This window comes from Mixta sp. BE291 (assembly GCF_031457955.1).
Classification (GTDB): Bacteria; Pseudomonadota; Gammaproteobacteria; order Enterobacterales; family Enterobacteriaceae; genus Mixta.
In genome coordinates this window covers 1,032,857-1,089,860 of sequence record NZ_JAVDXN010000001.1, presented here as the reverse complement: position 1 = coordinate 1,089,860, position 57,004 = coordinate 1,032,857, and the positions used below count along the sequence as shown (strand labels likewise).

At 53.0% G+C, this 57,004-nt stretch carries 54 protein-coding genes, 1 pseudogene and 1 other annotated feature (2 of these 56 cut by a window edge); of the genes and pseudogenes, 33 read left to right on the top strand and 22 right to left on the bottom strand.

Going from position 1 to position 57,004, the window contains the following annotated elements; genetic code table 11:
- Positions 1–100 carry the start of a YchJ family protein gene (locus tag J2X14_RS05100; RefSeq protein WP_352410095.1) on the bottom strand. Its footprint begins 359 nt before the window's first position, so 100 of the gene's 459 nt are visible here — the first part of the coding sequence; its start codon is at positions 98–100; the stop codon falls past the left edge of the window.
- 109 nt (positions 101–209) lie between these two features.
- Between J2X14_RS05100 and rssA the strand changes: the two genes are divergently transcribed.
- The 5 genes from rssA (at position 210) to J2X14_RS05075 (ending at position 5,710) form a co-directional block, all read left to right on the top strand.
- Positions 210–1,109 carry a patatin-like phospholipase RssA gene (gene rssA, locus J2X14_RS05095; RefSeq protein WP_352410094.1) on the top strand — a complete coding sequence of 300 codons (900 nt, stop codon included), beginning with the start codon at positions 210–212 and terminating at the stop codon, positions 1,107–1,109.
- A gap of 100 nt (positions 1,110–1,209) precedes the next feature.
- Positions 1,210–2,223: a two-component system response regulator RssB gene (gene rssB / locus J2X14_RS05090; protein WP_352410093.1), complete on the top strand. Its 1,014-nt coding sequence runs from the start codon at positions 1,210–1,212 to the stop codon at positions 2,221–2,223.
- Positions 2,224–2,417: 194 nt separating this feature from the next.
- On the top strand, positions 2,418–3,326 hold the full coding sequence (galU, locus tag J2X14_RS05085; RefSeq protein WP_352410092.1) for a UTP--glucose-1-phosphate uridylyltransferase GalU: 909 nt from the start codon (positions 2,418–2,420) through the stop codon (positions 3,324–3,326).
- A gap of 24 nt (positions 3,327–3,350) precedes the next feature.
- The gene (locus tag J2X14_RS05080) at positions 3,351–4,691 is read left to right on the top strand and encodes a UDP-glucose dehydrogenase family protein (protein WP_352410091.1); all 1,341 of its coding nucleotides are present in this window, start codon (positions 3,351–3,353) and stop codon (positions 4,689–4,691) included.
- Positions 4,692–4,705: 14 nt separating this feature from the next.
- A complete protein-coding gene (locus J2X14_RS05075) occupies positions 4,706–5,710 on the top strand; it encodes an NAD-dependent epimerase (RefSeq protein WP_352410090.1) in 1,005 nt (334 codons plus the stop codon).
- 129 nt (positions 5,711–5,839) lie between these two features.
- Here the strand turns inward: J2X14_RS05075 and hns are convergent, their stop codons facing one another.
- The gene (hns, locus tag J2X14_RS05070; RefSeq protein ID WP_085071573.1) at positions 5,840–6,247 is read right to left on the bottom strand and encodes a histone-like nucleoid-structuring protein H-NS; all 408 of its coding nucleotides are present in this window, start codon (positions 6,245–6,247) and stop codon (positions 5,840–5,842) included.
- Between the two features lie 511 nt (positions 6,248–6,758).
- Here hns and tdk point away from each other — a divergent pair.
- Complete coding sequence (gene tdk, locus J2X14_RS05065) at positions 6,759–7,364, top strand: thymidine kinase (protein WP_352410089.1); 606 nt, start codon at positions 6,759–6,761, stop codon at positions 7,362–7,364.
- 155 nt (positions 7,365–7,519) lie between these two features.
- Here tdk and adhE read toward each other — a convergent pair whose 3' ends face one another.
- Positions 7,520–10,207, bottom strand: a complete 2,688-nt coding sequence (gene adhE / locus J2X14_RS05060) for a bifunctional acetaldehyde-CoA/alcohol dehydrogenase (RefSeq protein WP_352410088.1) — start codon at positions 10,205–10,207, stop codon at positions 7,520–7,522.
- 473 nt (positions 10,208–10,680) lie between these two features.
- Between adhE and J2X14_RS05055 the strand changes: the two genes are divergently transcribed.
- The 7 genes from J2X14_RS05055 (at position 10,681) to oppF (ending at position 19,332) form a co-directional block, all read left to right on the top strand.
- A complete protein-coding gene (locus J2X14_RS05055; protein WP_352410087.1) occupies positions 10,681–11,328 on the top strand; it encodes a YchE family NAAT transporter in 648 nt (215 codons plus the stop codon).
- Between the two features lie 619 nt (positions 11,329–11,947).
- Complete coding sequence (locus tag J2X14_RS05050; protein WP_352410086.1) at positions 11,948–13,573, top strand: ABC transporter substrate-binding protein; 1,626 nt, start codon at positions 11,948–11,950, stop codon at positions 13,571–13,573.
- 163 nt (positions 13,574–13,736) lie between these two features.
- Positions 13,737–15,377 (top strand): oligopeptide ABC transporter substrate-binding protein OppA, encoded by a 1,641-nt coding sequence (gene oppA / locus J2X14_RS05045; protein WP_352410085.1) that lies wholly within the window; start codon positions 13,737–13,739, stop codon positions 15,375–15,377.
- 88 nt (positions 15,378–15,465) lie between these two features.
- Positions 15,466–16,386, top strand: a complete 921-nt coding sequence (gene oppB, locus J2X14_RS05040; protein ID WP_352410084.1) for an oligopeptide ABC transporter permease OppB — start codon at positions 15,466–15,468, stop codon at positions 16,384–16,386.
- 14 nt (positions 16,387–16,400) lie between these two features.
- Positions 16,401–17,309: an oligopeptide ABC transporter permease OppC gene (gene oppC / locus J2X14_RS05035; protein WP_250650071.1), complete on the top strand. Its 909-nt coding sequence runs from the start codon at positions 16,401–16,403 to the stop codon at positions 17,307–17,309.
- 11 nt (positions 17,310–17,320) lie between these two features.
- Positions 17,321–18,334 (top strand): ABC transporter ATP-binding protein, encoded by a 1,014-nt coding sequence (locus J2X14_RS05030; RefSeq protein ID WP_352410083.1) that lies wholly within the window; start codon positions 17,321–17,323, stop codon positions 18,332–18,334.
- On the top strand, positions 18,331–19,332 hold the full coding sequence (gene oppF / locus J2X14_RS05025; protein ID WP_352410082.1) for a murein tripeptide/oligopeptide ABC transporter ATP binding protein OppF: 1,002 nt from the start codon (positions 18,331–18,333) through the stop codon (positions 19,330–19,332). Before J2X14_RS05030 ends, oppF begins: the two co-directional genes overlap by 4 nt.
- 57 nt (positions 19,333–19,389) lie before the next feature.
- Here the strand turns inward: oppF and J2X14_RS05020 are convergent, their stop codons facing one another.
- Positions 19,390–19,713 carry an HI1450 family dsDNA-mimic protein gene (locus J2X14_RS05020; RefSeq protein WP_352410081.1) on the bottom strand — a complete coding sequence of 108 codons (324 nt, stop codon included), beginning with the start codon at positions 19,711–19,713 and terminating at the stop codon, positions 19,390–19,392.
- Positions 19,714–19,758: 45 nt separating this feature from the next.
- Entirely contained in the window at positions 19,759–21,219 is a 1,461-nt protein-coding gene (gene cls, locus J2X14_RS05015; RefSeq protein WP_352410080.1) for a cardiolipin synthase, read from the bottom strand.
- 154 nt (positions 21,220–21,373) lie between these two features.
- Here cls and J2X14_RS05010 point away from each other — a divergent pair, with 154 nt between their 5' ends.
- Positions 21,374–21,547, top strand: a complete 174-nt coding sequence (locus J2X14_RS05010) for a YciY family protein (protein WP_352410079.1) — start codon at positions 21,374–21,376, stop codon at positions 21,545–21,547.
- A gap of 93 nt (positions 21,548–21,640) precedes the next feature.
- On the opposite strand, the gene J2X14_RS05005 is transcribed toward J2X14_RS05010, so the two are convergent.
- Positions 21,641–21,937, bottom strand: a complete 297-nt coding sequence (locus J2X14_RS05005) for a YciI family protein (protein WP_352410078.1) — start codon at positions 21,935–21,937, stop codon at positions 21,641–21,643.
- A gap of 207 nt (positions 21,938–22,144) precedes the next feature.
- Here J2X14_RS05005 and tonB point away from each other — a divergent pair, with 207 nt between their 5' ends.
- Positions 22,145–22,897: a TonB system transport protein TonB gene (tonB, locus tag J2X14_RS05000; protein ID WP_352410077.1), complete on the top strand. Its 753-nt coding sequence runs from the start codon at positions 22,145–22,147 to the stop codon at positions 22,895–22,897.
- 87 nt (positions 22,898–22,984) lie between these two features.
- On the opposite strand, the gene yciA is transcribed toward tonB, so the two are convergent.
- The 4 genes and pseudogenes from yciA to J2X14_RS04980 all read right to left on the bottom strand — a co-directional run.
- On the bottom strand, positions 22,985–23,413 hold the full coding sequence (yciA, locus tag J2X14_RS04995; RefSeq protein WP_352410076.1) for an acyl-CoA thioester hydrolase YciA: 429 nt from the start codon (positions 23,411–23,413) through the stop codon (positions 22,985–22,987).
- Between the two features lie 60 nt (positions 23,414–23,473).
- Positions 23,474–24,010, bottom strand: a complete 537-nt coding sequence (locus J2X14_RS04990) for a septation protein A (protein WP_352410075.1) — start codon at positions 24,008–24,010, stop codon at positions 23,474–23,476.
- 64 nt (positions 24,011–24,074) lie between these two features.
- Positions 24,075–24,812: a YciC family protein gene (locus J2X14_RS04985; protein ID WP_352410074.1), complete on the bottom strand. Its 738-nt coding sequence runs from the start codon at positions 24,810–24,812 to the stop codon at positions 24,075–24,077.
- A 25-nt stretch (positions 24,813–24,837) separates the two neighbouring features.
- Positions 24,838–25,026: pseudogene (locus J2X14_RS04980) on the bottom strand (YkgJ family cysteine cluster protein); the annotation flags it as partial.
- Between the two features lie 245 nt (positions 25,027–25,271).
- Between J2X14_RS04980 and ompW the strand changes: the two are divergent.
- Both ompW and J2X14_RS04970 read left to right on the top strand, forming a co-directional pair.
- On the top strand, positions 25,272–25,904 hold the full coding sequence (ompW, locus tag J2X14_RS04975; protein ID WP_352410073.1) for an outer membrane protein OmpW: 633 nt from the start codon (positions 25,272–25,274) through the stop codon (positions 25,902–25,904).
- A 533-nt stretch (positions 25,905–26,437) separates the two neighbouring features.
- Complete coding sequence (locus tag J2X14_RS04970) at positions 26,438–27,337, top strand: Rho GTPase-activating protein (protein WP_352410072.1); 900 nt, start codon at positions 26,438–26,440, stop codon at positions 27,335–27,337.
- A 105-nt stretch (positions 27,338–27,442) separates the two neighbouring features.
- On the opposite strand, the gene trpA is transcribed toward J2X14_RS04970, so the two are convergent.
- From trpA to J2X14_RS04940, 6 genes are read right to left on the bottom strand one after another with little or no spacing between them, the layout of a single operon-like run.
- Positions 27,443–28,246, bottom strand: a complete 804-nt coding sequence (gene trpA, locus J2X14_RS04965; protein ID WP_352410071.1) for a tryptophan synthase subunit alpha — start codon at positions 28,244–28,246, stop codon at positions 27,443–27,445.
- Positions 28,246–29,436, bottom strand: coding sequence for a tryptophan synthase subunit beta (gene trpB / locus J2X14_RS04960; RefSeq protein ID WP_352410070.1), 1,191 nt, complete (start codon positions 29,434–29,436; stop codon positions 28,246–28,248). The genes trpA and trpB overlap by 1 nt, the downstream gene beginning before the upstream one ends.
- A 45-nt stretch (positions 29,437–29,481) precedes the next feature.
- Entirely contained in the window at positions 29,482–30,840 is a 1,359-nt protein-coding gene (trpCF, locus tag J2X14_RS04955; RefSeq protein ID WP_352410069.1) for a bifunctional indole-3-glycerol-phosphate synthase TrpC/phosphoribosylanthranilate isomerase TrpF, read from the bottom strand.
- 2 nt (positions 30,841–30,842) lie between these two features.
- Positions 30,843–31,841 (bottom strand): anthranilate phosphoribosyltransferase, encoded by a 999-nt coding sequence (gene trpD / locus J2X14_RS04950; protein WP_352410068.1) that lies wholly within the window; start codon positions 31,839–31,841, stop codon positions 30,843–30,845.
- Between the two features lie 15 nt (positions 31,842–31,856).
- Positions 31,857–32,435 carry a glutamine amidotransferase-related protein gene (locus tag J2X14_RS04945; RefSeq protein ID WP_352410067.1) on the bottom strand — a complete coding sequence of 193 codons (579 nt, stop codon included), beginning with the start codon at positions 32,433–32,435 and terminating at the stop codon, positions 31,857–31,859.
- Complete coding sequence (locus J2X14_RS04940) at positions 32,435–33,997, bottom strand: anthranilate synthase component 1 (RefSeq protein WP_352410066.1); 1,563 nt, start codon at positions 33,995–33,997, stop codon at positions 32,435–32,437. The genes J2X14_RS04945 and J2X14_RS04940 overlap by 1 nt, the downstream gene beginning before the upstream one ends.
- Positions 33,998–34,020: 23 nt before the next feature.
- Positions 34,021–34,117 (bottom strand) — a sequence feature (Trp leader region).
- A 148-nt stretch (positions 34,118–34,265) separates the two neighbouring features.
- On the opposite strand from J2X14_RS04940, the gene rnm reads away from it, so the two are divergent.
- Positions 34,266–35,150: an RNase RNM gene (rnm, locus tag J2X14_RS04935; protein ID WP_352410065.1), complete on the top strand. Its 885-nt coding sequence runs from the start codon at positions 34,266–34,268 to the stop codon at positions 35,148–35,150.
- Positions 35,151–35,163: 13 nt separating this feature from the next.
- Complete coding sequence (locus J2X14_RS04930) at positions 35,164–35,784, top strand: L-threonylcarbamoyladenylate synthase (RefSeq protein ID WP_352410064.1); 621 nt, start codon at positions 35,164–35,166, stop codon at positions 35,782–35,784.
- A 32-nt stretch (positions 35,785–35,816) separates the two neighbouring features.
- Here J2X14_RS04930 and J2X14_RS04925 read toward each other — a convergent pair whose 3' ends face one another.
- The gene (locus J2X14_RS04925; protein ID WP_502889968.1) at positions 35,817–36,446 is read right to left on the bottom strand and encodes a S1 family serine peptidase; all 630 of its coding nucleotides are present in this window, start codon (positions 36,444–36,446) and stop codon (positions 35,817–35,819) included.
- 528 nt (positions 36,447–36,974) lie between these two features.
- Between J2X14_RS04925 and rluB the strand changes: the two genes are divergently transcribed.
- Positions 36,975–37,859, top strand: coding sequence for a 23S rRNA pseudouridine(2605) synthase RluB (rluB, locus tag J2X14_RS04920; protein ID WP_352410062.1), 885 nt, complete (start codon positions 36,975–36,977; stop codon positions 37,857–37,859).
- Between the two features lie 50 nt (positions 37,860–37,909).
- Here the strand turns inward: rluB and cobO are convergent, their stop codons facing one another.
- Positions 37,910–38,503: a cob(I)yrinic acid a,c-diamide adenosyltransferase gene (gene cobO / locus J2X14_RS04915; RefSeq protein ID WP_352410061.1), complete on the bottom strand. Its 594-nt coding sequence runs from the start codon at positions 38,501–38,503 to the stop codon at positions 37,910–37,912.
- A complete protein-coding gene (locus J2X14_RS04910; protein ID WP_352410060.1) occupies positions 38,503–39,264 on the bottom strand; it encodes a YciK family oxidoreductase in 762 nt (253 codons plus the stop codon). The genes cobO and J2X14_RS04910 overlap by 1 nt, the downstream gene beginning before the upstream one ends.
- 192 nt (positions 39,265–39,456) lie before the next feature.
- Between J2X14_RS04910 and sohB the strand changes: the two genes are divergently transcribed.
- Positions 39,457–40,506: a protease SohB gene (gene sohB / locus J2X14_RS04905; RefSeq protein ID WP_352410059.1), complete on the top strand. Its 1,050-nt coding sequence runs from the start codon at positions 39,457–39,459 to the stop codon at positions 40,504–40,506.
- A 27-nt stretch (positions 40,507–40,533) separates the two neighbouring features.
- Here the strand turns inward: sohB and J2X14_RS04900 are convergent, their stop codons facing one another.
- Entirely contained in the window at positions 40,534–40,785 is a 252-nt protein-coding gene (locus J2X14_RS04900; RefSeq protein ID WP_352410058.1) for a DUF2498 family protein, read from the bottom strand.
- A gap of 404 nt (positions 40,786–41,189) precedes the next feature.
- Here J2X14_RS04900 and topA point away from each other — a divergent pair, with 404 nt between their 5' ends.
- The 4 genes from topA to acnA all read left to right on the top strand — a co-directional run bounded on the left by topA (position 41,190) and on the right by acnA (position 49,028).
- The gene (gene topA, locus J2X14_RS04895) at positions 41,190–43,778 is read left to right on the top strand and encodes a type I DNA topoisomerase (protein ID WP_352410057.1); all 2,589 of its coding nucleotides are present in this window, start codon (positions 41,190–41,192) and stop codon (positions 43,776–43,778) included.
- A gap of 273 nt (positions 43,779–44,051) precedes the next feature.
- Positions 44,052–45,026 (top strand): HTH-type transcriptional regulator CysB, encoded by a 975-nt coding sequence (gene cysB / locus J2X14_RS04890; RefSeq protein WP_352410056.1) that lies wholly within the window; start codon positions 44,052–44,054, stop codon positions 45,024–45,026.
- Positions 45,027–45,479: 453 nt separating this feature from the next.
- A complete protein-coding gene (locus tag J2X14_RS21000; RefSeq protein ID WP_502889951.1) occupies positions 45,480–45,851 on the top strand; it encodes a YciX family protein in 372 nt (123 codons plus the stop codon).
- Positions 45,852–46,352: 501 nt separating this feature from the next.
- A complete protein-coding gene (gene acnA, locus J2X14_RS04875; RefSeq protein ID WP_352410053.1) occupies positions 46,353–49,028 on the top strand; it encodes an aconitate hydratase AcnA in 2,676 nt (891 codons plus the stop codon).
- 58 nt (positions 49,029–49,086) lie between these two features.
- Here the strand turns inward: acnA and ribA are convergent, their stop codons facing one another.
- The gene (gene ribA / locus J2X14_RS04870) at positions 49,087–49,680 is read right to left on the bottom strand and encodes a GTP cyclohydrolase II (protein ID WP_352410052.1); all 594 of its coding nucleotides are present in this window, start codon (positions 49,678–49,680) and stop codon (positions 49,087–49,089) included.
- A gap of 233 nt (positions 49,681–49,913) precedes the next feature.
- On the opposite strand from ribA, the gene pgpB reads away from it, so the two are divergent.
- From pgpB to yciH, 5 genes are all read left to right on the top strand, one after another.
- Positions 49,914–50,684 carry a phosphatidylglycerophosphatase B gene (gene pgpB / locus J2X14_RS04865; protein ID WP_352410051.1) on the top strand — a complete coding sequence of 257 codons (771 nt, stop codon included), beginning with the start codon at positions 49,914–49,916 and terminating at the stop codon, positions 50,682–50,684.
- Between the two features lie 143 nt (positions 50,685–50,827).
- The gene (locus tag J2X14_RS04860; RefSeq protein ID WP_352410050.1) at positions 50,828–51,133 is read left to right on the top strand and encodes a LapA family protein; all 306 of its coding nucleotides are present in this window, start codon (positions 50,828–50,830) and stop codon (positions 51,131–51,133) included.
- Between the two features lie 6 nt (positions 51,134–51,139).
- Positions 51,140–52,309, top strand: a complete 1,170-nt coding sequence (lapB, locus tag J2X14_RS04855) for a lipopolysaccharide assembly protein LapB (protein WP_352410049.1) — start codon at positions 51,140–51,142, stop codon at positions 52,307–52,309.
- A gap of 236 nt (positions 52,310–52,545) precedes the next feature.
- Positions 52,546–53,268, top strand: a complete 723-nt coding sequence (gene pyrF, locus J2X14_RS04850; protein ID WP_352410048.1) for an orotidine-5'-phosphate decarboxylase — start codon at positions 52,546–52,548, stop codon at positions 53,266–53,268.
- Positions 53,265–53,591 carry a stress response translation initiation inhibitor YciH gene (yciH, locus tag J2X14_RS04845; RefSeq protein WP_352410047.1) on the top strand — a complete coding sequence of 109 codons (327 nt, stop codon included), beginning with the start codon at positions 53,265–53,267 and terminating at the stop codon, positions 53,589–53,591. Before pyrF ends, yciH begins: the two co-directional genes overlap by 4 nt.
- Before the next feature lie 69 nt (positions 53,592–53,660).
- Here yciH and osmB read toward each other — a convergent pair whose 3' ends face one another.
- Positions 53,661–53,879 carry an osmotically-inducible lipoprotein OsmB gene (gene osmB / locus J2X14_RS04840; protein ID WP_352410046.1) on the bottom strand — a complete coding sequence of 73 codons (219 nt, stop codon included), beginning with the start codon at positions 53,877–53,879 and terminating at the stop codon, positions 53,661–53,663.
- A gap of 395 nt (positions 53,880–54,274) precedes the next feature.
- Between osmB and araD the strand changes: the two genes are divergently transcribed.
- The 3 genes from araD to J2X14_RS04825 all read left to right on the top strand — a co-directional run.
- Positions 54,275–54,976, top strand: a complete 702-nt coding sequence (araD, locus tag J2X14_RS04835; RefSeq protein ID WP_352410045.1) for an L-ribulose-5-phosphate 4-epimerase — start codon at positions 54,275–54,277, stop codon at positions 54,974–54,976.
- Between the two features lie 168 nt (positions 54,977–55,144).
- On the top strand, positions 55,145–56,128 hold the full coding sequence (kdgT, locus tag J2X14_RS04830) for a 2-keto-3-deoxygluconate transporter (RefSeq protein WP_352410044.1): 984 nt from the start codon (positions 55,145–55,147) through the stop codon (positions 56,126–56,128).
- A 140-nt stretch (positions 56,129–56,268) separates the two neighbouring features.
- Positions 56,269–57,004, top strand: partial view of a crotonase/enoyl-CoA hydratase family protein gene (locus J2X14_RS04825; protein ID WP_352410043.1) — the 5' portion only. It continues 131 nt past the right edge of the window; 736 of the gene's 867 nt are visible here — the first part of the coding sequence; its start codon is at positions 56,269–56,271; its stop codon lies off the right edge, out of view.

Here is a 57,004-nt window from a genome sequence, read left to right as displayed (position 1 = left end):
TCAGGGCTTCCGGGCTGGCAGGGATCTCCTCGCCACTTAGATAGCGACCGCAACATAGGCTATACTGCAATCCGCTGCAGCATGGGCAATTTTCAGACACGTAAACTCCAGGTTTTGCATCAACAGGGCGAAACACGTTATTTTACGTTATGTTATCTGACCCGAACGTTTAACGCTATTCAGTGAAGAGGGGTTTCAACAGGAATGCAATGAGACAGGTAAAAACAGGACTGGCGCTGGGCTCAGGCGCGGCCAAAGGATGGGCGCATATCGGTGTGATTGATGCATTGTTGCGTGCGGGAATCCAAATTGATGTGATTGCGGGTTGCTCTGTCGGCGCGTTAGTGGGCGCTGCGTGCGCAACGGAACGCTTGCCGCTATTAGAGAAATGGGTAAGGTCTTTCGGCTACTGGGATGTGATTCGGTTGATGGATTTTTCATGGCAGCGGGGTGGGTTACTGCGCGGCAATCGCGTGTTTAACCATATTCGCCGTCTTATGCCAGATGAGTCTATCGAACAGTGTCATATTCGCTTTGGCGCGGTAGCCACTAATCTCAGCACCGGGCGAGAGCTGTGGTTAACCAACGGCGATCTGCATCAGGCGGTTCGTGCCTCCTGTAGCATGCCGGGCCTGCTGCCGCCGGTCAGTCATAATGGCTACTGGCTGGTGGATGGCGCGGTGGTTAATCCCGTTCCAGTATCCCTTACCCGCGCGCTGGGGGCGGATATTGTCATCGCCGTTGATTTACAGCACGATGCACATCTTATGCAGCAGGATCTCTTCTCTGCCACACCCACGCAAAATCTGCCGGAGGAAGCGACATCCTGGCGCGGTAAACTGCGCCAACGGTTGGCACAACATTTAACACAGCGACGTACTGCGCTTTCGCCTGGCGCCATGGAGATTATGACAACCTCAATTCAGGTTCTCGAAAATCGTCTGAAGCGTCACCGCATGGCAGGGGACCCGCCGGATGTAGTCATACAGCCCTATTGTCCCCAGATCAGTACGCTTGATTTTCATCGTGCAGAGGAAGCGATTGCAGCCGGAAGAGCTGCGGTTGAGAAAAAAATGGATGAATTATTACCGTTAGTACAGAGCCGGTAATGAAAATAGGTCAATCACACATGTTACTTCAGGCAATTCTGACAGGCACAAGTGCGTTTTTTGAACCACTATTGAATTATCTGGCTTACGGGGGGAAACAATGGAAAAACCATTAACGGGAAAACAGATCTTAATCGTAGAGGATGAGGCTGTTTTCCGCTCCCTGCTGGAAAATTTCTTGTACTCGCTTGGCGCTAAACTGCTGGTTGCCAGCGATGGTCTTGATGCTATCGAAACGTTGCGCTTCCATCAGCCCGATTTGCTGATTTGCGATTTAGAAATGCCTCGGATGAACGGCATCAAGCTAGTGGAACATTTACGCACCAACGGCAATCACGTTCCCATTCTGGTCATTTCTGCCACTGAGCAGATGTCCGATATTGCGCATGTTCTGCGTCTTGGCGTGCAGGATGTGTTGCTTAAACCGATCAGAGACATGGAGCGCCTGCGTGAGGCGGTCTACGAATGTCTTTATCCGTCGATGTTTACCTCCCAGGTGGAAGAAGAAGAACAGCTGTTTCAGGACTGGGATGCGCTGGTCAGCGATCCCAAAGCGGCCGCCAAGCTGCTTAAACAGCTGCAGCCGCCGGTTCAGCAGGTTATCGCCAACTGTCGAATGAATTATCGTCAGCTGACAATGGCGGAACAGCCTGGGCTGGTCCTGGATATCGCGGCCTTATCCGATAACGATCTGGCGTTTTACTGCCTGGATGTCACGCGCGCCGGTGATAATGGCGTGCTGGCTGCGCTGCTGTTACGCGCGTTATTCAACGGGCTATTGCAGGAGCAGCTTTCCGGGCAAAAACAGCGGTTACCTGAATTAAGCAGCGTACTTAAACAGGTTAATTTGTTATTGCGTCAGGCGAATCTTAAAGGGCAGTTTCCATTATTAGTCGGGTATTATCATCAAACGTATAAAAACCTGATTTTGGTCTCGGCTGGCTTAAACGCAACGCTGAACATTAGCGATCAAGAAATACAGCTTAGAAATGGTGTGCCTTTAGGCACGATGGGCAGTACACATCTCAACCAAATTAACCAGCAGGGTGAGGCCTGGCAATGTCAGGTATCGGGGAATGGAGGACGGCTGCGGCTGATGCTGGCGCCTGAATAATAAGCGAATGCTTTTTATTTTTGCGCTGCACAGACAGGCGTTAGTATAAGTTTTACACTTGGGTAATAGTCTTAATTTCACTGGAAAGAAGTTATCCAGGATAAATCCGGCGCCCCTGAACTGATATACTCGTTTCGTTTTTTAAATCGACATATCAAGTATTAACTTGAACGGCCTATAAGAGAGGTATCTTAATGTCTGCCTATAAGTCTAAAGTAAAAAAAGCGGTAATCCCCGTTGCTGGTTTAGGGACGCGCATGCTGCCCGCAACCAAAGCCATTCCAAAGGAAATGTTGCCTCTGGTTGATAAGCCGTTAATTCAGTATGTCGTTAACGAATGTATCGCTGCCGGGATCAATGAGATTGTGCTGGTTACGCACTCGTCAAAAAACTCCATTGAAAACCATTTTGATACCAGTTTTGAGCTGGAGGCGATGCTGGAAAAACGCGTTAAGCGTCAGCTGCTGGATGAAATCCAGTCAATCTGTCCGCCGCACGTCACCATCATGCAGGTGCGTCAGGGTATCGCAAAAGGTCTGGGCCACGCGGTAATGTGCGCGCATCCGCTGATTGGCGATGAGCCGGTTGCCGTCATTCTGCCGGACGTGATCATCGATGAGTACGAATCTAACCCGACCAAAGATAACCTGGCTGAAATGCTGAACCGTTTCGACGAAAGCGGCCGCAGCCAGATCATGGTTGAGCCGGTTGCCGACGTTACCGCTTACGGCGTAGTGGATTGTCAGGGTGCAGAACTGCAGCCGGGCGACAGCGCACCGATGGTGGGCGTGGTAGAGAAGCCAAAAGCGAGCGAAGCGCCATCTAACCTGGCCGTGGTAGGTCGTTATGTGCTGTCTGCCGACATTTGGCCGCTGCTGGCAAAAACGCCTCCGGGCGCAGGCGGCGAAGTTCAGCTGACCGACTCCATCGCGATGCTGATGGAAAAAGAGACCGTTGAAGCGTATCACCTGAAAGGCGTCAGCCATGACTGCGGCAACAAGCTGGGTTATATGCAGGCTTTTGTTGAGTATGGTCTGCGTCATCCGTCACTGGGCAGCGATTTCAAACAGTGGCTGAACGATACAGTTGAAAATAAAAAGTAATTCACACAGCAACAGGATAACGCAATGAAAGTCACCGTATTTGGTATCGGCTATGTGGGTCTGGTTCAGGCTGCGGTTTTGGCCGAAGTCGGACATGACGTTCTTTGTATTGATGTCGACGCTAACAAAGTCGAAAATCTGAAGAAAGGGATCATTCCCATTTACGAGCCAGGTCTGACGCCGCTGGTTAAGCAAAACTACGAAGCGGGTCGACTGAACTTTACGACCAATGCCGAAGAGGGCGTTAAACATGGCGTGATGCAGTTTATCGCTGTGGGCACGCCGCCGGACGAGGATGGCTCTGCCGATCTGAAATATGTTACTGCGGTAGCACGTACCATCGCTCAGCATATGGACGGGCATAAAGTGGTGCTGGATAAATCTACCGTACCGGTTGGCACCGCCGATCGCGTACGTAGCGTTATGCAGGAAACCCTGAATGCTCGCGGGCTGGATCTGACCTTTGATGTGGTCTCCAACCCAGAGTTTTTGAAAGAAGGCGCGGCGGTCAGCGACTGTATGCGTCCTGAGCGTATCGTCGTCGGTACGGATAATGACGAAGTCGTTGAGCTGCTGCGCGAGCTGTATGAGCCGTTTAACCGCAACCACGACCGTCTGATCCTGATGGATATTCGCAGTGCTGAGCTGACTAAGTATGCGGCTAACTGCATGCTGGCGACCAAAATCAGCTTTATGAATGAGATCTCGAACCTGGCGGAACGCCTGGGCGCGGATATCGAAAAAGTGCGTCAGGGTATTGGTTCCGATTCCCGTATTGGCTACCACTTTATTTATCCTGGCTGCGGCTACGGCGGCTCCTGCTTCCCGAAAGATGTGCAGGCGCTGATCCGTACGGCGGAAACCATTGGCTATAAACCACGTCTGCTGCAGGCGGTGGAAGCGGTCAATGACGATCAGAAACTAAAGCTGCCAACCTTTATTAAACGCCACTTCGGTGACGATCTTAAGGGCAAAACCTTCGCGCTGTGGGGCCTGTCATTTAAACCCAACACCGATGATATGCGTGAAGCATCCAGCCGCGTGCTGATGGAAACGCTGTGGGCTGCAGGCGCAACCGTACAGGCGTTCGATCCGGAAGCGATGGACGAAGCGCAGCGCATCTATGGTCATCGTGCGGATCTGAAGCTGATGGGAACAAAAGAAGCCGCGCTGCAGGGTGCTGACGCGCTGGTTATTTGTACCGAATGGCAGAACTTCCGTGCACCGGACTTCGATGTTATTAAAAATGCCTTAAAACAACCCGTGATTTTTGATGGTCGTAACCTGTATGATCCAGAAAGAACGACTAAACGCGGTTTTGTTTATTATGCAATTGGCCGCGGAGCGTCTATTCAAATTGCATAATTAATGAGGTAAATATGAACTATCTGGTTACCGGCGCGGCAGGGTTTATTGGTTTTCACGTTACCCAACGCCTTCTGTCGGCCGGTCACCAGGTTGTCGGTCTCGACAACCTGAATGATTATTATGATGTAAATCTTAAACGTGCCCGCCTGAATCAAATCACTTCTTCAGATTTTACTTTTATCGAAGGCGATTTATCTGACAGAGACGCAATAGCCTCACTGTTTGCAAAGCATGATTTCCAGCGCGTTATTCACCTGGGCGCGCAGGCCGGGGTTCGTTATTCCATTGATAATCCGCATGCTTATGCTGATGCCAATCTCACGGGGCACCTTAATATTCTCGAAGGTTGTCGTCATCATAAAATCGAGCATTTGCTGTACGCTTCTTCCAGCTCTGTTTACGGTCTTAATCGTAAAATGCCATTTTCTACCGACGATAGCGTAGACCATCCGGTTTCGCTGTATGCGGCAACGAAAAAAGCGAATGAGCTGATGTCTCACACCTATTCACATCTTTATGGTATCCCGACTACCGGTTTGCGTTTCTTTACCGTCTACGGACCGTGGGGACGCCCGGATATGGCGTTGTTTAAATTCACCCGCGCTATTATCGCGGGCGAAAGCATCGATGTTTATAACAACGGCGAAATGCGCAGGGATTTCACTTATATCGATGATATTACCGAATCGATTATCCGCCTGCAGGATGTGATCCCGCAAAAGGACCCAAACTGGACGGTAGAAACCGGTTCGCCAGCCACCAGTTCAGCGCCTTATCGCGTCTATAATATTGGCAACAGTCAGCCGGTTACCTTAATGGCTTATATAGAGGCGCTGGAAAAGGCGTTAGGGGTAGAGGCGCAGAAAAACATGCTGCCGATGCAACCGGGCGATGTGCTGGAAACCAGCGCGGATACGCAGGCGCTGTTTGAGGTGATCGGGTTTAAACCGCAAACGGGCGTGGAAGAGGGCATCAAACGCTTTGTAGAGTGGTATCGGGCTTTTTATAAGGTCTGAGATGAATAAAAAAAAGGAAGCCGGTGGCTTCCTTTTTTTTGGGCGCGGCCTGGTGTGACAAATACAACAAAAAGACCAATAAAAAACCCCATAACAAAATGGGGTTAAGAGAAGCACCCTGAACAGGAATTACAGCAGAAAATCATCCAGCTGCTTGCCTTCCTCTTCAATGGCTTTCTTGATTACCGCAGGAGTACGGCCCTGGCCAGTCCAGGTTTTGCTTTCGCCATTTTCATCAACGTATTTGTATTTAGCCGGGCGCGCAGCGCGTTTGGCTTTACCGCTGGTTTTGGTTGCTGCCATGGTCTGCAGCAGTTCATTCGGATCAATGCCGTCAGCAATCAGCATTTCACGATACTGTTGAAGTTTACGCGTACGCTCTTCAATTTCAGCCTGCGCCTGACTTTCTTCTTCGCGGCGCTCATTAACAACCACTTCCAGTTTCTCCAGCATCTCTTCCAGAGTTTCCAGAGTACATTCTCTGGCCTGGGCGCGCAGTGTACGGATGTTGTTCAGAATTTTAAGTGCTTCGCTCATTGTCCTAATCTCAAAATATATTGGGTGGGAGAAATGTTCTGCCTGATAATAATAGAGGTGGAAAAAAGGAACTGCAATAGTTAATTTTGTAAGAAATTCACAAAGTGATATTAAAGTGAGATTTGCATAACGCAATTGGCGGAAAGTTATAGTTGTCTCAGGCGAAAATAAGCAGGTCGCATTAAAGTCTATACTTAAACAGCCTTAGCCTTGCAGGGGATTATCTGTTCAGCTTAGCGCTCAAAATCAGCGTATAACCTAAAATGTTCTCTTCATTATGCTTAAAACGTGAAGGTTCATGGCGGGTAAAAAGGGGCATAATAAGAACGTGCTTTAGGATCTTATCATTTAATGCGGTGGCCCTGGATTATGCGCTAAGGCTGATGTTGTTTAACAAGCGCCGCGGTTATAGCAGAGAATCATATTGCAGGTTATCCCGCTGGGGGCGCAGACGCTATGATACAATCGTCAGCGTTTTTTTTGTTTAACCCTTTTGGCGGAGTTCGGCCCTATGGCTCAGCTTTATTTCTATTACTCGGCGATGAATGCCGGAAAATCCACCGCATTGTTGCAATCTTCTTATAATTATCAGGAAAGAGGCATGCGGACTTTGGTCTGGACCGCGGAGATAGACGATCGCTTTGGCAGCGGTAAAGTAAGTTCACGCATTGGCCTTTCATCACCGGCTAAATTGTTTAACAATCAGACTTTACTGATGCATGAAATTACTGAAGAACATGAGAAAAAGCCGGTACATTGCATACTGGTTGATGAATGCCAATTTTTGACGCGTGAACAAGTTCGGGAACTTTCTGATGTTGTCGATTATCTTGACATACCCGTATTGTGTTATGGCCTGCGTACTGATTTCCGGGGTGAATTATTTAGCGGCAGCCAGTATTTATTGGCGTGGGCCGATAAGCTCATCGAATTAAAAACCATTTGTCACTGTGGCCGCAAAGCAGGCATGGTGCTGCGTCTGGACAGCGCGGGCAAGCCCTATGCTGAAGGCGAGCAGGTGGTTATTGGTGGCAACGAGCGCTATGTTTCAATGTGCCGTAAACATTATAAAGAAACGCTGGCTAAGGGCTTTTTACCGCCCGTTGAGCGCGACTAAAGGGGTTAACTACCGATGGGGTGTTTATCGCCTTAAGAAAGCGTACAGGCGTTTTTAACAGGGAAGACACAGATCTTTTCAGGCAGGAGTGAAAAGGGCGTTGAGAGCGCAGAGATAAAAAAACCCGCCGAAGCGGGTTTTTTATTATCTGAAAATCAAACTTTTTTCGCTTTCTTCTCAGCTTTCGGCGCTTTGACCGGCTGTGCAATCATCGCTTCAGAAACGGACTCAAAGGGTTCTACATATTCACGACCGTAGAACGTATCCAGCATAATCTGTTTCAGTTCCGCAATCAGCGGATAGCGTGGGTTAGCGCCGGTACACTGGTCATCAAAGGCATCATCAGCCAGCTTGTCTACTTTCGCCAGGAAATCTGCTTCCTGAACGCCCGCCTCGCGGATAGATTTCGGGATCCCCAGCTGCGCTTTGATCTCTTCCAGCCACGCCAGCAGTTTTTCAATTTTCTGTGCGGTGCGGTCGCCGTCAGCGCTCAGACCAAGGTGATCGGCAACCTCGGCGTAACGACGGCGCGCTTGCGGACGATCGTACTGGCTGAACGCGGTCTGTTTAGTCGGGTTGTCATTCGCGTTATAGCGAATGACATTCGAAATCAGCAGGGCGTTTGCCAGGCCATGCGGAATATGGAACTCAGAGCCCAGTTTATGCGCCATGGAGTGACATACGCCAAGGAAGGCATTGGCGAAAGCGATACCGGCGATGGTGGCGGCGTTATGCACGCGTTCACGCGCAACCGGATTTTTTGCGCCATCGCGATAGCTGTCCGGCAGGTTTTCTTTCAGTAACTTCAGCGCCTGCAGCGCCTGGCCATCAGAGTATTCATTGGCCAGCACGGAAACATAGGCTTCAAGCGCATGGGTTACCGCATCAAGACCACCGAAAGCAGCCAGTGACTTCGGCATATTCATCACCAGGTTGGCATCCACAATCGCCATATCTGGGGTCAGCGCATAATCCGCCAGCGGATATTTCTGACCGGTAGCGTCATCGGTCACGACTGCAAACGGCGTGACTTCTGAACCGGTACCTGAAGTGGTTGTGACCGCGATCATTTTCGCCTTCACGCCCATTTTCGGGAACTTGTAGATACGTTTACGGATATCCATAAAGCGCAGCGCCAGCTCTTCGAAATGGGTTTCAGGATGCTCATACATCACCCACATGATTTTAGCTGCATCCATCGGAGAACCGCCGCCCAGAGCAATAATCACATCCGGTTTAAAGGAGTTCATCTGTTCCGCGCCTTTGCGCACGATGCTCAGCGTCGGGTCAGCTTCGACTTCAAAGAAAATTTCCGTTTCAACGCCGTGCGATTTCAGCACAGAGGTGATCTGGTCAGCATAGCCGTTATTAAACAGGAAGCGGTCGGTGACGATAAAGGCGCGTTTGGCGCCGTCGCTCGCCACTTCTTCAAGCGCAATCGGTAGCGAGCCGCGGCGGAAATAAATAGATTTAGGAAGTTTGTGCCACAACATATTCTCAGCTCGCTTGGCCACGGTTTTCTTATTGATAAGATGTTTAGGACCGACGTTTTCAGAAATAGAGTTGCCGCCCCATGAACCACAGCCCAGCGTCAGAGAAGGGGCCAGTTTAAAGTTATACAGGTCGCCGATGCCGCCCTGGGAAGCCGGGGTATTAATCAAAATGCGCGCGGTTTTCATTTTGTCGCCAAAATAGTTCACGCGTTCATGTTGGTTGTCCTGGTCGGTATAAAGACAAGAGGTATGACCGATACCGCCCATGGCCACCAGTTTTTCCGCTTTGCTCACCGCCTGTTCGAAATTTTCCGCACGATACATCGCCAGCGTCGGCGAAAGTTTTTCATGCGCGAACGGCTCAGATTCATCCACCAGCTGGACTTCACCGATCAGAATTTTGGTGCTGGCTGGAACGTTGATACCGGCCATTTCAGCAATTTTCACCGCGGGCTGACCCACGATAGCGGCGTTCAGGCCGCCGTTTTTCAGGATAATATCCTGTACTGCTTTCAGCTCTGCGCCCTGCAGCAGATAGCCGCCATGGCTAGCGAAACGCTCGCGTACCGCATCGTAAACCGCATCAACAACGATCACTGACTGCTCAGAAGCACAGATCACACCGTTATCAAACGTTTTCGACATCAGAATGGAGGCGACGGCACGCTTGATATCGGCGGTTTCGTCAATCACCACTGGCGTATTACCTGCGCCAACGCCGATAGCGGGTTTACCGGAACTGTATGCGGCTTTCACCATGCCCGGTCCGCCGGTTGCCAGAATCAGATTGATATCCGGGTGATGCATCAGCTGATTAGAAAGCTCAACGGAAGGCTGATCGATCCAGCCGATAATATCTTTCGGCGCACCGGCGGCGATAGCGGCCTGCAGCACTATATCTGCGGCTTTATTGGTGGCGTCTTTTGCCCGCGGATGCGGTGAGAAGATGATACCGTTACGGGTTTTAAGGCTAATCAGCGCTTTAAAAATAGCGGTAGAGGTAGGGTTCGTGGTCGGGACGATACCGCAAATCAAGCCGGTAGGTTCGGCGATAGTGATGGTGCCGAACGTATCGTCAGTGGCCAGGATGCCACAGGTCTTTTCATCTTTATAGGCATTGTAAATATATTCTGAGGCGAAGTGGTTTTTAATCACTTTGTCTTCCACAATACCCATTCCGGATTCTGCCACGGCCATTTTTGCCAGTGAAATACGTGCATCGGCAGCAGCCAGCGCGGCGGCACGGAAAATTTTATCAACCTGTTCTTGAGTGAAATTGGCGTATTCGCGCTGCGCTTGTTTTACTCGTTCAACAAGTGCGTTAAGTTCGGCGACATTGGTAACGGCCATAATGCTCTCCTGATGGAAGTTTAAACTCTTTTAGTAAACAAGCCTTATCGGGATGCGACATAACGCTTAACGGAGCAGGCAAATAACCTGATTTGCGCTTTACTTACTCCATGCTGTTTACTGAAAGAGTTTCTATGGCGCAGGTGCCAATAAGCGATGGCGTGCGTCGTTATCCATTCCTTTTGATGCGGTCAGCTTACCTGGATCGGGGTAGATGATTATTGATTCAGATCAATATTCCTTAAAGCTGACACCTTTCAGCTTGATTATTTTTTGACCACAATCACGCTTTGGCTAATCTGCTGTAAACGTGGAAGATTTTCGCATCATGGACTAAACAATAACTTAACATGAGTTTTTACGCCTGATTTTAGCGTTAAGTTAAGCTTATTATCCTGGCGTTAAGCGCTGGTAAGTGGATGATATTTCCATTAAATTAGGGCGGTTTTCATTGGCGCATTTGCGGAGAGTTTGTGAATACCCTTGCACTGGATCTGTCTGGCTATATTAAATTTTTTGTTGGCCTGTTTGCGCTGGTGAATCCCATCGGCATTATTCCTGTTTTTATCAGTATGACCAGCTACCAACCGGCGGCTGAAAGAAACAGGACTAACCTGACGGCGAACCTTGCCGTGGCGATTATTCTTTGGACTTCGCTGTTTCTCGGCGACGCCATTCTTCATGTCTTTGGCATCTCAATCGATTCTTTCCGCATCGCGGGCGGCATTCTGGTGGTGACTATCGCCATGTCGATGATTAGCGGCAAGCTGGGCGAGGATAAGCAGAACAAGCAGGAAAAATCAGAAACGGCGGTACGGGAAAGTATTGGCGTTGTCCCGTTGGCTTTGCCGTTAATGGCGGGACCGGGCGCTATCAGTTCAACCATTGTCTGGAGCACCCGCTATCACAGCTGGATTAACCTGCTGGCGTTTAGCATCGCCATTGCGCTGTTTGCTTTTTGCTGCTGGCTACTGTTTCGCGCCGCGCCGATGATGGTACGCGTGCTGGGGCAAACCGGGATCAACGTGATTACGCGTATCATGGGTTTATTGCTGATGGCGCTGGGTATTGAATTTATTGTCACCGGACTCAAAGCCAGCTTCCCGGGCCTGATTAATTAATTCTTCATAACCGGTGTTAGCGCGGCATCGGTTATTCTGATTTCTACCTTAGTGCCACTTAATTTTCCTCCTGAACGGTTTTTTGCCCTGAAAACGTGCAACCGCCGCAATTTGCTGCACTTTTACGGTGCACCTATTCATTCCGCTTAATAAACCCGAGCAGTTATTAGCTTAACTGCTGATTTTTCTGCGTCTTTCCCTTTTTCGGTGGGAAATGTGATTATTTTCACATCTATTGCTGCGTTACTTTTCTAATTTATAAGGCTTTTATCAGGGGTTTTACGCGGAAGGGAGGCGATCATTCTGTGTAAAGCAATTGTTATGATTTTTTGACTGTTTTTCACACAGTTGCTTTATTTGTCAGCAGCCAGTGACCCGCAATATGATATTTTTTCATTTAATATCAAAGCAATAAACCATAATTCATTGATAAAAATAACGCTTCCGTGTGATGAACGATCGTGATAAAAGAGAAATAGATAACATTTTTACTATTTGTTTTTGGCACAAGAAAAATTCATCTGTTAACTTCCAGTTAAAGATTTTTTTTGACCCTGGCAAAGTGAGAACGAATTTTGCTTTATAGCCTGCAGGTTACTCTCTAAGAGCAAAAGGTTTTATGAATCCAGCAATCCATTTAGGTTATGGCAAAGTCATAACCGCCGTTCTTGTGACTTTGTGTTGTCATGCCCAGGCCGCCAGCGTGCCGCCGACGGCGGTGTTAGCTCAGGATCAAAGCATTACCATTAATAACGGTACGGAAGTCGCCTCGCTGGATCCGCATAAAACGGAAGGCGTGCCGGAAAGCGATGTGATTACCAATTTGCTGGAGGGGCTGATTGCCACCGATAACCTGGGCCATATGGTGCCGGGCGTGGCTCAGCAGTGGCAGCAGCAGGGCAACGTCTGGACATTCACCTTGCGGCCGGACGCCCGCTGGAGCAATGGCGACCCGGTCACGGCAGCGGATTTTGTTTACAGCTGGCAGCGGCTGGTGGATCCGAAAACCGCGTCGCCCTACGCCAGTTTCCTGCAATATGCACATATTTTAAATGTTGATGAGATCATCGCTGGCAAGCAGCCGCCCTCCGCATTGGGCGTGAAAGCGCTGGATGACCATCATCTGCAGGTTACGTTGAGCCAGCCGGTACCCTATTTTACTGCAATGCTGGAACATACCGCGCTAAAACCGGTTCATCGTCAATCTATCGAAAAATGGGGCGATAAATGGACGCGCCCGGAGCATTACGTTGGCAACGGAGCCTATACGCTGAACAATTGGGTGGTTAATGAGAAAATTACCCTGAAGCGCAACCCGCACTATTGGGATAATGCGCATACGGTAATTGAAACTGCGACCTTTTTACCGATCAGCTCAGAAACCAGCGACGTTAACCGCTATCGCAGCGGCGGAATCGATATTACCAACAGCGCGGTACCGCCTGAACTGTTCCCGATGTTAAAGAAACAACTGGGCGCGCAGGTGCATGTCAGCCCTTATCTCTGCACTTTCTATTATGAACTGAATAACCAGCGCCCGCCGTTTAACGATGCGCGCGTGCGCGCGGCGGTTAAATTAACGCTCGATCGGCAAATCATCGCGGAAAAAATCATGGGGCAAGGGCAGATTCCCGCCTTTGGCTTTACGCCGCCCTATATCAATGGCGCTAATTTTAGCGCACCGGCCTGGTTTAATCAGAGCCAGGCTGAGCGCAACGCCACGGCGAAAAAACTGCTGGCTGAAGCGGGCTACAGCGCGCAAAAGCCGCTGACATTTAACTTGTTGTATAACACTTCCGATCAAAATAAAAAGCAGGCGATCGCCGCCGCGTCGATGTGGAAAAAGAACCTCGGCGCCAACGTCACGCTGCAAAATCAGGAGTGGAAAACCATGCTGAATACGCGGCACGAAGGGAATTACGATGTGGCGCGTGCTACCTGGTGCTCCGACTATAACGAACCGTCCACCTTCCTTAATATGCTGTTAAGCGACTCCTCAACCAATACGGGCTTTTACCGCAGCCCGGCATTTGATGCGCTAATGGCACAGACGCTGGTAGCGGATGATGCCCAGCGCACCGCGCTATATCAACAGGCGGAAGCGCAGCTGGATAACGATTCGGCGCTGGTGCCGGTCTATTACCGCGTCAGCGTACGGCTGGTAAAACCCTGGGTTGGCGGGTTCACCGGCAAAGATCCGCAGGACAGACAAAACGTTAAGTATTACTACATCACCAAACATTGATTCGCTGCCCGCTAAAAATGGCGGGCGGTAGATGATGGTAACCCTAGAAACAGGGAGCAAACCCTGTCCGGCTTCAGGTTCCGAAACCGATGACAGGTAACCCGTACAGCGGGGGAAAGCCGAAGGTTTATGCCTCGGTCATTATAAAAAAACTGGAGTAAACATGACCAACATCACCAAAAAAAGCCTGGCGGCGCTGGGCGTTATGGCAGCGCTGGGCGTATTAACCGCTAACAGTGCGCTGGCGGCCAACGTTCCGGCTGGCGTTCAACTGGCGGAAAAACAGGAGCTGGTAAGAGGCAACGGCGCTGAGCTGCAGTCGCTCGACCCACATAAAGTCGAAGGGGTGCCGGAAGCGTATGTGAGCCGCGATCTCTATGAAGGGTTGGTAATCAACGATGCCGACGGCAAGATTCAGCCGGGCGTGGCGGAAAGTTGGGAAAGCAAAGAGGGCGGTAAAGTCTGGATTTTCCATTTGCGTAACGGTGTGAAGTGGTCAAATGGCGAGCCGTTAACCGCCAATGATTTCGTTTACAGCTGGCGTCGCCTGGCCGATCCGAAAACTGCGTCGCCATACGCCAGCTATCTGCAATACGGCCATCTGCTCAACGTGGATGATATTATTGCCGGGAAAAAGACACCGGATACGCTGGGCGTGAAAGCGGTTGATGACCATACGCTGGAAGTGACGCTGAGTGAAGCCGTACCTTATTTTATTAAATTAGCGATTCACCACTCTATGTCCCCGGTTTATCGACCGGTGGTGGATAAGTTTGGCGATAAGTGGACGCAGCCGGAAAACTTTGTCGGCAACGGCGCCTTTAAGGTGAAAGAGTGGGTGATTAACGAACGCCTGGTGCTGGAGCGCAACCCGCAATACTGGGATAACGCCAAAACCGTGCTGAACAAAGTCACGTTCCTGCCGATCTCTTCTGAGGTAACGGATACCAACCGCTATCGCAGCGGCGGCAGCGACATGACCTATAATTATCTGCCGATTGAGCTGTATCAGAAACTGAAAAAAGAGATCCCGGAACAGATTCATGCCGACCCGTATCTCTGCACCTATTACTACGAAATTAACAACCAGAAGCCGCCGTTTAACGATCCGCGCGTACGTGCCGCGCTGAAGCTGGGTATCGATCGCGATATCATCGTTAATAAGGTCAAGGCGCAGGGTGAAGATCCGGCGTGGAGCTATACGCCGCCGTTTACCGATGGTATCAGTCTGACCAAACCGGAATGGATGAACCTGACCCAGCAGCAACGCAATGAAGAGGCGAAAAAGCTGCTGGCCGAAGCGGGCTATACGGCGGATAAACCGCTGTCATTCAGCCTGCTGTATAACACGTCCGATCTGCATAAAAAGCTGGCGATTGCCGCCGCCTCAATCTGGAAGAAAAACCTCGGCGTTGAGGTGAAGCTGCAAAACCAGGAGTGGAAAACGTTCCTTGATACACGCCATCAGGGCAACTTCGATGTAGCGCGCGCTGGCTGGTGTGCTGACTATAACGAACCTACCAGCTTCCTGAATACCATGCTCTCTGACAGCAGCAATAACACCTCGCATTATAAGAACCCTGAATTCGATAAGCTGCTGGCGCAGGCGTTAAGCGCGAAAGACGAAGCGGCGCGCAGCCAGCTGTATAGCGAAGCGGAAAAGCTACTGGATAAAGATTCCGCTATCGTGCCTGTTTATTATTATAAAAACCTGCGTCTGGTGAAACCTTACGTCGGCGGTTATACCGGCAAAGATCCGCTGGATAATTCGCATGATAAAGATCTCTATATCATCAAACATTAATGCAGGTTTCCGGGCGGCCTCAGGCCGCCCATTTTGAGCTATATGGCTTCTGTTTTACAGCAGAAGCCAGATTCATCAGGTATGAGCAATGTTAAAATTCATCCTGCGTCGCTGCCTTGAGGCAATTCCGACGCTGTTTATTCTGATTACTATCTCATTCTTTATGATGCGCCTCGCGCCCGGCAGCCCTTTTACCGGTGAACGCACCTTAACGCCGGAAGTGATGGCCAATATCGAAGCGAAATATCATTTAAACGATCCGATGTGGAAGCAGTATGTCGATTACCTTGCGCAGCTGGCCCACGGCGATTTCGGTCCGTCGTTTAAATATAAAGATTATTCCGTAAACGATTTAGTTGCCGGTTCATTCCCGGTTTCCGCCAAACTTGGCGCGGCGGCTTTTATTTTTGCCGTGCTGCTGGGCGTCACCGCGGGCGTGGTTGCCGCGTTAAAACAGAACAGTAAATGGGATTATGCGGTAATGGGGGTGGCAATGACCGGCATCGTCATACCCAGTTTTGTGGTGGCGCCGCTGCTGGTATTAATCTTTTCCATTACCCTGAAATGGTTGCCCGGCGGCGGCTGGAACGGCGGCGCGCTGAAATTTATGATCCTGCCAATGGTGGCGCTGTCCCTTGCCTATATCGCCAGCATTGCACGTATTACGCGTGGCTCGATGATTGAGGTGATGCACTCCAATTTTATTCGTACCGCCCGTGCGAAAGGCCTGCCGACGCGGCGTATTGTGTTACGTCACGCCTTAAAGCCCGCGCTGCTACCGGTACTCTCTTACCTGGGGCCCGCCTTTGTCGGCATTATTACCGGTTCGATGGTTATCGAAACCATCTATGGGCTGCCAGGAATCGGCCAGCTGTTTGTTAATGGCGCGCTAAACCGTGATTATTCATTGGTGCTGAGCCTGACCATTTTGGTCGGCACATTAACTATTGTGTTTAACGCCATCGTTGACGTGCTGTATGCCGTTATCGATCCGAAAATTCGTTATTAATACCGGGGCTCGCCATGATTTTAAGTAAGAAAAATAGCGACGCTCTTGATACGTTCAGTGAAAAGCTGGAAGTGGAAGGGCGCAGCTTGTGGCAGGACGCGCGGCGTCGCTTTATACATAACCGTGCGGCGCTGGCCAGCCTGTTTATTTTATTGCTGATCGCGCTGTTTGTGATTATTGCGCCATGGGTCTCTCCGTTTACCTATGATGATACCGACTGGGCAATGATGTCCGCCGCGCCGGATATGGAATCAGGTCACTATTTTGGCACCGACTCTTCAGGGCGCGATCTGTTAGTGCGCGTGGCGATTGGCGGACGCATCTCACTGATGGTAGGTATCGCCGCCGCGCTGGTGGCGGTTGTCGTCGGCACCCTGTATGGCACGTTGGCAGGCTACCTGGGCGGCAAAACCGATTCTGTCATGATGCGTTTGCTGGAAATTCTGAACTCCTTTCCGTTTATGTTCTTTGTGATCCTGCTGGTTACCTTTTTTGGGCAAAACATCCTGCTGATCTTTGTCGCTATCGGCATGGTTTCCTGGCTCGATATGGCGCGAATTGTGCGCGGGCAGACATTAAGCCTGAAGCGCAAAGAATATATTGAGGCTGCTCAGGTTGGCGGCGTGTCAACCATCAAAATTGTGCTGCGCCATATCGTGCCTAACGTATTGGGCGTGGTGGTGGTTTACGCCTCACTGCTGGTGCCGGGCATGATCCTGTTTGAATCCTTCCTGAGTTTCCTTGGCCTTGGCACCCAGGAGCCGCTGAGCAGCTGGGGCGCGTTGCTGAGCGACGGGGCCAACTCGATGGAAGTGTCGCCGTGGCTGCTGCTGTATCCGGCGGGTTTTCTGGTGATTACCCTGTTCTGTTTTAACTTTATCGGCGATGGCCTGCGTGATGCCCTCGACCCGAAAGATCGTTAAGGAGTTTCCCGATGAGTACGATTGAAGTTCAGCCAGCGATGGCGAAAAGCGCGGGAAGCGACTTACTGCTTGACGTGAAGGATTTACGCGTCACTTTTGCTACGCCAGACGGCGACGTCACGGCGGTGAATGACCTGAACTTCAGCCTGCGGGCGGGAGAGACGTTAGGCATTGTTGGTGAATCCGGTTCCGGGAAATCGCAAACCGCGTTTGCGCTGATGGGCTTGTTGGCCAATAACGGGCGCATCGGCGGTTCCGCGCGCTTTAACGGGCGCGAAATCCTTAATCTGCCGGAGAAGCAGCTGAATGCGCTGCGCGCCGAACAGATGGCGATGATTTTCCAGGATCCCATGACCTCGCTAAATCCCTATCTACGGGTAGGCGATCAGCTGATGGAAGTGTTACAGCTGCATAAAGGCATGAGCAAAGCGCAAGCGTTTGAAGAGTCGGTGCGCATGCTGGATGCGGTGAAAATGCCGGAGGCGCGCAAGCGCATGAAAATGTATCCGCATGAGTTTTCCGGCGGTATGCGTCAGCGCGTGATGATTGCCATGGCGCTGCTCTGCCGGCCGAAGCTGCTGATTGCCGATGAGCCGACCACCGCGCTGGACGTTACGGTGCAGGCACAAATCATGACGCTGCTGAATGAGCTGAAGCACGAGTTTAACACCGCCATTATCATGATCACCCATGACCTGGGCGTGGTGGCGGGCATCTGTAATAAAGTGCTGGTGATGTACGCCGGGCGCACCATGGAATATGGCAACGCGCGCGACGTATTTTATCATCCTGCGCATCCTTACGCGCTGGGGCTGCTGAATGCGGTGCCGCGGCTGGATACCGAAGGCGAGTCGCTGCTGACCATTCCGGGTAATCCGCCTAACCTGCTGCGTCTGCCAAAAGGGTGTCCGTTTCAGCCCCGTTGCCCGTATGCCATGGAAATCTGTGCCGCGCCGCCGCCGCTGGAGGCCTTTGGTGAAGGGCGTCTGCGCGCCTGCTTTAAGCCGGTGGAGGAGTTAGTATGAACGCCGTAGCTGAGAAAAAAGTTCTGCTCGAAATTGCCGATCTCAAAGTGCATTTCGATATTAAAGATGGCAAACAGTGGTTCTGGCAGCCGCCGAAAACCCTGAAGGCGGTAGATGGCGTCAGTCTGCGTCTCTATGAAGGCGAAACGCTGGGCGTGGTGGGCGAGTCCGGCTGTGGCAAATCCACGCTGGCGCGGGCGATTATCGGCCTGGTCAAAGCCACCGATGGCCGCGTCGCCTGGCTGGGGCGCGATCTGCTGGGACAGAGCGATGAAGAGTGGCGTAAAGCACGCAGCGATATCCAGATGATTTTCCAGGATCCGCTGGCTTCGCTTAACCCACGCATGAACATCGGCGACATTATTGCGGAGCCGCTGCGCACTTACCATCCCAGCATGCCGCGTCAGGAAATAAAAGATCGTGTGAAAGCGATGATGATGAAGGTGGGGCTGCTGCCGAACCTGATTAACCGCTATCCGCATGAGTTTTCCGGCGGTCAGTGCCAGCGTATCGGTATCGCCCGCGCGCTGATTCTGGAGCCAAAGCTGATCATTTGTGATGAGCCGGTGTCGGCGCTGGATGTCTCTATTCAGGCGCAGGTGGTAAATCTGCTGCAACAGCTACAGCGTGAAATGGGGCTATCGCTGATTTTTATTGCCCACGATCTGGCGGTAGTGAAACACATTTCCGATCGCGTGTTGGTGATGTACCTGGGGCATGCGGTCGAGCTGGGCACTTACAGCGAGGTGTATAACAATCCGCAGCATCCTTATACCCGCGCGCTGATGTCTGCGGTTCCGATCCCCGATCCCGATCGGGAAAAGAACAAAACTATCCAGCTGCTGGAGGGAGAACTGCCTTCGCCAATTAATCCGCCGTCGGGCTGCGTATTCCGTACCCGCTGTCCGATTGCCGGGCCTGAATGCGCAAAAACCCGCCCGCTGCTGGAGGGCAGCTTCCGTCACGCGGTCTCCTGCCTGAAGGTCGATCCACTGTAGTATTGCGTGATAAAAAAAGGCTGCCTGAGGCAGCCTTTTTTCTTGCGCCCAGGGACGTTATTCACGCCACAGAATATGGCACAGTTTATGATCTTTCTCGCGGCACAGCAGAACGCGGGCAAAGACGTCGGTTACCGGCTCGCCTTCCGCTTCACCCAGTCCAATCACCACTTCGGCAAAAAAGTCGGGGTTAAGATCGTAATCGACATGCTCACTCCAGTCTTCGGAAGGATCGAACAGCTCCGCGCCGCCGCGTTCTTCAAACTGCAAATTAAACAGGATGATATCGGCCGGGTCGAGGTTATCGCCCGCCAGCTCCAGAAAAATATCGTAAGCCTGTTCCAGCGTTTCATCTTCAGTAAGACGGTTATTTAAGTCCATGATTGATCCCGTATGCCCGCAGGCGTCATCGCATTTCCGCACCTTTTACAGCAACGGACTAAAGAAGTAAAACAGTCGTTCAACGATCCGCTGCCACCAGGGACGACGCGCCCAGCGTTTAGCATCCACCAGCCGGGAACGGGCGATATAATCATCCTGCACATGCGCCAAATCGTTGCCGAAGCCATCGTCATCAATAACCAGCGTGATTTCGAAATTCAGCCATAGGCTGCGCATATCAAGGTTAACGGTGCCGATCAGGCTCAGTTGCCCATCCACCAGCACGCTTTTGGTATGCAGCAGGCCGCCTTCAAACTGATAAATTTTTACGCCCGCTTCCAGCAGCTCGGTAAAGAACGCGCGGCTGGCCCAGCCCACCAGCAGAGAATCATTGTGGCGCGGCACAATAATGCTGACGTCAACCCCGCGCAGCGCCGCCGTACAGATGGCATGCAGCAAATCATCGCTGGGCACAAAGTAGGGCGTGGTCATAATCAGCTGCTGGCGAGCGGAATAGACCGCTGTTAACAGCGCCTGATGGATCATATCTTCCGGGAAACCAGGGCCGGAGGCGATCACCTGAATAATATGGCCGCTCTCCTGCTCAAAAGGCATCACGTTAGTGTCGGGCGGCGGCGGCAAAATGCGTTTACCGGTTTCAATTTCCCAGTCGCAGGAGTAGATGATGCCCATGGTGGTCGCCACCGGGCCTTCCATGCGCGCCATCAAATCGATCCACTGGCCCACACCGGCATCCTGTTTAAAATAGCGCGGGTCAACCAGATTCATGCTGCCGGTATAGGCAATATAGTTATCAATCAGCACGACCTTTCGGTGCTGACGGAGATCCATCCGGCGCAGAAAAACACGCAGCAGGCTCACCTGAAGCGCCTCGACCACATCAATTCCGGCATTGCGCATCATCGCAGGCCACTGGCTGCGAAAAAAGGTCACGCTACCGGCGGAATCCAGCATTAACCGACAGTGTACGCCGCGCCGCGCCGCCGCCATCAGCGATTCCGCAACGTCATCCGCCAGGCCGCCCGGGTGCCAGATATAAAACACCATCTCAATATTATGGCGCGCCAGCTGGATGTCGCGGATCAGCGCCTTCATGGTGTCGTCTGTGCTGGTCAGCAGCTGCAGCTGATTGCCCTTAACCCCGGCAATGCCCTGACGATTTTCGCACAGCTGAAATAACGAGCGCGCTACGTCGCTGTGTTCGGTGGCAAAAATAGAGTGACAACTTTTTAAATCATTCAGCCAGCGCGCGGTCGAGGGCCACATGGTGCGCGCACGTTCCGCGCGTCGTTTACCCAGGTAAAGCTCGCCAAAGGAAAGATAAGCAATAATGCCGACCAGCGGCAGAATATAGATAATCAACAGCCAGGCCATCGCTGAGGTTACCGCACGGCGTTTCATCAGAATACGCAGCGTCACGCTGGCAATCAGTAACCAGTAGCCGAAAAATAATAGCCAGCTAATCAGAGTGTAAAAGGTGGTCATTAAGTGGAAATCCGGTTCGCGCTTTGATGCAGGAAGTGTACGTGGAGATAGCCAGCGGCGAAACCCTTTGTCGTTCATCGGTAACGGGAAGGATGTTGCCGCCAGGTGAAAAGGGCTATAATGCGGCGCGTTGTTTGGCAATCGGACATATATTATGAGGCGAAGCAGGAATGAAGTTGCTCGCTGGCGTATGTTGCGTCAGGTCCAACGTAAAAAGGCGCGCTGGCTGGAAGGGCAGTCGCGGCGTTATCGGCGCATCCACAATATTCGCCACCAGCTGGCGCAGCAGCAAGGCCGTTCAGTGCTGTTTATCAACAACTTCTGGTAATAAAAAAAAGGGAGCGTTCAGGCTCCCTTGATGTTTCTCTGAGGCGGCTCATCCCCGCATAGTTATCTTTACCCGCAAGCCAGCCAGCTCTGGTTAAAATACGCGCTTAAACGGCTTCACGGCGACCTGTTTATAGACGCCCGCTGCGATATAAGGGTCATCCTCAGCCCAGGACTGCGCCGCTTCCAGTGAAGGAAACTCAGCGATCACCGTTGAGCCGGTAAAACCCGCGGCACCCGGTTCGTTACTGTCAACCGCAGGCATCGGGCCCGCCACAATTAAACGACCTTCATCGCGCAGCAGTTGCAAACGAGCAAGGTGGGCCGGACGAACGGCGCTGCGCTTTTCCAGCGAATCGGCGCTGTCTTCGGCATAAATGACATATAGCACGGTAGTTACTCCTGTAGGGGCGGGTCAGTTTGGCAGTTACGTTAAGTTATCGTAAAGTTTTGTGCAAATGAAAAGATAATGGCTTGTTGACCTGCGGCAATGAACGCGGGTTTTATCCTTTTTTCTTTCCTCCGGGGTCGAGGGGTTGTTGAAATTGATTGCTATTTGCATCTAAAATTGCAGCCTCACTTGACCAAACGAATAGTTATGACAACGCTGACGACTCCTTTACCTCGCCGCTTATCAGTATCCATGTTGCTTTCAGTGGCGCTGCACGGCAGCGTGATTGCCGCTTTGTTGTATGCTTCGTTTAACCGGAGCGTTGAAGCGCCTAAAATGTCGCAGCCGATCAGCGTCTCGCTGGTGGCGCCAGAGGTGCAACCGCAGGCACAGCCGACACCGCAGCCTGCGCCGGAACCGGAACCGCAGCCGGAACCTGAGCCAGAGCCGCAGCCCGCGCCGGAACCGCCTAAGCCGGAACCGGTGCCGATACCAAAACCCGAGCCGAAGCCGAAACCCAAGCCGAAGCCGAAGCCGGTGAAAAAAGAGGTGGTGAAGCCGCGCAAAGAGGTTAAGCCGCAGACCGAGCCGCGTCCGGCATCGCCTTTCCAGGAAAACAGCGCCAAAACCACGGCGGCTAAACCCTCGACGGCACCGAAAACGTCGCCCGCGCCGTCAAATACCGTCTCCGATGGGCCGCGCGCGCTGAGCGTCGGCAAGCCGGGTTATCCCGCGCGCGCTTTTGCTTTGCGTATTGAAGGCCGGGTGCGGGTGCAATATGACGTGGATAGCAGCGGGCGCGTTGATAACATCCGCATTCTGTCAGCGCAGCCGCGTAATATGTTTGAGCGCGATGTGAAGCAGGCGATGAGAAAATGGCGCTATGAGAGCGGCAAGCCAGGCAGCAACCTGACGATGACTATCGTGTTTCGCATTAATGGCGGCACCAGCCTCGAATAACCGGCTGGCTAAAACCCGCGTGTTAAGCAAAAAACAGAGGTGTCGCGCGTGCGCGGCATCTCTGTTTTACATGGTGGACGCAGCGCTTTATTCAGCGCTGGACGGCGTCTGTTGATTATTTCTTCCTGCCGGTAGCGGGCGAGATTTTCCTTCTTCATCCACGGCGACATAGATAAATATTGCCTCGGTAGTACAGTAAAACTGACCCAGCGGTTCAGAAGAGACTTTTTTTATCCATACTTCAACGTTAATGGTCATTGAGCTGCTGCCGGTGCGGATACAGCGGGCATAGCAGCTCACCACATCGCCCACCGCAACCGGTTTGAGAAACGTCATGCCATCGACGCGTACCGTCACCACGCGCCCTTCGGCGATCTCTTTGGCCAGAATCGCGCCGCCAATATCCATCTGCGCCATTAGCCAGCCGCCAAAAATATCGCCGTTAGCGTTGGTATCGGCCGGCATCGCCAGCGTGCGTAACACCATTTCGCCTTGCGGCTTACGATTATTATCCATTGCTCAGTTCTTCAGTTAAGGCAATAAAAACCCGGCGCGTATTGGCCGGGCGGAACCGCGTTATTTTCCCTGCTGGGGCATCAGACGATAAATATAAACGCCGCTCAGCAAGGTAAACAGCAGCGTCAGGCCGGTCAGCCCGAACACTTTAAAATTAACCCAAAATGCCTGCGACAGCCAAAAAGCGACGTAGATATTGGCCAGCCCGCACGCCAGGAAAAACAGCGCCCAGGCCATATTCAATTTGCGCCAGGCGTGCTGCGGCAACACCAGCTCTTTCCCCAGCATGCTTTGAATCAACGGTTTTTCCATAAAAAGCTGGCTGAATAATAACGCCAGGGCAAACAGCGTATAAATCACCGTAACCTTCCACTTAATAAACTCATCGTTGTGGAAAACCAGCGTCAGGGTGCCGAACACCGTTACCAGCGCAAAGGTAAAAAGCGCCATTTTTTCCAGCTTGCGATAAAGGAACCAGCTGGCAACCAACGCCAGGCCGGTTGCGGCAATCAGCGCGCCGGAGGCCACGTAAATATCGTACAGCTTATAAAAAACGAAAAAGACCACCAGCGGAAGAAAATCGAGTAGTTGCTTCATAATGAATTCCAGATCGTGCCCGCACACTAAAACATAACGGCATACCAACGTATGCCGTCAAGTCTTAACGCAGCAGCATATAAAGACGGAACAGATAAATAACCAGAATTGCCGAAACCAGGTTGCTTAAGGCATTAAGCAGCACTGAGGCGACGTTGGCCGGTAAAACGGTAAAGGAAGAGGCCAGCAGCAGCAGCGCCATTTTTGCCAGCAGCCAGACGATCACCGCTGGTGCAATCAGACGAATATGTGACCAGGCGAGACGGGCGCTGGTGCGCATGGCGGCAAAAATACCGGTTTTCTCAATCGCCATCACCACCGGCGCCAGAGAAAGCAGGATGCCCAAAATAACGCCGGGCAGCACCAGCACCATAAAGCCCAGTTGCACCACGAGGGTAATGAGAAAGGTCAGCAGCAGCAAACGCGGTAGCAGCGGCGCGGCAGCACCGATGGCACGCAGCGCGCTGGTGCGCTGACCCGCCGATACCAGCGGAATCAAGCAGAGCATCGCGCCGAGCAGCAGCGTATTGCCCACCAGCGAGGCAAAGGTACCGGCTGCTGACGCGCGTAACAGCACCTGCTGCTGTTCCGGCGTCAGGTTTTGGATTACCTCGATTAACGACGTCGCGCCGCCATTATCGCCTTCGCTCAGAATCGAGAGTTGTTCGGCGCCCGGCGTCAACGCATGGCCGATCACCACCGTAATCAGTGACGTCAGTAAGGCTATCAGCACAATAGTGACCAGCTGATGGCGCAAAAAATTTCCCGTGTCACGGTATAGCGAGCCCGCCGTGATGGACATGTACACTCCTTTGGTAATTACCGGTTTACAGATCCGGCGATTGTACATGGTCTGGCGTGGGACTGGCACCCAGACTTACATAACTTTCAGTAAGCGGCGGAATTGATGAAGAAAACAGCGGCGGCAGGCCATATTTTGCTCGTGCGCGGTCGCAGGTTTCATTCAACACACCGTTTTCACCCGACATCGCAAATTCACGACAGGGCATGGGGCGGCATCGAACCAAAATCACACGGAAGATCAGCAAAGTAACCCTTCATGTAACTTCCCGCAACGGAAATTTCACAGGTGTTACCGCTTTGTTTATTGATCTAAATCAATGTTGGCTTTTTTAAGCAGACTGAAAAAATTGATCTACATGATTTTTCAGCCGTTTCGTTGTAAAAGGTGTTCTTGATTCTTTCCCGCTACTTAAGAATAGGTAGTGGTTAATCCTTTTTAATTAAACAAGGAGTAGTTATGAAACGGGCTGCATTAGCGTTGGCATTTCTCTCGGCTGTACCGGTGATGGCCAGCGCGCATCAGGCGGGTGATTTTTTTATGCGTGCGGGTAGCGCGACGATACGTCCCACCGAGGGATCGGATAATGTGCTGGGAATGGGCTCTTTTGACGTCGATAACAATACGCAGCTTGGCCTGACCTTCACCTGGATGGCGACCGATAACGTTGGCTTTGAACTGCTGGCGGCGACGCCGTTTCGCCATAAAGTCGGCCTGGCGGCAACGGGCACGCTGGCAACCGTACGTCAGCTGCCGCCTACGCTGATGGCGCAATATTACTTTTTCGACAGCAACAGTAAGCTGCGTCCTTATATCGGCGCCGGGATTAACTACACCACGTTTTATGACGCTGATTTTAATCAGACCGGGCGCGATGCGGGCCTGAGTGATTTAAGCGTTAAAGATTCTTGGGGCGTGGCCGGTCAGGTGGGGCTGGATTATGAGCTTGATCAGGACTGGATGCTGAATATGTCCGTCTGGTATATGGATATTGATACCGAAGTTAAATTCAAAGCGGGCGGGCAGCAGCAAAATATCGATACGCGTATCGATCCCTGGGTATTCTTCTTTGGCTTAGGTTATCGTTTCTGATAGCACCGCTAAAGGTTTCAGGCCGCTGAAAAGGCGGCCTGAGCGAAAATAATTTAATTTTCATAACCTCTGTTTTTCTCTATTTCCTTCCCATGCTGGCTTTCTATGCCATTCTTATAAAAGCACGTTGATTGATAATAAAAACTAACCCGTAGCGTCCATAAAGACAACTGTAGCGTTATTAAAAGTAAGCGTTAGGCTGCTATGCCAGCGCAATGGCATCATATTAGCGCCCACCCTTTAAATAAGTATAAAAAATCAATATTAATGCAGGCCGTAAAAAGCGTTTATTGATAGTAATGGCGCCCGGAAGCGTTTTTAATCGACAACCCAAAACGTAACAAATACGTGCTGGAAGCCGTTGAGCCGACGCAGGGTAATGACGTTTATGACGAAGAAAATCATAAGGTTAAAAGGATTGTATGGACGTGGTGTGACTTCAGTGTAAACCGCGCTGAAGGCTTGCATTACTCCTGAGTCAGCATTCAACACCGGGAGAGTAAGTGTTTGTTTTATAAGAAAAGGTATTTTAAATGTTCGTAGCAAATACAACAAGCGGTAATATTATAGCGACGCGATACGCTCAACTGAACAGAGACGATTCAGGAACAGGTGACAGTAAAATCGCACATGAGCTAAAGAATGTAAAAAATGATAATGAAGCTGTTTTAAAAAAACATAATTTTCTTGATAAGGTAAAAACTTTTCCGAAACGAATTTTTAATTATATAAAAAAAGTTATTTGTTTGGGGCGTTATGATAGCAAAGATTTAGAGTTCAGCACCACGGCCACTAAAAATCTTAAAGCCCAGACGCTGGAAAAGCAGCAAGAAAAAGGAATTAGCGATAACCAGATAGCGCTGAAGATATTAGTTGATCAGTTGCGCAAAAACAAACCGGCACTTAAAACCATAGGGCTATTTAGAAAGGCTGCTAATACTAACAAGCTGGATAAACTCATGAAAGACATGAACAAGCCGGGCCAGCCGTGGATAGTTTCCCCGAAAACCGATATCCTGGTTATTTGTGATGCCATTAAGCGAGTAATGGAAAAGTCTATCACGAAAGAAGAGCAGGGCAGATTTTCAGGTTTTAAACAGGTATTTCTTGAAAAGGGAACATTGCCGCCTTTAAAGGATCTTCCTGAAGCTTATAGAATAATACAGCCATTGATGGAAGATATGCTGGCAGTCGCAGAAGAAAATAAAATGAATGCGCATAATTTAGCCATTGTTATTGCCCCAAGGTTTTTTACTGACACGACAGGGCAATTGGCTGAAATAACAGATAAACCCATGACTGATGAAGAGCGAAAGAATGAAATTGACGCGCAAATGGCTAAATCAAATGAAAAAAATAAATTTTTTGAGGCCTTGCTCGTGGAATATTGCCAGAATAAAAAAGAAAACGTAAGTCATGAATCTGCCGCTTAGTGACGCTAAATATGCAGCAATTTTAGCGTGATAAGCTTCAGATTTACCGCTCTGGTAGAAGAAGCGAGATCAAGGGAGCCTTGCCCGTGGCAAGGCTCCCTTACTTTAGCGCGTGGCCGCTTTCAGCCCACTGACAAAACGCGTCAGCTCGGCCAGCATGACTTGCGGCTCGGCATGATGTTTTTCAATGATTTTGACAATCGCAGAGCCGGAGATCGCACCATCGGCACCGGCCGCGATCGCTTCTTTTACCTGTGAAGGTTCCGAAATGCCGAAGCCCTGCAGCGTAGGCGCGGCGTGATATTCGCGCAGCTTATCGATCAAATGTTTTAACGGCAGGCTGGCGCGATTTTCCGCGCCGGTAACGCCAGCCCGCGACAACAGATAAATATAACCCCGCCCGTAAGAGGCAACCGCGCGCAGCAGATCGTCATCGGCATTCGGCGGACAGATAAATATCGGCGCAATGTTGTGGCGCATCGCCGCCTGACGGAAGGGGCCAGACTCTTCAACCGGCACGTCGGCAACCAGCACCGAATCAACGCCAGCCTGCTCGCAGCGAGCATAAAACGCATCGACGCCATTGGTAAACACCAGGTTGGCGTACATCAGCAGTCCGATCGGTAAATCGGGATATTTCTGGCGGATGGTGGTCAGCATCTCAAAGCATTGTGCCGGTGTGGTTCCGGCAGCAAAGGCGCGCAGCGTGGCGTTTTGAATGGTGGGGCCATCCGCCAGCGGATCGGAAAAAGGGATCCCTAACTCAAGGGCGTCGGCACCGGCGGCAACCAGCGTATCGATAATTTGCAAAGAGAGTTCCGGCGTAGGATCGCCCAGCGTGACGAAAGGAACAAAAGCGCCTTCTTTGCTGGCCTGCAGACGTTTAAACAGCTTTTCGTAACGTTCCATTAGATCTCTCCCTGCGCTTTCAAAATATCGTGAACGGTAAAAATATCTTTGTCGCCGCGTCCTGAAAGGTTAACCACCAGCAGCTGCTCTTTCTCAGGTTCTTGCTGAATCATCTTCAGCGCGTGCGCCAGCGCATGCGCCGACTCCAGCGCCGGAATAATACCTTCCGCCCGACAAAGCTGTTTAAACGCCGCCAGCGCTTCGTTATCGGTAACGGAAACATACTCAGCGCGGCCAATGCTGTTCAGGTGCGCATGCTGCGGCCCCACCGACGGGAAATCGAGCCCGGCGGAAATGGAATAGGACTCTTCAATCTGGCCATCTTCGGTCTGCATCATCGGCGCTTTCATGCCGAAATAGATGCCAACTCGTCCATGCTTCAGCGGCGCGCCATGCTCGCCGGTTTCAATACCGTGTCCCGCAGGCTCCACGCCAATCAGCCCAACATCTTTCTCATCAATAAAGTCGGCAAACATACCGATAGCGTTGGAGCCGCCGCCCACGCAGGCGATCACCGCATCCGGCAGACGCCCTTCGGCCTGCAGGATCTGCGCTTTGGTCTCTTCGCCGATCATGCGCTGAAATTCACGCACAATGGTGGGATAGGGATGCGGGCCTGCGGCGGTGCCAAGCATATAGTGCGCGGTCTCATAGCTGCCGGACCAGTCGCGCAGCGCCTCATTACAGGCATCCTTCAGCGTCGCGGAGCCGCTGTGTACCGGGATCACCTCTGCGCCCATCAAACGCATGCGGAACACGTTAGGCGACTGACGCTCGACATCTTTGGCGCCCATATAGATCCGGCATTTCAGGCCAAGCAGCGCGCTGGCGAGCGCCGAGGCGACGCCGTGCTGACCGGCGCCGGTTTCGGCGATGATTTCCGTTTTGCCCATGCGTTTCGCCAGCAGCGCCTGACCCAACACCTGATTGGTTTTATGCGCGCCGCCGTGCAGCAGATCTTCGCGCTTCAGGTAGAGACGGGTTTTGCTGCCTTTGGTCAGATTCTGACAAAGCGTTAACGCGGTAGGACGTCCGGCGTAATTTTTTAGCAGGTCGTTAAACTGTGCCTGAAAGTCCGCATCGCGCTGAGCGCTAACAAAGGCTTCTTCCAGCTGACGCAGCGCGGGCATCAGAATTTGGGGAACATACATGCCGCCAAATTCGCCGAAGTAGGGGTTCAGTAATGTCATGTGCGTTATTCTCCTTATTGGCGCCCGCAGTGCGGACGTTTGCTGTCAGTAGGCGCGCAGCGTTTGAAACACGGCGGCGATCTTGTCGGCATCCTTGATGCCCGGCGCGCTTTCGACGCCGGAGTTAAAATCGAGCCCGGCACAGCCCAGCTGCGCGGCCAAGACGCAGTTATCTGCGCTCAGGCCGCCCGCCAGCAGCACATTATCCAGCGGTTGCCCGGCGAGCAGCGACCAGTCGAACCGCTGACCGCTGCCGCCAGCGCCGTTATCCAGCACGTAGCGATCAACCTGCCGCAGATCGCGCGCCGGAAGCTCGTCGCTGACGCTGAGCGCTTTCCAGATAGCGGTCTCAGGCGGCAGTTCAGCGCGTAGCGCATCAATATAGGTCTGGTCCTCGCTGCCGTGCAGCTGAACGGCGCTTAGCGCTAACGTCTGGCTGGTGGTGACAACGTCACTAATTGCTGCATTGCGGAACACGCCAACATAGCGTAACGCGGCCGCGGCGATAATGTTTTGCGCCTGCGCGATATCGATATGACGCGGCGATCCTTGCGCGAAGATGAGTCCGCCATACACCGCGCCTGCCTGGTAAGCCGCCCGGGCATCTTCCGGTCGGGTCAGGCCGCACACTTTGTTATCACCAAGCAGCACGCGCCGTACCGCCTGATGCAAATCTGCTTCACTCATCAAGGCGGAGCCGATTAAAAAACCATTGGCAAAGCGGCTTAGCTCACGCACTTGCGCATAGCTGCCAATGCCGGATTCGCTGATTACCGTCACGCCATGACCGAGACGCGGCGCCAGCTGGCGAGTACGATCCAGGTCCACAGAGAGATCGCGCAGGTCACGGTTATTAATGCCTACGACTTTAGCGCCCAGTGCCAGCGCGCGCTCCAGCTCCGCTTCGTTACTGACTTCGGTCAGAATACCCATTTGCAGGCTATGCGCGACCGCCGCCAGCTGGCGATATTGCTCATCATCCAGCACGGAAAGCATCAACAATACCGCGTCGGCCTGATAAAAGCGCGCCAGATAAATCTGCCAGGGGTCGATAATAAAATCTTTGCACAGCACCGGCTGGGTAACCGACGCGCTGACCAGCGGCAGGTAATCGAAGCTGCCCTGAAAATAGCGCTCATCGGTGAGTACCGAAACCGCCGAGGCGTAATCTTTATACACTTCGGCAATCGCCACCGGATCGAAATCGGCGCGGATCACGCCTTTGGATGGCGACGCTTTTTTGCACTCCAGAATAAAGGCGGTGCGGGCACCCTGCAGCGCATGGTAAAAACTGCGCGTTGCGGGCACCAGCTGCTGCTGAAAAGAAGCCAGCGGCTGCGTTTTTTTGCGGTTTTCTATCCACAGCGCTTTATCGCGAACGATCTCATTCAATACGGTTTGCATCTCTAGCCTCTTGCTGCCAGCGCGACTACGCGCTCATATGCCTGACCGCTCGCTATCGCTTGCAGCGCCCGCTGGGCATTGTCGCGTAAATCTTCATTGCCGAAAATTTTCAATAACATAGCCACATTTACCGCCACCGCATGCTGGTGTGCCAGCTCGCCTTTACCCTGGAGCAATTGCGTCAGAATGTCACGGTTTTCTTCCGGCGTGCCGCCCGCCAGCGACGCTTTCGTATGGTAAGGCAGACCGAAATCGTCTGGCGTCAGCTGATAGCTGGTAATGTCGCCGTCGCGCAGCTCCGCTACCTGGGTGGCGCTGTGAATCGCCACTTCGTCCATGCCGCCGCCATGAACCACGGCGGCACGCTGATAACCCAGTACCCGTAACGTTTCCGCAATCGGCAACACCAGTTCCGGACTGTAAACGCCAATCACCGCCAGCGGCGGGCGCGCCGGATTAATCAGCGGCCCCAGCACATTAAACAGCGTGCGGCTTTTCAGCTGCTGACGTACCGGCATCGCATGGCGAAAGCCGGTGTGATACTGCGGCGCAAACAGAAAGCAGACGTTAAGATCGTCCAGCGCCTGACGCGCCTGTTCAGCCGGTAAATCAAGGCTGATGCCAAACGCGGCCAGCAGATCGGACGAGCCGGACTTGCTGGAAACGCTGCGGTTACCATGTTTCGCCACCTTCAGGCCGCAGGTCGCGGCGACAAAAGCGCTGGCGGTAGAGATATTAATGCTGTTGCTGCCGTCGCCGCCGGTGCCGACAATATCGGCAAAGGCGTAGTCAGGACGCGGGAACGGGCGCGCATCTGCCAGCAGGGCCGATGCGGCTCCGGCGATCTCCTCCGGGCGTTCGCCGCGGACTTTCATCGCAATCAGCGCCGCCGCCAGCTGCGTTGGCTCCAGCTGACCGGTAATGATGGCGCTGAACAGCTGATGGCTTTCGCTGCGCGTCAGGGTCTGCGCCTGATAAAGCTTCTCCAGAATATGTTGCATCCTTTTCTCCTTTGCTTATGCCAGCGCCCAGGCCAGAGTTTGTTCCAGCAGGCGCGCGCCCTGCGTGGTCAGAATGGATTCCGGGTGAAACTGAAAACCGCATACCCGGTCGCCATCGTGACGCACCGCCATCACCATGTCGTTGAAAGTGGCGTTGATCGCCAGCTCGTCAGGCGTATTGCTGCCCACCAGCGAGTGATAGCGCGCCACCGGCAGCGGATTACTCAGTCCGGCAAACATCGCCTGATTATCGTGGGTCACTGCGGAGGCTTTGCCATGCAGAATTTCGCCCGCCTGGCCTACGTGACCGCCATAAGCTTCGATAATCGCCTGATGCCCAAGGCAAATACCGATAATCGGCAGATGGCCGCGCAGACGCGCCAGTAGCGCTGGCATACAGCCCGCGTCGGCTGGCGCACCGGGGCCGGGCGACAGCATCAGCACCGGGTTTTCCATCTGTTGCAGACGCTCAATTAAGGTGTCGGCCGGAACGGTATTACGATAAATCACCACGCGATGACCAAAGGTGCGCAGCTGATCGACCAGGTTGTAGGTAAAGGAGTCGATATTATCGAGCAGCAAAATATCAGCCATTAGAATGTCTCCTGGCAATGATGGGCGGTGGCGATGGCGCGCAGCACGGCGCGCGCTTTATTGCGGCTCTCATCCGCTTCGGCCTGCGGCTGGGAATCCAGCACCACGCCTGCGCCCGCCTGAACGGTGGCGATGCCATCTTCAACGTAGGCTGAGCGGATAACAATGCAGGTATCGAGATCGCCGCTGGCGGTGAAATAGCCGACCGCACCGCCATAAACGCCACGCCGCGTGCCTTCCGCGCCGGCAATCAGCTGCATGGCGCGTACTTTCGGCGCGCCGCTAAGGGTGCCCATATTCATACAGGCGCGATACGCGTGCAGCACATCCAGGTCCTGACGCAGTGTGCCCACCACGCGGGAGACCAAATGCATAATAAAGGTATAGCGATCGACCTTGGTCAGGTCGGCGACGTAACGGCTGCCCGGTTCGCAGATGCGCGCCAGATCGTTGCGGGCCAAATCAACCAGCATCAGATGCTCTGCCAGCTCTTTATGATCGGTACGCATCTCCAGCTCAATACGGCTGTCTAAATCGCGATCCAGCGAACCATCGGCATGGCGACCACGCGGACGCGAACCGGCAATCGGGTAGATCTCAATCTGGCGCGAGGCGGCGTCATATTTCAGCGAGCTTTCCGGCGAGGCGCCGAATAGCGTAAAATCGCGGTCCTGCATAAAAAACATGTAGGGGCTGGGGTTGTTGTTTTTCAGCGTTTCATAAGCTGCCAGCGGCGACGGGCAGGGCAGCGAGAAACGACGCGACGGCACCACCTGGAAAATTTCGCCGATACGAATCGCCTGCTGCATGTTGCTCACCACATCGCAATATTCTTCATCGCTCTGGCTACAGCTCAGGGTCATCTGTTCTACACGCTGTACCGGCAGCGGCTGGGCAGGCTGCAACATCTGCTCATGCAGCTGATGAATGCGGCGCTGTAAGCGTTGGAACTCATCGGTCGAAGGCGCAAACAGACTGGCCTGTAGCCGCGCACGCTGATGTTGATGATCGAGTACCAGCAGCGTCTCGGCCAGATAGAAGCAGAAATCAGGGCAGCGCTGCTCGTTGCGTAACTCAGGTAGCGGCTCAAAACCCGCCACTAAATCGTAGGCGAACAGGCCGCCCAGCAGCATCGACTCACGTTCATCCTGCGGCGCATCAACCAGCTGCACAATCAGACGCAGCGCATCAAACACGGAAAGGGATTTCAGTCGCGAATCTTCATCCTGATTGGCGCCAGGCTGCGGAAACAGCAGTTCACGGCCATCGGGGCGGTGCTGGTTGCTGACCTCGGCAGGCAGCGCACCATCCAGCAGCGGCAGCAGCTGACGGCCATTTTCCGAAAGCGCCTGCACGGTTACGCTGTTGCCCAGGGCGGTGATGCGCAGCGCGCTGTCAACAATCAGCAGGCTTTTTAAATTACGTTTGCTGTCAATATCCGCCGATTCCAGCAGCAGCGTAGCCGGGCGTGCGCCGCACAGCTGATGAAAAACCGCAGCGGGATCTTCACGATAGGGGGCCGAGCCGGTAATCACTTTCAATCCAGGTTTCGCATTCAACATAATCGGTTCTCTAAAAATCGCTCAAAAAAAAGCCCGCATCGGCGGGCTCAGGTATCAGCATGTGATTCATCCAGATGCGTGACATCATCGCCCTTCAGCAGAAGCGCGCCACCATCCTGTTGTCAATTTATGCTTAAACATCATCATGGATACCCCCGTGTGAACTTGTGTACTAGTTAACTAGTTCGGTGGTGGGTTGTCAATACTTTTTTATATCACGCTTAATCCGTTATGATGCAGCGTCGTTTTATGTTTTTCAGGAGTTATTTTGACCGCAACCACGCCGATAAGCGCCTTTCCCATTTACGATCTTCACAGCCACACCCGCGCGTCGGATGGTTTGTTATCCCCGCAGGAACTGGTGCTGCGCGCCGTTGAGATGCGCGTTGGCGTACTGGCGATTACCGATCACGATAGCGTGGCTGGCCTGGCCGCCGCCCGCGAAGCGATTAGCCAGCACGCGCTGCCGCTGCATCTGATCGATGGCGTTGAAGCCTCCACGCTCTGGGAAAATCATGAAATTCACATTGTCGGACTGGGTATCGATCCCGCTCATCCGTTGATGGTGGAATTTCTCGCCGGACAGAGCGCGTGCCGCCTGGCGCGCGCCAGGTTAATGGCTGAACGGCTGGAAAAGGCGCAGCTCCCTGGCGCGCTGGAAGGGGCGCTGGCATTAGCCGATGGCGGAGCGATTACGCGCGGTCATTTCGCCCGCTGGCTGATCGCCCAGGGAAAAGCCAGCAATATGGCCCAGGTTTTCAAACATTATCTGGCGCGCGGCAAAACCGGCTACGTACCGCCACAATGGTGTACAATTAAACAAGCCGTTGATGCTATTCATCATTCCGGCGGTTATGCGGTATTGGCGCACCCGGGACGTTACGGTTTATCGGCCAAATGGCTGAAACGCCTGATTGCCCATTTCGCCGAGATCGGCGGCGACGCCATGGAAGTGGCGCAGTGCCAACAACCGCCAAACGAACGCAGCCAACTGGGACACTACGCACAGGAATATCAACTGGCGGCGTCGCAGGGCTCCGATTTTCATCAACCCTGTCCGTGGATTGAGCTGGGTAAAAAGCTGTGGCTGCCGGGCGGCGTAGAAGCCGTGTGGACCCGCTTTCCCGCGTTAATGCCCGCTGCGGAGAGGTGATAAGAGGTTAGCTATGAGTCAGATGTTTCATATTCATCCCGACAATCCCCAACCGCGCCTGATTAGCCAGGCGGTTGATGCGCTGAACAAAGGCGGCGTGATTGTCTATCCCACCGATTCGGGCTATGCGCTGGGCTGTCGGCTGGAAGATAAAAACGCCATGGAGCGTATCTGCCGTATTCGTCAGCTGGACGGCAACCATAATTTTACGCTGGTGTGCCGCGATCTCTCTGAGCTGTCGACCTACGCCCATGTGGATAACAGCGCGTTTCGGTTGATTAAAAATAATACGCCGGGCAACTACACCTTTATTCTGAAAGGAACCAAAGAGGTGCCGCGTCGTTTAATGAACGACAAGCGTAAAACCATTGGTTTGCGCGTGCCCTCGAATCCGGTAGCGCTGGCGCTGCTGGAAACATTAAACGAGCCGATGATGTCGACCTCATTAATGCTGCCGGGCAATGATTTTACCGAGTCGGACCCGGAAGAGATTTCCGATCGTATCGGCAAGCTGGTGGATCTGATTATTGATGGCGGCACGCTGGGACAGCAGCCGACCACGGTGGTTGATTTAACCAGCGATACGCCGGAAGTGATTCGTGAAGGCGTTGGCGATACCCGGCCTTTTCGCTGAAACCTGACCGGCGCTGGACGCCGGTCAATCCATCAGGAAGCGATTGCGGCATCCAGCCAGGCTTTAAAATCGGCGTAGGGCAGGTAAAGGGAAACATCCTTCAGAATCACCTTGTTGCTACGCCGGTTTTTGATCGCTTTGCTGTAGCCAATAATCACCCCGCCAATGGTATCATCCGCATTGTATACCGCGCCGCCGGACATGCCTTGCACCACGCCTGCGTTAGAGGCCATCGCCATACAGGGCGCTTTATTCCAGCTGTTGCGGATCGCCGTACGCGCCAGATTCACGCCGCTGGAGGCGACCGGCATAGCGGAGATAAAGCTGTAGCCGTACATTTTTACGCTATCGCCTACGCGGCTGGGGCGAAACACCGGCAGCGTTTTCATCTCGTTTTTATGATACACCACCGCCAGATCGCAATAAGGATGCCAGGCCTTAACCCGCTGCACGGAATATTTAGCCACGTGCGCGGCGGTTAAACTGTATTCAGGCGTCAGGGGGATACTGGTGCCCAGCGTACCCAATCCTAAAACGGTCGGAATGCCGGTGAAATTCATATCAACACGTTTCATCGCCTCGCGGCTGTATTCATATTTACCCACGGAGCAGCCTGACAGCAACAGCATCGCCGTGGCTGCCAATAAAGCGTTCATTTTCATTGTCGTTAAAACCATTTGAGTATGCCTTTAAATCCCTGGTGAAGATTTTGCGGCATACAAGTTAATCGCCAGTTATCGGCGGTTAATACCGGCGGTTAGCCGGCTCGTTTATTGTTTAAAGCAAAATATTTTTAAATAAACAGCAAACTGTTTACGGCAAGACGGTTTACTGACGAAACCGTTCATTACGTTGTTATCAGCGGCGCTGATTTTACCGCAGCGTTAAGCAGGGTAAAGTTCAGCAAGTAAAGTCCGCTTTGCGCCTGTGACATCGCCGCGGGCAGAAAGCGTAACGGGCGGTGAAAAAAACATCAGGATCGCACTTAACCTTATCGGCAGCGCCACGGAAAACTCCAGTGCAGGAAACTCAGGCAAGTCAGTAAACTTCATGTATACTATGCGGCCACATTGCACCGGGCCGCCGTAAAAAAGGCGTATTCAGGGCAAACCCCCTTTTCAGGTCATGGCTCGCCACGCCGTGACAGAAGCAATAAACGACGCCTGTGAAGGCGACAGTGAGGCAGCTCAATGAGCGAAAAGTTACAAAAAGTATTGGCGCGGGCCGGGCATGGTTCGCGTCGTGAAATAGAAGCAATGATTTCTGCCGGTCGCATCAGCGTGGACGGCAAACTGGCGACGTTAGGCGATCGCATCGAACCCAACGCCACGGTAAAAATCCGTATCGATGGGCATGTCGTTTCTGTCAGTGAATCCAATCAGCAGGTTTGTCGCGTGCTGGCTTACTATAAGCCGGAAGGTGAACTCTGCACCCGCAACGATCCGGAAGGGCGTCCGACGGTGTTTGATCGTCTGCCGCGTCTGCGCGGCGCGCGCTGGATTGCCGTTGGGCGTCTGGATGTAAATACCTGCGGCCTGATGCTGTTTACCACCGATGGTGAACTGGCTAACCGTTTAATGCATCCCAGCCGTGAAGTCGAGCGTGAATATGCCGTGCGCGTATTTGGCCAGGTTGATGATGCGAAAATTCGCCAGCTAAGCCTCGGCGTACAGCTGGAAGATGGCCCGGCCTCGTTCCGTACTCTGAAGTTCACCGGCGGCGAAGGCATCAACCAGTGGTATAACGTTACCCTGACCGAAGGGCGTAACCGTGAAGTGCGTCGTCTGTGGGAAGCGGTTGGCGTTCAGGTGAGTCGCCTGATTCGCGTACGCTACGGCGATATTAATTTACCGAAGGGGCTGCCGCGTGGCGGCTGGACCGAGCTGGATTTGCAGCCGGTTAACTATCTGCGTGAGCTGGTAGAGCTGCCGCCGGAAACCATTAGCAAAGTGCCGGTAGAAAAAGATCGCCGTCGCACCAAAGCGAACCAGATCCGTCGCGCGGTGAAGCGTCATACGCAGGTGAGCGGCAATCGCCGTCCGGCCAAGCGCGGCGAAAGCCCTAAACGCGGTTAATCGCCACGTTGATGGATAAAAAGGCATCCCTGGGGATGCCTTTTTTATTGCTACCAGTCAATGCCCTGTTGCGCCTGAATACCTGCATCAAACGCGTGCTTAACCGGCCGCATTTCGCTGACCGTGTCCGCCAGTTCCAGAATATCGCGATGACAGCCGCGTCCGGTAATAATCACGCTTTGGTGGGCGGGGCGCTGCTGTAGCGCCGCGATAACCTCTGCCAGCGGTAGATAATCAAAGCTGAGCATGTAGGTGATTTCATCCAGAATCACCAAATCGAGCGTTGGGTCCTGCAGCATACGCAGCCCATGCTGCCAGACGGCAAGGCAGGCGGCGGTATCGGCGGCGCGATCCTGCGTTTCCCAGGTGAAGCCGGTGGCCATCACCTGAAATTCCACGCCGTGTGCTTCCAGCAGGTTACGCTCACCGTTCGGCCACTCGCCTTTAATAAACTGGATCACCCCGACCTTTTTTTGATGGCCTACCGCGCGCGTCGCGGTGCCAAAGGCGGCGGTGGTTTTCCCTTTGCCGTTGCCGGTAAACACCATCAAAATGCCGCGGGTTTCGTTGGCGGCTTTGATGCGCGCATCTACCTGTTCTTTCAGGCGCTGCTGCCGCTGCTGGTGACGATCGTCCGCGGCCATTATTCTGCTGGCCCTGGTTTACGACCCGGCTGCGCATCAAAGCTGATGCCGGTTTTGCGGCGACTGTCATCGCCCATCAGGTAAAGATAAATCGGCATAATTTCCGCTGGCGTTTTCAGCCTGCCCGCATCCTCTTCCGGGAAAGCGCTGGCGCGCATTTTGGTGCGTGTTCCGCCAGGATTGATGCAGTTCACCCGCAAGTTACGGTTTTTATACTCCTCGGCCAGCACTTGCATCATGCCTTCGGTGGCAAACTTTGAAACAGCGTAAGCGCCCCAGCCGGAACGGCCTACGCGGCCTACGCTGGAGCTGGTAAACACCAGCGAGCCCGCCTCTGCTTGCAGCAGCAGCGGCAACAGCGCCTGGGTCAGAAAAAAGGTGGCATCGACATTAACGCGCATCACCTGCTGCCAGATGTCAGGCGCGAGATCGGCAAGCGGCACGATTTCGCCCAGCAGCCCGGCGTTGTGCAGCACGCCATCCAGACGCGGCACCTGCTGCGCCAGTTCGCTGGCGAACTGTTGGCAGCTTTCCGGCGTCACCGATTCCAGATCGAGAACATGCATTAGCGGCGCCGCTTTGCCCAGCGCGCTGATTTCATCGCAGACGCGCTGTAGCTTTTCTGCATTGCGGCCCAGCAAAATAACCTGCGCGCCGTAGCGTGTATAGGTGAGCGCAGCTTCACGGCCAATTCCGTCGCTGGCCCCGGTGATAAGGATAATTCGATGATCAAGCAGATCGCTTTTCGGTTGATAATGCAAAACGTCTTCCTCGGCGAGTAATGGTTCAGCGCGGGGCTGAGAAGATCTTAGGGGGAGTTATGCCTGAAAAATATTTTCAATTCAACGTCGCAGCGCCCATTTCCCGGCGGCGGGCCGCTTTACAGGCGACGAGCCAGGCCGACTCGGCTACACTACCAGGTTTCAGAAAGGACCTTAACAAAGGCGGATAGAATGGATTTACTGTTTTTCTATGCACTGTTTTTAGCGAAAGTGGTTACGGTGGTGGTGGCTGTTGCGGCGATTGCCCTGATTTTGGTTAACATTACGCAACGCAAGCGCGGACAAAGCGGGCAGCTGCAGGTGACGCAGCTTAACGAGCGCTATCGGGAAATGAAGCAGGCGATGCTGCTGGCACTGTTGCCGTCACATGAGCAAAAGCTGCGTCATAAAGCGGAAAAAAAGCAGCAGAAACAGGAAGCGAAGAGTGCTAAACAGCGCGCGAAGCAGGGCCTGCCGTCTGCTGAAAAGAAACCGGTGCTGTACGTGCTGGACTTTAAGGGCAGCATGGATGCCGGTGAAGTCATCTCGCTGCGGGAAGAGGTTTCCGCCGTGCTGGCGGTAGCGCGTGAGCAGGACGAAGTGCTGCTGCGGCTGGAAAGCCCAGGCGGCGTGGTGCATGGCTACGGGCTGGCGGCTTCGCAGTTGCAACGTCTGCGTGAAAAAAATATCCGTTTAACGGTTGCGGTGGATAAAGTCGCCGCCAGCGGCGGTTATATGATGGCCTGTGTGGCTGATCATATTATCGCCGCGCCTTTCGCTATTATTGGATCGATTGGCGTGGTCGCGCAGGTGCCTAATTTCAATCGTCTGCTGAAGCGCAACAATATTGATGTGGAGCTGCATACCGCGGGTGAATATAAGCGCACGCTGACGCTGTTTGGCGAAAATACCGAGCAGGGCCGCAATAAATTCCGCGAAGATCTGAATGAAACGCATTTGCTGTTTAAACAGTTTGTGCAGCAAATGCGCCCGGTATTAGATATCGATCGGGTTGCGACCGGTGAGCACTGGTACGGCAGCCAGGCGCTGGAGAAACAGCTGATTGATGGCATCGGCACCAGCGACGATATTATCATCGATCGCATGGCACAGTTTAACGTGGTCAGCGTGCGTTACACGCGCCGCAAAAAACTGATGGATCGCTTTACGCAAAGCGCCGCTGATAGCGCGGCGCGTCAGCTGCTGAAGCTGTGGCAGCGTGGCGATAAGCCGCTGCTGTAAACCATTAGCGCCCGGTCAGGCCGGGCGTTAATCGGCCAGGTGATATTTCTCTGAGAGCGCCACCGTCAGCGCTTTAAATATGTTGAAAACCGCCGTGCTTTTGGCCGTGGGCAGTCCATTTTCATCAAGAAAATAGTCGCCGCGAAAAATCAGCAGCGAACCTTTTTGTTCCACTGCGCTGGCGCTGATGCCGGCAAAATAATCGTCATGTTCGCGGATTAGCGCATTGGCTTTTTCGAGTATTTCTTCGCGGGAAAGTGCGACCGTTGGTGCGTTCATTATTTAATCCTGTTTTGACAGATGACTATTCTCTTCTATATTACTGGCCTGTTACCCCTGACCGCAAATTAACCCGCGCTATTCTGGTGGGGCAAAAAAGCGGCAAAAGTGGCGTAAAACCAGGTGAGATGCTAATTAGGTTGCGTATCAGATTTTATCAGGTACAGTGTGGGCGTTTCAGTGTCCGGGCGTAAAAATGGCTTTACGCAGGCAGCAACGAGCGTCGTATTCCGGCTAAAATCGTCCTCTAATCAGTACGATAAGCTGTCTTAAATTAGGTTGCTGCTTAAAATCAGGCAAGGTTGAATTGTTTCTGAGGCGCTCATACCAGGCTGACACGCGGACTGGCAACGCTGGAAAGCGCCATCATTACATTCGGACGTATTCATCAGGTAAAGGTAAATATGGGTAAAGCTCTCGTAATAGTCGAGTCCCCGGCAAAGGCCAAAACGATTAATAAATATCTCGGTAAAGACTACGTGGTTAAGTCCAGCGTGGGTCATATACGTGATTTGCCGACCAGTGGCTCGACGGTGAAAAAGAGCGCTGACGCTAAACCAGCCAAGAAAGTGAAGAAAGATGAAAAGACGGCGCTGGTTAACCGTATGGGCGTCGATCCGTGGCACGGCTGGAAAGCTGATTATCAAATTTTGCCCGGTAAAGAGAAAGTCGTCGCTGAACTGAAAACGCTGGCGCAGGAAGCCGATCATATCTATCTCGCAACCGACCTTGACCGTGAAGGGGAAGCCATCGCCTGGCACCTGCGGGAAGTGATCGGCGGCGATGATAAGCGCTTTAGCCGCGTGGTTTTTAACGAAATTACCAAAAATGCGATTCGTCAGGCGTTCGACAAGCCGGGCGAGCTGAATATCGAACGCGTTAACGCACAGCAGGCGCGCCGCTTTATGGATCGCGTTGTGGGCTATATGGTTTCGCCGCTGCTGTGGAAAAAAATTGCGCGTGGGCTTTCCGCCGGACGCGTACAGTCGGTTGCGGTGCGGCTGGTGGTGGAGCGCGAACGTGAAATCAAAGCTTTTGTGCCGGAAGAGTATTGGGAGCTTAGCGCCGATCTCACCACGCCAAAAGGCAGTGATTTGCCGATGCAGGTCACCCATCAGGGTGAAAAACCGTTCCGACCGGTTAATAAAGAACAGACTCAGGCAGCAGTAAGCCTGCTGGAAAACGCGCGTTTTCGCGTGGAAGATCGTGAAGACCGACCGACCAGCAGCAAACCAGGCGCGCCTTTTATTACTTCCACGCTGCAACAGGCGGCCAGCACCCGTCTCAGCTTTGGCGTGAAAAGAACCATGGCGCTGGCGCAGCGGTTGTATGAAGCGGGCCATATTACCTATATGCGTACCGACTCCACCAACCTGAGCCAGGATGCGGTGGCGATGGCGCGCGGCTATATTGAGTCCAGCTTTGGCGATAAATACCTGCCGAAAACGGCCAACGCCTATGCCAGCAAAGAGAACTCTCAAGAGGCGCACGAGGCGATCCGTCCCTCTGACGTTAATATCCAGGCTGAACAGCTGAAAGATATGGAAGCGGACGCCCAGAAGCTGTATCAGCTGATCTGGCGCCAGTTCGTTGCCTGTCAGATGATGCCAGCGCAGTATGACTCCACCACGCTGACGGTAGCGGCGGGGGATTTCAAACTGAAAGCCAAAGGGCGCATCCTGCGTTTTGACGGCTGGACCAAAGTGATGCCAGCGCTGCGTAAAGGCGATGAAGATCGTATTCTGCCTGCCATTGAGATTGGCGATGAGTTGAGTTTGCAACAGCTCAACCCAAGCCAGCACTTTACCAAACCACCGGCGCGTTTCAGTGAGGCTTCGCTGGTGCGCGAACTGGAAAAACGCGGTATTGGTCGTCCCTCTACCTATGCGTCGATTATCTCTACCATCCAGGATCGCGGCTATGTGCGCGTGGAAAGCCGCCGCTTCTATGCGGAAAAAATGGGTGAAATCGTAACCGACAGGCTGGAAGAGAATTTCCGCGACCTGATGAGCTACGACTTTACCGCGCATATGGAAGATAACCTCGACCAGGTCGCCAACGATCAGGCGGAGTGGAAAGCGGTTCTGGATGATTTCTTTGCCGATTTCAGCAAGCAGCTGGATCAGGCGGAAAAAGATCCGGAAGAGGGCGGCATGCAGCCGAACCCGATGGTGCTGACTTCCATTGATTGCCCGACCTGTGGGCGTGAAATGGGGATTCGTACCGCCAGCACCGGCGTCTTCCTTGGCTGTTCCGGCTACGCTTTACCGCCAAAAGAGCGTTGTAAGCAGACCATCAATCTGATTCCGGAAAATGAAGTTCTCAATATTCTGGAAGGCGATGATGCAGAAACCAACGCCTTGCGTGCGCGCCGTCGCTGTCAAAAGTGCGGCACAGCGATGGACAGCTACCTGATCGATAATCACCGTAAGCTACACGTGTGCGGTAACAACCCCAGCTGTGACGGTTATGAGATCGAGCAGGGCGAATTCCGTATCAAAGGCTATGACGGCCCGATTGTTGAGTGCGAGAAATGTGGTTCTGAAATGCACCTGAAAATGGGGCGCTTTGGTAAATACATGGCCTGTACCAACGACGACTGTAAAAATACGCGCAAGATATTACGCAATGGCGAAGTCGCGCCGCCGAAAGAAGATCCGGTGCCGTTACCTGAGCTGCAATGTGAGAAATCAGACGCTTACTTTGTTCTGCGTGATGGTGCGGCAGGCGTGTTCCTGGCGGCCAATACTTTCCCGAAATCACGCGAAACCCGCGCGCCGCTGGTGGAAGAGCTGCTACGCTTCCGCGATCGACTGCCGGAGAAGCTGCGCTATCTTGCTGATGCGCCCGTGGCTGACGATCAGGGAAATAAAACGCTGGTGCGCTTTAGTCGTAAAACCAAACAGCAGTATGTCAGCTCTGAGAAAGAGGGCAAAGCCACCGGCTGGTCAGCGTTTTATGTGGATGGCGAGTGGCGCGTAACGGAAAAATAAGCCACGTTTTTATCACTGTTAGCTGACGCTGATAAAAAGAAAGCGTCAAACAGTAGAAAAATTTAGGCGAACGGCCAGGCCAGTCTTTGACTGGCCTTTTCTTTTGGTTTGCTTATAGCTAAAAGCTATACATCAGGCGCAAAAATGTTATAGTCGTTATAGCGTTATTTCTGAAACTTCCTATCGCTATAACTCGCCCGCCATGCGCCTTTTCCCGAGAACTTCCCGGACTGCGCGCGGGTTTAGTGCGTGACTAAATCCGGATGCATAACTATGAAATTGCAACAGCTGCGTTACATCGTAGAAGTGGTTAATCATAATCTGAATGTCTCATCAACGGCGGAAGGGCTTTATACCTCGCAGCCGGGCATCAGTAAGCAGGTGCGTATGCTGGAGGATGAACTGGGCATCCAGATTTTTGCCCGCAGCGGTAAACATCTGACGCAGGTTACGCCTGCCGGTGAAGAGATTATTCGCATTGCACGTGAAGTGCTGTCAAAAGTTGAAGCCATTAAAGCGGTCGCGGGCGAGCATACCTGGCCGGACAAAGGTTCCCTCTATGTTGCCACCACGCATACTCAGGCGCGCTATGCGCTTCCGGGCGTGATTAAAGGCTTTATTGAGCGTTACCCACGCGTCTCGTTGCATATGCATCAGGGATCGCCGACGCAAATTGCTGAAGCGGTGTCCAAAGGCAACGCCGATTTCGCCATCGCCACCGAGGCGCTGCATCTGTATGACGACCTTATCATGCTGCCTTGCTATCACTGGAACCGTGCCATTGTGGTAACACCCGATCATCCGCTGGCGGGCAAAAGCGAGGTAACGATTGAGGAGCTGGCGGAATATCCGCTGGTTACCTACACCTTTGGCTTTACCGGCCGCTCCGAACTGGATACGGCATTCAACCGCGCCGGTCTGACGCCGCGTATCGTCTTTACCGCCACCGATGCCGATGTGATTAAAACCTATGTGCGGCTTGGGCTGGGGGTAGGCGTCATTGCCAGCATGGCGGTTGACCCGGTGGCCGATCCCGATTTAGTACGTATTGAAGCTGCTGATGTTTTCACTAACAGCACCACTAAAATCGGTTTTCGCCGCAGCACCTTCCTGCGTAGCTATATGTATGATTTCATTCAGCGTTTTGCGCCCCACTTAACGCGTGACGTGGTTGATACCGCGGTAGCATTACGCTCAAATGAAGATATCGAAGCGATGTTTAAAGATATCCGTTTACCGTTTAAATAAAATAACCACAAATAAAGAAGGGTAATAAGGCCGCGCTTGCGGCCTTTTCTCTTTAATACCAGCCAATTGCACAAATTTTGAAATCTTTAGGATCATTTTTCTGTAAATGAAACATTCATCACATGTTTTTTAATTGTTATTAATTAAATGAGAAACAGTACACACTTTCAGTCGGGGAATTTTGCGCACCGCCAGGACAATTCCCATACTCAAGTTAAACCGAACCCGTAACAGCAGCCAGTAAGGGATCAGAAATTTTTTATCAGGTATTAACTGGATCGGTTAGTTATTTTCGGCAGGTTATTTGAGTTAAGGAGAGATTATCGACGGGCAAGGAAGTTAAGTTTTGCTAATATGAAATTCAACGAACGATAAATTACACTTATCGTTGAACTCAACAAAAATAGCTGGATTTTTGGTCTTAAAATGTTTAGGATTTCTCCTAAAAGCTGATTGAACTTATCAATCGTTTTACTGAGAGTGATTATCAAAAACTATGGCTATGAGAATTTCAATACAACCTGGCGTACAGGACAATGCCCCGAAAGTGGCAAAGAGTGGCAGCAGCATCCGTCGCAAAGCCTGGTTGGCAGTGTTTGCAGCGTGTGGCCTGTTCTGGACAGTTGTTGCCTTAATGATTTGGCAGATCTGGAGTTAATTATGTGGGAACAAGCAATGCCGCTTAAAACGCAGCCGGTCCGCAAATTAAAAACGACCAGCTGCAAATCCAAAGCTCAGGAAAAAGTGACCATCCCGGAATCCTGGAGCCTTAATGATGCGCAACGCAGTTTTATTGAATTAATGCTCGATAGTAATAATAAATAAATCATAATTATTCGCATTTGCCCGAAAAAATATAATAAGTATTCATTTTGCTTTTCTGTTGATCGGCAAACCGATCGGGGCGCGCTAGCTGCCCGATAAATTTAACCAATTACAGCATTCGGTAGAATCTATTTCCGCTTTTAATAGATTCGTTATTCAGTGATTATTGGTCAGAAATCGACCTGAGAGGGTGCCTAATGAATATTACTCTGTTTCCGTTGTTTAGCGCTTCCGCCTATTCTTTATTAGTCTGGATTGCAGCAGCCTGGCTATTAATGCAATAAGTTACTGCTCTCACTCTCTTTCCGTCTTAGCGCCTCGTCTGTTTTCAGCGGGGCGTTTTGCTTTTCTGGCCCCGCTGCTGTTCCTCCTGCCATTCAGCGATAACCCATCATGTGTCGATTTGTGTTGTTATCAAAACGTTAATCACAGTTTGTACTATGTTTAACACAGACCTTGTTAAGCATCGGGTTATTACGCGTATTATAAAAAGGAGGAGCTATGTCGTTATCCCTGCGAGATAAAAGTCAGGACACGCTGGACGTCGATGGGCAACACTATCATTTTTATAGTCTTCCACGTGCCGCTGAACAGCTGGGCGATCTCTCCCGTCTACCTAAATCCCTGAAAGTATTACTGGAAAACCTGCTGCGCTGGCAGGATGAAAGCTCCGTGACGACTGATGATATTCAGGCGCTGGCCGACTGGCAAAAAAGCGCACATGCCGATCGTGAAATTGCTTACCGTCCCGCGCGCGTGCTGATGCAGGACTTTACCGGCGTACCGGCGGTGGTTGATTTGGCGGCGATGCGTGAAGCGGTAAAATGTCTGGGCGGCGATGTGGCGAAAGTGAATCCGCTTTCGCCGGTAGATCTGGTTATCGACCATTCCGTTACCGTTGACCGCTTTGGTGACGATAACGCTTTTGAAGAAAACGTCCGGCTGGAGATGGAACGTAACCATGAACGTTACGTTTTTCTGCGCTGGGGGCAAAAAGCTTTCGATAAATTCCGCGTTGTGCCGCCGGGCACCGGGATTTGTCACCAGGTGAACCTGGAATATTTAGGAAAGGCTGTCTGGCATGAAGAGCAGGACGGCAAGCGTGTCGCTTACCCTGATACGCTGGTCGGCACCGACTCGCATACCACTATGATCAACGGCCTTGGCGTGCTGGGGTGGGGCGTTGGCGGCATTGAAGCGGAAGCGGCGATGCTGGGGCAGCCGGTCTCGATGCTGATTCCCGACGTGGTGGGATTCAAGTTAACGGGAAAACTGCGTGCAGGCATTACCGCCACTGACCTGGTGCTGACGGTGACGCAAATGCTGCGTAAGCACGGCGTGGTCGGGAAATTCGTTGAATTCTATGGCGATGGACTGGACGATTTGCCGCTGGCGGATCGCGCGACCATCGCCAATATGGCGCCAGAGTATGGCGCGACCTGCGGTTTCTTCCCCGTTGACCACGTTACCATTGGCTATATGAAGCTCACCGGTCGCAGCAGCGAACAGGCGGCGCTGGTGGAAGCCTATGCTAAAGCCCAGGGTTTATGGCGCAATCCGGGCGAGGAGCCGATCTTTACCAGTTCGCTGGCGCTGGATATGAGTGAAGTTGAAGCCAGCCTTGCCGGTCCAAAACGTCCGCAGGATCGCGTCTCGCTGGGCGACGTGCCGCAGGCCTTTCAGCAAAGTAATGAACTGGAAGTGAACCGCGCGCAAAAAGATCATCATGCCGTTACCTATCATGACGGCGAGCAGGAACTGGAGTTAACCGATGGTGCGGTCGCTATTGCCGCCATTACTTCCTGTACCAATACCTCTAACCCAAGCGTGCTGATGGCCGCCGGTCTGCTGGCAAAGAATGCGGTTGAACGTGGCCTACAGCGCCAGCCGTGGGTAAAAGCCTCGCTGGCGCCAGGATCAAAAGTGGTCTCGGATTATCTCGCTACCGCGCGCCTGACGCCGTACCTTGATCGGCTGGGCTTTAACCTGGTGGGCTACGGCTGCGCCACCTGTATTGGTAACTCCGGGCCGCTGCCGGAAAATATCGAAAACGCGATCAAAGAGGGCGATTTAACGGTGGGGGCCGTACTTTCAGGCAACCGTAACTTTGAGGGCCGTATTCATCCGCTGATCAAAACCAACTGGCTGGCTTCGCCGCCGCTGGTTGTCGCCTATGCGCTGGCGGGCAATATGAATATCAATCTGCAAAGCGAGCCGCTCGGCGAAGACAAAGCGGGGCAGCCGGTCTATTTAAAGGATATCTGGCCTACGCCTGATGAAATCACCGCTGCGGTACAGCAGGTTTCCAGCGATATGTTCCACAAAGAGTATGCCGAGGTGTTTGACGGCACGCCTGAGTGGCAGCAGATCAAAGTCAGCGAAGCGGCTACCTATGACTGGGATGAAGGCTCTACCTATATCCGGCTGTCGCCGTTCTTTGACGATATGGAAAAAACGCCGAAGCCGGTAGAGGATATCAAAGGCGCGCGCATTCTGGCGATGCTGGGCGATTCGGTCACCACTGACCATATCTCCCCGGCGGGTAGCATCAAGGCGGAAAGCCCCGCGGGGCGTTATCTGCTGGAGCGTGGCGTCGAGCGCACTGATTTTAACTCCTACGGTTCAAGGCGCGGCAACCATGAAGTGATGATGCGCGGCACCTTCGCCAATATTCGTATTCGCAACGAGATGGTGCCCGGTGTTGAAGGCGGCATGACGCGCGTGGTGCCGAACGGCGAGCAGCTGTCGATCTATGACGCCGCGATGGTTTATCAGCAGCAGGGAACGCCGCTGGCAGTGATCGCCGGTAAAGAGTATGGCTCTGGCTCCAGCCGTGACTGGGCGGCAAAAGGGCCGCGCCTGCTGGGCATTCGGGTAGTGATTTGTGAATCCTTCGAGCGTATTCACCGTTCCAACCTGATCGGCATGGGCATTTTACCGCTGGAGTTTCCGCAGGGCGTAACGCGCAAAACGTTAAACCTGAGCGGCGATGAGCTGATTGATATTGAAAACCTGGCGGATTTAACCCCAGGCGGCACGGTAAATGTCACTCTAACGCGGCCGGATGGCAGCAGGGAAGTGCTGGCGACACGCTGTCGTATCGATACCGGTAATGAACTGACCTACTATCAGAACGACGGGATATTACATTATGTGATTCGTAATATGCTGAACTAACCAGCGCCGGGCAGGCAGGAAACGCGTAAGCGAACCGCCTGCCTGTCCGGCGTCGTTATCAGGATTTAGGCAGCAGATGGCCCATCTTTTCCGCTTTGGTATCCAGATAATGGGCGTTTTCCGGGTTACGTCCCACGATCAGCGGAACGCGCTCGACGATATTGATCCCGGCTTCGCTCAGAATCTCTACCTTACGCGGATTGTTGGTCAGCAACCGCACTTCATCCACGCCCAGTAGCTTAAACATATCGGCGCAGAGCGTGAAATCGCGCTCGTCTGCCGCAAATCCCAGATGGTGATTCGCTTCAACGGTATCGTAGCCTTTATCCTGTAGCGCATAGGCGCGGATCTTGTTTAACAGGCCGATATTGCGGCCTTCCTGACGATGATAGAGCAGCACGCCGCGGCCTTCTTCAGCGATAGCATTCAGCGCCGCCTCCAGCTGAAAACCACAATCGCAGCGCAGGCTGAACAGCGCATCGCCGGTCAGGCATTCAGAATGCACGCGCGCCAGCACGGCTTCATTGTTATTAATATCACCAAATACCAGCGCCACGTGGTCGTGGCCGGTAGCCAATTCTTCGAATCCCACCATGAGGAAATCACCCCAGGGCGTAGGCAGTTTAGCTTCTGCCACCCGTTTAAGCTGCATGTGACTCTCCAGAACCATCTTAGGTTGCGCTATCATCAAGATAGCGCCTTGTTGGTCAACTTGACCAAAATCATGGCGTCTATTTTGCCATAACCCGTCTGCGTACGGGTAATACGTCACGACGATTAATGTAATAACGCACAATTATCTAACTAATCTTGCTTATGTTATTCATTTATAAGCTATTATTAAACGCTATCCGCGTAAACGTTTATTAATCACAAGGAAGCCGCATGCTGGAAATAGCAAAACGCACCGCCTTTGGCGCTCTGTTACTCTCGGTTCTGCCGCTACTGATGTGGCTTGCCGACTGGCAATGGCAGCCGGGCGGCAGCGGATTTGGGCTACGTTTGCTGTTCTGGATGACCGAGACGGTGACGCGCCCGTGGGGGATCCTCACCAGCGCTATCTTATGCGCCTGGTTTTTATGGTGTCTGCGCTTTCGCTTAAAGCCTGCGCTGTTTCTGCTGGTGATTATGATCGCCGCGATTCTGGCCGGGCAATATACCAAATCCTTTATCAAAGCGCGGGTGCAGGAGCCGCGCCCCTACGTGCTGTGGCTGGAGAAAACCCACGGCATTCCTGGCGATGCGTTTTACCAGCTGGATCGCCAGGCGCGCGGCCAGATGGTTGAGCAGCTGGTGGCGGATGATGACCATATTCCACAGTGGCTGAAGCGTCACTGGGCGTTTGAAACGGGCTTCGCCTTTCCATCGGGACATACGATGTTTGCCGCCAGCTGGGCGCTGCTGGGCGTAGGGCTACTGTGGCCGCGCCGTCACCGCAAGACCGTGACGATTCTGATGATATGGGCCGTGGCGGTAATGGGGAGCCGCGTGCTGTTAGGCATGCACTGGCCGCGCGATCTGCTGGTGGCAACATGGATCAGCTGGCTGCTGGTAACGCTGGCTTGTTGGCTGGCGCAGCGCGTTTGCGGCCCGCTGACGATTCCGCCCGATGAGCATCAGGAGATCGCCCAACGCGAACAGGATAAAGAATCATGATTGCAAAGCGGCGTTTTGCCCCCATAACCTGACTGGAAAAACAGATTTTTGCTGAGATAGCGCTTTTACCCGTTATCTCAGCAAGCATCCTTATAACATTTTTGGCATAATCCTTTGGCTTACACCGAATTACAGGACGAAACGTGAAATATTTACTGATCTTTTTACTGGTTCTGGTGATATTCATCATCTCTGTGACGCTTGGCGCGCATAATGACCAGGTTGTCTCATTTAACTTTCTGATTGCGCAGGGTGAATACCGCATCTCCACCTTACTGGCGTCGCTGTTTGGCGCAGGGTTTGTGCTGGGTTGGGCAATTTGTGGGCTTTTCTGGCTACGCGTTCGCGTCTCACTGGCTAACGCGCAGCGTAAACTCAAGCGTCTGCACCAGCAAAACGTTCAGACTGAAAACGTAACCCCGTCACAAACGCCCGTCGTCAAGGAATAACGCCTGATGTTGGAACTGCTGTTTCTGTTACTGCCCGTGGCCGCTGCCTATGGCTGGTACATGGGGCGCAGAAGTGCGCAACAGGATAAGCAGCAAGAGGCTAATCGTCTGTCACGCGACTATGTGACCGGCGTAAACTTCCTGCTTTCGAACCAGCAGGACAAAGCGGTCGATCTTTTCCTGGATATGCTGAAAGAGGACAGCGGGACGGTGGAAGCGCACCTGACGCTGGGTAATCTGTTCCGCTCACGCGGGGAGGTGGATCGGGCGATACGTATCCACCAGTCACTGATGGAAAGCGCCTCTCTGAGCTATGAGCAGCGTCTGCTGGCGGTGCAGCAGCTAGGCCGCGATTATATGGCGGCCGGGTTATACGATCGCGCTGAAGAGATGTTTGAACAGCTCACTGACGAAACGGACTTTCGACTTAGCGCGCTGCAACAGTTGCTGACCATCTATCAGGCCACCAGCGAATGGCAGAAAGCGATAGATATGGCGGAGAGGCTGGTTAAGCTGGGCAAAAGCCGCCATCAGATGGAAATCGCGCATTTTTACTGCGAGCTGGCGCTGCTGGCAATGGGCAGCGACGATCTGGACCGCGCGTTTAACCTGCTGAAAAAAGGCGAAGCAGCCGACCGCCAGAGCGCGCGCGTCTCTATCATGATGGGGCGTATCTTTATGGCGAAAGGCGATTACGCCCGCGCCGCCAGCCACCTGCAGCGCGTGATTGAGCAGGATAAAGAGCTGGTCAGCGAAACGCTGGATATGCTGGAAACCTGTTATCAACAGCTGGAACAGCCGCTTATCTGGGCTGATTATCTGCGCCGCTGTGTGGAAGAGAACACCGGCGCGCTGGCGGAGCTTTACCTGGCGGATATTCTGGAACGCGAGCAGGGCGCAGACGTGGCGCAGGTCTATATCAACCGCCAGCTGCAGCGACATCCCACCATGCGCGTTTTCCACCGCCTGATGGATTTCCACCTGCACGAGGCGGAAGATGGCCGTGCCAAAGAGAGCCTGATGGTGCTGCGTGATATGGTTGGCGAGCAGATCCGCACCAAGCCGCGTTACCGCTGCCAGAAATGCGGTTTTACCGCCCATGCGCTTTACTGGCATTGTCCTTCATGCCGCGCATGGTCAACCGTGAAGCCGATACGCGGGCTGGATGGTCAATAGCGTCATCCCGTTGGCGCAATCTGTTTAACAGTGGGTTACTTTGCTATTATTTAGTTACAACATACTTTTGATTAAGCACACAGGCAATCGCCTTAACCACGGTGCATAGCTCGCCAGGCAGGTGGATTATGACGGTGAATGCGGCAGGTTAAAGCTGTTTTCCGCCGCCTGCGGCAGGTAGAATACCTGGCGTTTTCTCATGCGCCATGCGGTGCCCTATTGTTGAAGGAATAGAGATGTCTCAGCCTCAAAACCGAATTGATTCGCCCGTTCTTATCGCGCTTGATTACGCTGACCGTAACCGCGCGCTGGCCTTTGTCGAGGGCATCGATCCCACCAGCTGCCGCTTAAAGGTCGGTAAAGAGATGTTCACGCTTTTCGGACCGCAGTTTGTTCGTGAGCTGCATCAGCGTGGTTTTGAGGTATTCCTCGATCTAAAATTTCATGATATTCCCAACACCGCCGCGCATGCCGTTGCCGCCGCCGCCGAGCTGGGCGTTTGGATGGTAAACGTTCACGCCAGCGGCGGGGCGCGTATGATGAATGCCGCCCGTGAAGCGTTAATGCCTTTCGGCAAAGATGCGCCGCTGCTGATCGCGGTAACCGTACTGACCAGTATGGAGGCCGCCGATCTACACGATTTGGGCATTACCGCGACGCCAGCAGAACACGCCGCGCGCCTGGCGCGCCTGACGCAACAGTGCGGGCTGGATGGCGTGGTTTGCTCTGCCCACGAAGCCGCAGCCTTTAAGCAACAGTTTGGCGCAGACTTCAAACTGGTTACGCCGGGCATTCGTCCCGTTGGCAGCGAGGCGGGCGACCAGCGCCGGATTATGACGCCGCAGCAGGCACAGCAGGCGGGCGTTGATTATATGGTAATCGGACGCCCGATCACCCAATCGGCCGATCCGGCCGCTACGCTACAGGCTATTCTGACTTCCCTGCAGGAGGGTGCATGAGCCATAAAGATAATCCGTTGGTCTATTCCACCGACAGTGGGCGCATTACTCAGCCGGAAACCAAAGCGCCACGCCCGAAAGGCGACGGCATCGTGCGCATTCAGCGCCAGACCAGCGGACGCAAGGGCAAAGGCGTTTGTATTATCAGTGGCCTGGATCTGGATGAGGCAGAGCTCAACAAACTGGCGGCGGAACTAAAGAAAAAATGCGGCTGCGGCGGGGCGGCGAAAGAGGGCCTGATTGAGATCCAGGGCGATAAACGTGACGAAATAAAAAGCTTACTGGAAGCAAAAGGCCTGAAGGTCAAACTGGCCGGAGGGTGAAAAAACAAGGCCGTTCAATGAACGGCCTTGTCGTATAGATGCGCTGCGTAGCCCTAAATTATAGTTATATTAACGGTCGATCTGATGACCAATGATCCCGCCGACAGCCGCGCCGCCGATGGTGCCCAGGCCACTGCCGTTGGTCAGCACAGAGCCACCAATAGCGCCAGCGCCAGCACCAATTGCTGTGTTGCGGTCACGTTTAGACCAGTTGCTGCAGCCCGCTAATGAGAGGGCTAAAACCGCAGCCAGCACGGTAGCGGAAATGCGTTTTGCATTGTTAGTCATAATTACTTCTCCTTTATTGTTGCTCACAGAGGAAACCCTCTAAGTATAGTCGGGTTACTCCGCGTCTCTGGTTCGCTGACCGTTTATTTTGCATCGAAACGCTTTCTGTTTAGCCGCTGTTAAGGCGCAACAGCATTCATTTCCATGCATCGATTCAGGTCAGGAACAGCAATTGTACCGCTAAAAATAAGGGTGCTAATAATCACCCATGGTTCAATTGCATTGATTAATTATAGGCACTACCAAAAGTTACAACAGGTTAAAAACTCCTAATTAGCTGCACAAAATTGGGTTGTCAGCCAGATCGCGCTATCTAATCAGCCAGCGCTTCCATACCTTTAGCGCGCCAGCCCTATAAAAATAGTGCATTTACTAAAGGGTGGATGGAAAAAATTATGCTGGAAGAACTCAAAGAACAGGTGCTTGAAGCCAATCTGGCGCTGCCGAAACACAATCTGGTGACCTTTACCTGGGGCAACGTCAGCGCTGTCGATCGTGAGCGCGGTTTGCTGGTGATCAAGCCCTCCGGCGTGAGCTATGAGGCGATGACGCGCGACGATATGGTGGTTGTAGCGCTGGAGAGCGGAGAAATTGTTGAAGGTAATAAGCGTCCTTCCTCAGATACCGATACGCATCGCGCGCTCTATCTGGCGTGGCCGGACGTAGGCGGCATTGTGCATACTCATTCGCGCCACGCCACCATCTGGGCGCAGGCGGGGCGTGATATTCCTGCCTGGGGAACCACGCACGCCGATGATTTTTATGGCGCTATTCCCTGTACGCGCATGATGACCGATGACGAGATCGCCGAGCGCTACGAATGGGAAACAGGTCAGGTGATTATCGAAACGCTGCGCCAGCGTGATATCGCGCCGTTAGCGGTTCCCGCCGCGCTGGTACATTCGCATGGCCCTTTTGCCTGGGGTAAAAGCGCTAAAGATGCGGTTCATAGCGCCGTGGTGTTGGAAGAGGTTGCCTATATGGCGTTGTTTAGCCAGCAGATCACGCCGACGTTACCCGCCATGCAGCAAACATTACTGGATAAGCACTGGTTGCGTAAACATGGCGCGAACGCCTATTACGGGCAAAAAAGTTGATGCGCTGCGCAAAAACAAAATGAAAGTCCTTTAATATTGAAACGTTGTTTTAAAAATAACGATGAGATCACTTTTACCTGGCGATAATCACGCTATGTTGCTTTCCATTGCCCCTGAGGGCGCCGCAGGATCGTGTCAACGTCTTGCTCAACAAGGGTGGAAGACAACATGCAAATTAAACGTGCTATCGATAAAATTCCGGGTGGGATGATGCTGGTGCCTCTGTTTCTGGGGGCGCTGTGTCACACTTTTTCTCCCGGCGCAGGGAAATATTTTGGTTCCTTTACTAACGGCTTGATGACCGGAACCATACCGATTCTGGCCGTCTGGTTCTTTTGTATGGGCGCCTCAATAAAAATAAGCGCCACCGGCACCGTGCTGCGTAAGTCGGGTACGCTGGTGATAACTAAAATTGCTGTGGCCTGGGTTGTGGCCGCGATAGCTTCTCGTCTGATACCGGAAAACGGCTTTGAAGTGGGCATGCTGGCTGGGCTGTCAACGCTGGCGCTAGTAGCGGCGATGGATATGACCAACGGCGGTCTCTACGCTTCATTAATGCAGCAGTACGGCACGAAAGAAGAAGCGGGCGCCTTTGTCCTGATGTCGCTGGAATCAGGCCCGCTGATGACCATGGTGATTCTGGGCACCGCCGGTATCGCCTCCTTTGAGCCGCACGTCTTTGTCGGCGCGGTGCTGCCTTTCCTGATCGGCTTTACCTTAGGCAACCTTGACCCCGAACTGCGAGAGTTTTTCGGTAAGGCGGTACAGACGCTGATTCCATTCTTTGCCTTTGCGCTGGGTAACACCATCGATCTGTCGGTGATTGCGCAAACTGGTCTGCTGGGCATTATGTTGGGCGTGGCGGTGATTATTGTTACCGGTATTCCGTTGATTATCGCTGACCGTCTGATTGGCGGCGGGGACGGTACGGCGGGCGTGGCGGCTTCGAGTTCAGCGGGCGCGGCGGTGGCCACACCGGTGTTAATCGCTGAAATGGTACCGCAATTCAAGCCGGTAGCGCCCGCCGCGACGGCGCTGGTCGCGACTTCGGTAATCGTGACCTCGCTGTTAGTGCCAATCATTACTGCGGTTTATTCAAAGCAGGTAAAACGTCATCGCGCAGCAGCAGGACAACGCGCAGCCATCAAATAAATTTGCTTAAAAATTCGACCCCGCCGCGAGGCGGGGTTTTCACTATTTTGTCTTAAAAATCAGTCGCTCATTCAGTGTTGTCTCACTCTGCATTAGGCTGGTGTTGCGTTTAACGCATCAACTATAATGAGGATGAGATTATGTCATTAATGAACCAACCTACCTGCCGACTGTTTACTGAATCTGGACAAACCACTCAGCTGGACGCCTGGTACGAAGAAGAGCGACGCACCATGTGGATGATGTTGCGCGCTGAACCGCGTCCTTCCTTTAATCATGCGCTTATCGAAGAGATCATGAACCTGCGCTATGCCGCTCAGCGCTCCGGTTTACCAGTGGATTTTTGGGTAACCGGATCGCTGGTTCCGGCGATGTTTAACGCTGGCGGTGATTTAAAATTCTTTGTGGAGTGCATAAAAAACGGTCGTCGCGAGGCGCTGCGTGCTTATGCACGCGCCTGCGTGGATTGCATTCATGCGGCGGCACGCGGTTTTGATGTCGGTGCGGTAACCATCGCCATGGTCGAAGGGAGCGCACTGGGCGGCGGTTTTGAAGCCGCGCTGGCTCATCACTTTGTGCTGGCACAAAACAACGCGCGTATGGGCTTCCCGGAAATCGCCTTTAACCTGTTTCCGGGTATGGGCGGCTATTCACTGGTGGCGCGCCGCGCGGGCATGAAGCTGGCCGAGGAGCTGATTTGTGAGGGGGAAAGCCATACCGCCGAGTGGTTTGAAACGCGCGGTCTTGTCGATCGCCTGTTCCAGCAGGGCGAGGGCTATCGCGCCACGCGCACCTTTATCGATACGCTGCGACCCAAACTCAATGGCGTTAAGGCGATGCTGAAAGCCCGTCAGCGCGTGCTGCAGCTCACACGCG

What these genes read in the sequence shown, in the direction of transcription:
- tonB (WP_352410077.1), top strand. Translation starts at nt 22,145, where the DNA reads ATGACAACGCTGACGACTCCTTTACCTCGCCGCTTATCAGTATCCATG.
- J2X14_RS05030 (WP_352410083.1), top strand. Translation starts at nt 17,321, where the DNA reads ATGAGTACGATTGAAGTTCAGCCAGCGATGGCGAAAAGCGCGGGAAGC.
- J2X14_RS05050 (WP_352410086.1), top strand. Translation starts at nt 11,948, where the DNA reads ATGAATCCAGCAATCCATTTAGGTTATGGCAAAGTCATAACCGCCGTT.
- J2X14_RS05010 (WP_352410079.1), top strand. Translation starts at nt 21,374, where the DNA reads ATGAGGCGAAGCAGGAATGAAGTTGCTCGCTGGCGTATGTTGCGTCAG.
- ompW (WP_352410073.1), top strand. Translation starts at nt 25,272, where the DNA reads ATGAAACGGGCTGCATTAGCGTTGGCATTTCTCTCGGCTGTACCGGTG.
- trpD (WP_352410068.1), bottom strand. Translation starts at nt 31,841, where the DNA reads ATGCAACATATTCTGGAGAAGCTTTATCAGGCGCAGACCCTGACGCGC.
- cls (WP_352410080.1), bottom strand. Translation starts at nt 21,219, where the DNA reads ATGACCACCTTTTACACTCTGATTAGCTGGCTATTATTTTTCGGCTAC.
- kdgT (WP_352410044.1), top strand. Translation starts at nt 55,145, where the DNA reads ATGCAAATTAAACGTGCTATCGATAAAATTCCGGGTGGGATGATGCTG.
- J2X14_RS04985 (WP_352410074.1), bottom strand. Translation starts at nt 24,812, where the DNA reads ATGTCCATCACGGCGGGCTCGCTATACCGTGACACGGGAAATTTTTTG.
- lapB (WP_352410049.1), top strand. Translation starts at nt 51,140, where the DNA reads ATGTTGGAACTGCTGTTTCTGTTACTGCCCGTGGCCGCTGCCTATGGC.
- topA (WP_352410057.1), top strand. Translation starts at nt 41,190, where the DNA reads ATGGGTAAAGCTCTCGTAATAGTCGAGTCCCCGGCAAAGGCCAAAACG.
- J2X14_RS05075 (WP_352410090.1), top strand. Translation starts at nt 4,706, where the DNA reads ATGAACTATCTGGTTACCGGCGCGGCAGGGTTTATTGGTTTTCACGTT.
- rssA (WP_352410094.1), top strand. Translation starts at nt 210, where the DNA reads ATGAGACAGGTAAAAACAGGACTGGCGCTGGGCTCAGGCGCGGCCAAA.
- pyrF (WP_352410048.1), top strand. Translation starts at nt 52,546, where the DNA reads ATGTCTCAGCCTCAAAACCGAATTGATTCGCCCGTTCTTATCGCGCTT.
- rssB (WP_352410093.1), top strand. Translation starts at nt 1,210, where the DNA reads ATGGAAAAACCATTAACGGGAAAACAGATCTTAATCGTAGAGGATGAG.
- acnA (WP_352410053.1), top strand. Translation starts at nt 46,353, where the DNA reads ATGTCGTTATCCCTGCGAGATAAAAGTCAGGACACGCTGGACGTCGAT.
- osmB (WP_352410046.1), bottom strand. Translation starts at nt 53,879, where the DNA reads ATGACTAACAATGCAAAACGCATTTCCGCTACCGTGCTGGCTGCGGTT.
- oppB (WP_352410084.1), top strand. Translation starts at nt 15,466, where the DNA reads ATGTTAAAATTCATCCTGCGTCGCTGCCTTGAGGCAATTCCGACGCTG.
- tdk (WP_352410089.1), top strand. Translation starts at nt 6,759, where the DNA reads ATGGCTCAGCTTTATTTCTATTACTCGGCGATGAATGCCGGAAAATCC.
- J2X14_RS04900 (WP_352410058.1), bottom strand. Translation starts at nt 40,785, where the DNA reads ATGAACGCACCAACGGTCGCACTTTCCCGCGAAGAAATACTCGAAAAA.
- yciH (WP_352410047.1), top strand. Translation starts at nt 53,265, where the DNA reads ATGAGCCATAAAGATAATCCGTTGGTCTATTCCACCGACAGTGGGCGC.
- galU (WP_352410092.1), top strand. Translation starts at nt 2,418, where the DNA reads ATGTCTGCCTATAAGTCTAAAGTAAAAAAAGCGGTAATCCCCGTTGCT.
- J2X14_RS05080 (WP_352410091.1), top strand. Translation starts at nt 3,351, where the DNA reads ATGAAAGTCACCGTATTTGGTATCGGCTATGTGGGTCTGGTTCAGGCT.
- J2X14_RS04970 (WP_352410072.1), top strand. Translation starts at nt 26,438, where the DNA reads ATGTTCGTAGCAAATACAACAAGCGGTAATATTATAGCGACGCGATAC.
- araD (WP_352410045.1), top strand. Translation starts at nt 54,275, where the DNA reads ATGCTGGAAGAACTCAAAGAACAGGTGCTTGAAGCCAATCTGGCGCTG.
- yciA (WP_352410076.1), bottom strand. Translation starts at nt 23,413, where the DNA reads ATGGATAATAATCGTAAGCCGCAAGGCGAAATGGTGTTACGCACGCTG.
- cobO (WP_352410061.1), bottom strand. Translation starts at nt 38,503, where the DNA reads ATGGCCGCGGACGATCGTCACCAGCAGCGGCAGCAGCGCCTGAAAGAA.
- pgpB (WP_352410051.1), top strand. Translation starts at nt 49,914, where the DNA reads ATGCTGGAAATAGCAAAACGCACCGCCTTTGGCGCTCTGTTACTCTCG.
- J2X14_RS04945 (WP_352410067.1), bottom strand. Translation starts at nt 32,435, where the DNA reads ATGGCTGATATTTTGCTGCTCGATAATATCGACTCCTTTACCTACAAC.
- cysB (WP_352410056.1), top strand. Translation starts at nt 44,052, where the DNA reads ATGAAATTGCAACAGCTGCGTTACATCGTAGAAGTGGTTAATCATAAT.
- J2X14_RS04940 (WP_352410066.1), bottom strand. Translation starts at nt 33,997, where the DNA reads ATGTTGAATGCGAAACCTGGATTGAAAGTGATTACCGGCTCGGCCCCC.
- adhE (WP_352410088.1), bottom strand. Translation starts at nt 10,207, where the DNA reads ATGGCCGTTACCAATGTCGCCGAACTTAACGCACTTGTTGAACGAGTA.
- J2X14_RS04925 (WP_502889968.1), bottom strand. Translation starts at nt 36,446, where the DNA reads ATGAAAATGAACGCTTTATTGGCAGCCACGGCGATGCTGTTGCTGTCA.
- oppC (WP_250650071.1), top strand. Translation starts at nt 16,401, where the DNA reads ATGATTTTAAGTAAGAAAAATAGCGACGCTCTTGATACGTTCAGTGAA.
- oppA (WP_352410085.1), top strand. Translation starts at nt 13,737, where the DNA reads ATGACCAACATCACCAAAAAAAGCCTGGCGGCGCTGGGCGTTATGGCA.
- J2X14_RS04990 (WP_352410075.1), bottom strand. Translation starts at nt 24,010, where the DNA reads ATGAAGCAACTACTCGATTTTCTTCCGCTGGTGGTCTTTTTCGTTTTT.
- trpCF (WP_352410069.1), bottom strand. Translation starts at nt 30,840, where the DNA reads ATGCAAACCGTATTGAATGAGATCGTTCGCGATAAAGCGCTGTGGATA.
- trpB (WP_352410070.1), bottom strand. Translation starts at nt 29,436, where the DNA reads ATGACATTACTGAACCCCTACTTCGGCGAATTTGGCGGCATGTATGTT.
- J2X14_RS05020 (WP_352410081.1), bottom strand. Translation starts at nt 19,713, where the DNA reads ATGGACTTAAATAACCGTCTTACTGAAGATGAAACGCTGGAACAGGCT.
- oppF (WP_352410082.1), top strand. Translation starts at nt 18,331, where the DNA reads ATGAACGCCGTAGCTGAGAAAAAAGTTCTGCTCGAAATTGCCGATCTC.
- hns (WP_085071573.1), bottom strand. Translation starts at nt 6,247, where the DNA reads ATGAGCGAAGCACTTAAAATTCTGAACAACATCCGTACACTGCGCGCC.
- J2X14_RS04930 (WP_352410064.1), top strand. Translation starts at nt 35,164, where the DNA reads ATGAGTCAGATGTTTCATATTCATCCCGACAATCCCCAACCGCGCCTG.
- ribA (WP_352410052.1), bottom strand. Translation starts at nt 49,680, where the DNA reads ATGCAGCTTAAACGGGTGGCAGAAGCTAAACTGCCTACGCCCTGGGGT.
- sohB (WP_352410059.1), top strand. Translation starts at nt 39,457, where the DNA reads ATGGATTTACTGTTTTTCTATGCACTGTTTTTAGCGAAAGTGGTTACG.
- rluB (WP_352410062.1), top strand. Translation starts at nt 36,975, where the DNA reads ATGAGCGAAAAGTTACAAAAAGTATTGGCGCGGGCCGGGCATGGTTCG.
- trpA (WP_352410071.1), bottom strand. Translation starts at nt 28,246, where the DNA reads ATGGAACGTTACGAAAAGCTGTTTAAACGTCTGCAGGCCAGCAAAGAA.